A 55,963-nucleotide genomic window follows, 5' to 3' on the forward strand; every position below is an offset into this window, starting at 1 on the left:
ATGGGTGTCCCACAGCGCCACAGCCAGGATGAGCAACGTCGTCAGCCAGCCCAGCACCAACAGATTGCAGACCTGGCCTAGAGGCACGAGCACCAGCACCAGCAGCATCAAGGCGCCCAGCCAGTGCGACGCGGGGGGCGCGCTATAGATCGTCTTCCTATAGATGGCACAGCCTAGTGGTGGCCATGCTCGGCGACCGTGCCAAGGCGCTGGCGACGCTTGGCCGCATGGGTGTCCCACAGCGCCACAGCCAGGATGAGCAACGTCGTCAGCCAGCCCAGCACCAACAGATTGCAGACCTGGCCCAGAGGCACCAGCACCAGCAGCATCAAGGCGCCCAGCCAGTGCGATGCGGGCAGCGCGCCATAGACGGTCTTCTTGTAGATGGCGCTGCCCAGCAGGTAGATGGCCGGCCCGGCAAGCAAGATGGCGATCTGCGGCGCTGCTGCCAGCGCATGGGGGTGGGCCAGCACCAGGTCGTTGCCCACCGCAGAGGCAATCACCCCGGCGATCAAGATGGCGTGCACATAGTGGAAGTAGGCGCCAATGCGGCCCGGATCCTCGGCGCGGGTGATGGCCTCGGTGGCGTCCTTGCTGGAGGTGCCAAAGTACAGCCACCACATCGCCAAGGTGCCAATAAAGGTGGCGCCCAGCGCCATCAGCACATCCCACTCCCAGGTCTTGGTATCGGCCAGCGTGGCGCCGCTGGCCAGCAGCGTCTCGCCCAGTGCCACGATCACGAACAGCTGGCAGCGTTCGGCCATGTGGCCGCCCTCGATGGTCCAGTCCTGCGTCTGGCTGCGGCCCAGGCCCGGCAGTGCAAAGCCAAACATCGGTGACACATACTCGCACAGCACGGCCACCAACCACAAAAGCAGGCGCAGCTGCGGGTCTGCCAGCCCTCCCGCAATCCAGAACACGGCAGAAATACAGACCCAGCCGAGCATGCGGCGGTAGTTGAGCGCCAGCGGGTGCCAGGCAGGCAGCTGCGACCAGATGAAGGCGGTGCGCCCCACCTGCATGGCCACATAGGCCAGCGCAAAGACCAGCCCGCGCTCGGCAAAGGCTTCGGGAATGCTGGAGGCCATCAGCAAGCCCAGCAGCATGGTGGAGAACAGCATGCCGCGGATACGGGGTGTCTGCGGATCGAACCAGTTGGTGACCCAGCAGGTGTACTGCCAGCCCAGCCAGACGGCAAACCAGAGCACCAAGGTCTGTGCCACACCCATGAAGCTCAGATGGTGCAGCAGCTCATGGCTCAGCTGGGTGACGGCAAACACATAGACCAGGTCAAAGAAGAGCTCTTCATAGGTCACGCGGGCGTGGTGACCGTCACGCTGGCGCAGCAAGGGATGGGAGAAGGCGGGCGTTATCGGCATGGCAGTTCTGCAGTTGCAAGCATGGCCTCAGGCCTGCGAGAGGATGCGGGTGACAAAGGCGGCCAGCAGCACCGGCACCATCAGCACGATGAGCAGGATCAGCGCTTCGTCGCGCACGCTGTAGCCCGCCTGGGTGACGCCGACCCACATATTGGTGCAGGCAATGAGCAGCCACACCGGCATGAACAGCTTGGCTGCGACCACCATGCCTGCAACGCTGGCCGACCACAGCCAGCCAAACAGCACAAACACGCCGAGCAGCAGCAGGCCCCCGCCCATCACCATCAGTACATGCATATCGATACTCTCAAAGGTTCAGAATCCAACACGCTGCGCCTGCTGGGCAAAGGTGGCACAGCACCACCCGGGCCCCATGCCAGGGGCAGTGGCCGGCGTGGGCCGCGCAGCGTTTTTGCAGGGCCAAGCCGTAGCCACGGCCCCGCACAAGCATGCTGCGGTTCACCGTCCGCCGGGTGACGTCACTGGCGGGCGGCGGTGCAGCGCATCCGAAGGCGCAGGAGGCTGGCCTGCAGCGATCGGCACGCCCACCGCTCGCGCCATTTACTTGGTGGTGTAGCCGCCGTTGATCAGGATCGTCTGGCCGGTGATCCACCAGCCGTCGGTGACCAGATGGCGGATGAAGGGCACAACATCTTCGATATCGGTCAGGCCCGTCTTGCTGAAGCCCGACAGCGCAGCGGCCGTCTTGTGGTAGGCCACCGCATCGGCCCCTTCTGCCGGGTAGAAGAAGGCGGTGTCCATCGGGCCGGGGCCGACGGCGGTGACCGAGATGCCGCGTGCGCCAAACTCCTTGGCCGCTGCACGGGTGTAGTGCTCGACAGGCGCCTTGGTGCCGGCATAGGACGAGTAGAACGGGGTGAAGGCACCCAGCAGCGAGGTCACCAGCGTGACGATCTTGCCGTTGTCATTGAGGTGCAGGCCCGCTTCCTTCAGAAAGAAAAACGCTGCCTTGCTGTTGGCGTTGGACATCTCGTCGAACTCGGCCTCGGAGATATCGACCATCGGCTTCTTGAGCACCTTGCCGACGGTGTTGATCGCGATGTCGGGGCGGCCCAGTGCGGCCACGGTGTCGGCAAACAGCTTCTGTACGGCAGCAGCGCTGCTCAGGTTGCCCTGCAGTGCGATGGCCTTGGCGCCCAGTTTCTCCACGGCGGCCACGGTGGCCAGTGCTTCATCACGGCTGGCGGCGCTGTTGTAGTGGACCGCAACCGCTTTGGCGCCCTGGCTGGCCAGGTCACGGGCAATCAGGCCACCGAGGTTTTTGCCTCCCCCTGCAATCAGAACGACTTTGTCTTTGACGGTGTGGGCTTCGCGCATGCTGCATCTCCAAAAAAGTGACGTGAATCGGCGTGTATCACAGTGGAGATTTTTATTGTCTTATTCAATCGGGTGAATTTGCAAAATGGAGGAAGTTTTTGCTAAACCTGCGATTGGTCATTGATTTTTTGCATGTAAGGAAAATGGTGCCGGCCGTATCCCTTTCGCGCGCGGGCCATGGGTGCTGCATGGCCATGGATTCCAGGCGCTAGGCCATGGACCGCAGCCACGCCAGCAGCAGCTGCTGCACACTGCCCGGCAGCAAGGCTTGGGGTGAGAGCAGGCAGTAGTGCGAGCCGTCCTCGACAAAGCCCAGCGGCGCGGCGAGCAGACCATGGGCAAGGTCGTCCTGCACCAGATGCCAGGGGCCGATGGCGACGCCAAGCCCGGCAACGGCCGCTTGCAGGCTGAAGTAGAAATGCTCAAAGCTGTGCCCGCTCGCGGCGGGCAAGGGCCGGACTGTGGCCGCGCACCAGTCCTGCCAGGCGCCGGGGCGCGTGCGGCTGTGCAAGGGCACGGCCTTGGGCTGGAGTGCCGTGCCGCGTTGGCCGGTCCGGAACCAGGCGGCTTGCCTGTCCGGGCGGCAGACCGGGCCGATGCGCTCTGCAAACAGGGGCTCGGCATGGCAGCCGGAGGGCCAGGCAAAGTCATCCCGGCGAATCGCCAAGTCGATACCGCTGGCAAAGGAGAAGGGGCCGCCACCTGCGACCAGGTGCAGCTCCAGCCCGGGGTGGCGCGCCTGGAAGTCTGGCCAGCGCGGGATCAGCCAGCGCATCAGCAAGGTCGGCTCGCAGGACAGCACCCAGCGCTGCTGCTGGCGCGCGCGGGCGCGCAAATCGGCAACGCCCTGGCGCATCAGATCCAGCCCCTGGCCAACGGCCTGGGCCAATGCGCGGCCCTCGGCAGTCAGAAAGACGCGCCGGCTGCGCCGCTCGAACAGCGCCAGGCCCAGGTCGTCTTCCAGCAGCCGCACGGCGCGGCTGACGGCGCCATGGGTCAGGTGCAGCTCGTCTGCAGCGCGGCTGAAGTTTTCCAACCGGGCGGCAGCCTCAAAGCAGCGCAGCGCCAGCAGGGAGGGCAGGCGGCTGTCGGTGAGTGGTGAACCAGGCTCACCATGGCTGTCAGAAATCATCGTTTTTCATGGCGCATATTTGCAGGCACCATGCGAGCAGTTTTTACTGTTGCACAGGATACGCGATGACCGAATTGTTAGCTGTTATCACCATCACCTTGCTCGCTGTCATCAGCCCGGGGCCAGATTTTGCGATGGTGACGCGCAACAGCCTGCTGCTGTCGCGGCGCGCAGGCGTGCTGACCGCTGTGGGCATTGGCTTGGGCGTGCTGGTCCATGTGGCCTATACCTTGCTGGGCCTGGGCCTGCTGATCCAGCAGTCGCTATGGCTCTTTAACGCGATCAAGCTGCTGGGCGCCGCCTATCTGGTCTGCCTGGGGCTGAAGATGCTGCGCAGCCAGCCTGCGCAGCCCTCGGCCGAGGAGGCCCTCGCGCCGCTGTCCGATAGGGCTGCGCTGCGCACAGGCTTTCTCACCAATGCGCTCAATCCCAAGACCACTGTCTTCATGGTCAGCCTGTTCTTACAGGTGGTGCAACCCCAGACGCCGTTGGCCGTGCAACTGGGCTATGGCGCCTTTATCTCGCTGGCGCACATCGCCTGGTTCAGCCTGGTGGGGCTGTGCTTCTCGGCGGGTGCTGTGCGCAGCCGCCTATTGGCGGCGCGCCACTGGATTGACCGCGCGTTTGGTGGCTTGTTGCTGGGCTTTGGCGTCGTGCTGGCGCTCTCAGGGGCCTCGCGCTGAGCGCTCGGCCACGGCTGCCGTCACGCCCTGTTGGACTGGCGGCGCTGGCGTATGCCAAGCCAGCCCAGCAGCAAGGCCAGCAGTGACAGGCCATACGCCCCGGTTGTCGGTACCGGTGTTGGGCTGGTCGCCACGGCATGGGGCTGTGGCGCCGACACGCGCACGGTGGCCGTCGCGCAGACCGCCTGGTTGGGCGCTGCCAGGCAGATGTTGTACTGGTAGCTCACCGGGCTGGTCAGTCCACCCGCAGGCGGCACATAGGTGCAAACGCCTGCCTCGCAGCTGACGGTGCCTGCCGTGGGTGGCGTGGCGAGAGTGACGGAGGCCGGGTCCACCACCCCACCGGTGCTGCTGTCGTTGGTGGCCACCGGCGTTGCAGCGCTGGCGGTGTTGCTGGTCAAGGTCACCCCATCGTCCTGCGCTGTGATGGTGGGGGGGACCAGCGCGAGATCTGCCGAGTTGTTGGTGCTAATCGGATCGGCGGGGCTGCCTGCTTGGGGCTGTGCGGTCACGGTATGTGTGCTGGCTGCCGTGATGCCCGGACCGGTCCAGGTCACGGTATAGACGGCGGTGTCGCCAGCGTTCAAGGCTTGAACCACGGCGCCGATAGGACCCATGCCGGAAGGGGTGGCGCATGGCAGGCCGGAAGGCTGCACGATGCAGGACCAGCTTGCGCTGGCGCCATTGGCCGCCGTCGGCAAGGGGTCAGAGACGACGGCGCGGGTCGCGTCGGGGCCGTTGTTGTAGACGTTGAAGCTGTAGCTGTAGTCGTTCTGGGCGCCAGCGGGTGTGGCCGTGACGGCGCTGGCGCTGACGATGATTTCTGCCAAGGTCTGGCGGCTCATCGTGAACAAGGTGTCGTCCCAGGATGCGCGCCCATCGGTATTGGCTGACGTGCGGTACAGGTAAAAGCGCAAGGCGTAGGGGGTGGCGGGTTGCAGCGTGATGCCGGGACCGGGGCCATCCGGGGGGCGGACAAACTCAAACCCATCGCCGGACACCGTGCTGACATCGTCTATCCGCTGCAACAGCTCGCTGACCGGATGGCCGCCAGCGTCCACCACGTAAGCGGCATAGCCAAAGGCGCGCGGGTGCGCGTTGTTGTTCAGGTTCCAGCGCTTGGCCGTGACGACCGCATTGACATAAAACAGCGCCGCCGATGCGGTGGCGTCCGCATACTGCATCGTGCCGGTGGTGAATGGGAACTCGATGTACTGCTGGTCGGCCATTGCCGCATCGGCCGTGCTGGTCCTGAGGCCGGAGATGATCTGAAAATCTGGAAAAGTGGGGTCGGGGCTGGCGCTCAAGCCTGCGCCAAAGCGCTGCGGGCCCGTGCTCGACAGGAATGTGCTGTCATGCGTGGGGCCTTCCACTGGATCGGTGCCCGTGCTGCCCCCTACAGAGCCTGGATACCAGTCCTGGGTCAGCGTGCCTGGCGGGCGATTGCTCATCCAGCCTGCGACCCAGCCATCGATACCCGACAGCGTGCTGGGCGCGTACACATAGGACTGGGCCAGGCTGGGGCCGGCGGCCGCTGACAGCAGCACCGCGCCGATGCATAACCGGTACTGGCCTTGCGCCCGAACAAAAATAGATCTCATGGACAAACCCATTTCTAACGCAGACGCCTGTCTTCGAGCTGGACGGAAGCCTGGCCTGGTTAATCGTTAAAACAAGCCACAATTGTGGCTAATCGTAATAATTATCATCAGACTTGCCCGGTTCTGCAGGCTTCATCGACCTGATTCTCGATCTGTCGCAAAAATAAAACGGCTTGCGCACCTGCCCGATTGCTTGCGGCGCTGGGGCGCGGCCAGCAGCGATCATGCGCCTTCCGAGGTCGACGCCGCCGAGCCCTTCTGGATGTAGATCTCGATGGGCCCCACCGTCACCCGGTCGCCCGTGTAGAGCACCTGGCGCTTGACCTTGGTGCCGTTGACGAAGATGCCGTTGGTGCTGTCGTGGTCCTCCACCACCAACACGCCTATGTAGTAGCTGAAGGCGCCATGGTCTCGGCTGACCCCTTGGTCATCCAGGCGCAAACCGCAGCCCTGACCACGGCCAATCAGGGTTTGGCCTTTGCCCAGTTTGAGCTGGCTGGGCGATGAAGACTGGGGTGATCGAACCTGGATAAGCGCTGGCATGGAAAACCTCCCATCGTGGAAGGCCAACCTGGGGACACAGACCCTGGTGGCTATCTTGAGACCAGGGATTCTGTATGAAATTTTTGAAATGGATTGTCAGCAATCTCTAACCTGGAGCATCGGCAGATCGGCATTGCCGCGCCGCCGCTTTTTCGCATCTGGTTTGCAATTAATTACAACCATGACGGAGCCCGGGCCGGTCCGTAGCTTGACTTTGCGCAAGCAAGGCTTACATTCTTAAGTCATTGACTGAATCGATTAAGAAGTCTTTTGTGAAAGGAGTTGGGTATGCAAAACCAGCCATCATTTCCGATGCTGACCATGCCGACTCGTCCGCTGGTGGCCCATCGCGGCGAGAAAGCGAAGCGCTATGTGCCTTCGGTCTCCACCGATATCAGCAAGACTTTTGAGAAATACCGCCGGCTGGCAGCGATGCAGCATCCCAAGCCGCTGGGGGATTGATTCGGTTTCATGCCGCGCGCATGCTGCTCACTCCCAGTCCCACAGACGTATTGCATGCGCCGCCCGCAAGGGCAGCGGCTTTATTACAGCGGAACGCCCAGGCCTGATCGCCCGTTGGCAGCATCACTGACGGCGGGCTCTGAGCGCAGCATCTGCAGGCTGTGTCACTGAGCGGGCGGCAGATGTCTGCTCGCCTTATTGGCAAAAATGGGCTGCCCAGTGGGCGACTGCAGCTCGTGCCCAAAGGCCTGGGGCGTGCGCATGGTTCTCGCCCTGGCGATGCAAAGGCCGGAGGCTATTTGGGATGGCGTGGCAGTTGGCAGCGATAGTGTGGCCATTCAGTCCTGCTGCAGGTGCTGGTAGACGGCCTGCGAGACGCGCATCAGCTCGGCCCGGTCGGCCCCGGCCGAGATGGCATAACCGAGGTGGTTTTCCACCCAGTAGAAGACGTTGACAGGGCCGTCCTGGCCAAACTTGAACTGTGCATCGCTCTGGCTGCTCACCTCGCGGGTCACATACAGGGTCAGGCGCAGGCCCGCCTCGGTCTCGTACATGAACTGCGCCACCGGCCCGCTGTCACCGGGCAGCAGGCGGCCGCCCATCAAACGGTAGCCCAGCGCATTGAGCGGAGGTGGGCGCACCTGGGTGCCCATGCGCTTGGTCAGCCAGGTGACCAGCGCCTGCTCCTGCTCGGCGCCAATCTCTACCGGGCGCCGCACATCGGGGCTGAAGACCCCATGCGCTATCGCAGCGCGCTGGGCAAAGCCGCTCAAGGCTGCGCCGCTGGCGGGCAGCAGCTGGGGCTGGGCGGTTGGTGGGCGGGTGGCTGCGGGCTGGCCCGCCATCGCGAGTTGGATGGCCTTGGCATCGACTGCGCCGCGGATTGACCAGGCCGCCCCCGCGCTGACGACCGCCACCAGCAAGCTCGCAGCCAGGCTGCGCCAGGGCAGGCTGCTGTGCGTGGGGCGCAGCGGCAGGCCCATCGGCAAGGGCTCGTCCATCACGGGGGCCAGCATCTCGCGCAGCCGCGCATTCTGCTGCTGCCAATCCTGCACACGGACGCGTTCTTCCGGGTGCTCGTTCAGGTACTGCTCGACCTGGAGGTGGCGTGCGCTGGGCAGTTGCCGGTCCACATAGGCATGCAGATCGGCTTCGGTCACCGGCGGCATGGGACTGGCGTCCAGGGCTTTGAGGTTGGGCTGGTCCATGGTCACTTCACCCGTTGAATTCTTTGCGCTGCATGGCTGACTTTGTCCTGCTCCTTGCTCTGGCCTGGGCTCGCCATCTCATCGCGCAGCCGGGCGCGTGCCCGCGACAGCCGCGACATCACCGTGCCCAGCGGCACGCCGGTGATCTGCGCCACCTCTTGGTAGCTCAGCTCCTCGACGCTGACCAGCAGCAGCACCTCGCGCTGCTCGGGCGGCAGGCGCTGCAGCAGGCGGTCAAGGTCACGCACTTCCAGCGCATCGGTCTGCTGGGCCCGTTGGGGCAGCTCGGGCAGCTCGTCGCCTGCGCTGTCTTCGGGCCGGCTGCGCTGGGCGCGCAGGCGGTCGATGAAATGGTTGTGCATGATGCCGAACATCCAGGCACGCAGCTCATTGCGCTTTTGCCACATCGACAAGCGCGACCAGGCGCGCTCCAGCGTGTCCTGCACCAGGTCATCGGCGCGGTCGGGGTCCGAGACCAGCCCGCGCGCATAACGCCGCAGGCTGGGGATGCAGGCCACAATCTCCGCTTCGTCCTGTGCGCGCATGGGGCAGTGGGGTCCGGGGGTGAGGAGGGGAATCAGCAGCAGCCAGCGCTTACTTGACGACGTGCCAGACGTCCTTGAAGTTGTCGCCCGTGGCGTCGCCGGCCTTCTTGTCCGCAGTATAGGTATAGAGCGGCTTGCCCTGGTAGGCCCACTGCTTGCTGCCGTCGTCGCGGGTGATGATGCTGTAGTCGCCTTCGGGCTTGGCATCGGCTGCCGCAGCGTGGGCTGGCCACAGCGCGATGCAGGGGCCGTTGCACATGCTCTTGTTGCTGCCGGCCACATCCTTGTCAAAGGTGTAGAGCGTCATGCCGCTGGCATTGACCAGCATGCCATGGGCCATCTTGGCCGCCGGCTCAGCCTGGGCCAACGGGGCCAGCAGCGCGGCCAGTGACAGAGCGATCAGGGATGCATAAGGGGTTTTCATGGCGGCCATCTTTCAGGGTTGGGTGGAGGAACACCTCTGTAGACGGATGGCCTGCCGGGATTATTCCCCCAGTGGTTGAAATTTCAGGGTGGGCTGCCGATCAGCGGTGGATGGCTGCGCTGGGCCACTGCCGCCTGCGCGTCTGTGTGGCCGTTTCATCGATGGGAATCTGAGGCAGCACTTCTTTTTAAATACTGTATATTTATACAGTTTTAAGGGCCGTTACAGCTGCCGCCAAGGCAGGCCGCACTGGCTGCCCATAAGAAGAGAGGAGTTCGCATGATTGAAATAGCCCATGACAACCTGAGCGATGCCTGGGAGGGGGGAGACGGTGCCGCTGCGCTGCCGCAGCTGGCGGCGGCCTCGGTGTTTCGGCAGCTGGCGCACAAGCATGGCTTGCTGGCGCCGGGCGAAGAGGCCAGCCCGCAGATGCAGGCGTTTCTGGCCGAGCTGGCGGTGCTCACGGATCTTTTCTGAGGCCGGCACGCTGCGGGGCAAGCGGCCACCACTGCACTCTCCGAGAAAACGCAAGAGGGGCCTGGTCTGGTGATTGCAGCGCGGATCGCCCCCGAGGCTGGGCGCCCTTTTCCTAGGCCAAACCCGGATGTCAGCCAAATTACATTACACGCATAATGTATTTTAGGAGACCCCCTGTTGTGCCCAACCTGCATCAGATCAAGAGTGAGCAGACGCGTGAGCGTCTGATGGATGCTGCGCTCGATGTAATGCAAACCAAGGGGCTGGCGAGCCTCTCGATGCATGAGGTGGCCCGCATCGCGGGGATGACGACGGGGGCGGTACAGCACCATTTCCCGTCCAAGGCCGCGCTGATGCTGCAGATCATTGAGCGGCTGGTGCAGCAGATCGATACCGACGACAGTTTCTGGCCCGTGCCGCACTGGCCCTTGCAGCGGCGTGCCGACCACTTTGTGCAACAGGCCTGGCTGCGGCTGTATGGCCAGCCCCGCTTTGCGGTCGCCTGGGAGGCCTACCTGGCGGTGCGTGCCGATGCCGCCATGGTGGCGCATATCCAGGCCGCACGTGCCCCCATCAATGACAAGCTGCTGCTGCGCATGCTGCGCAGCTTTCCCGAATGGGCCGGCGCGCCCGCCGCTGAAGCGCGCTTTCAGCTGGTGCTGTCCTGCCTGCGCGGCCTGGGCGTGCTCGCGCCGTTCTCCAGCCCGGCTGCGATGGACCGGCAGCTGCAGCAGCTGTCCGTTCTTCTTCAATCTTTTTCCAGCGAGGTGACCCCTTGATCAGAGCATCCCTTCTTGCCTGTGGCCTGACGGCCTGGGCCCTTGGCGCCGCCGCCCAGACCCCGTTGCAGGTGATCGCGCAGCAGCCGCCGGGCAGTGGCTCGGACGCGATGACGCGCGCCTGGGGCGAATGCACCGGGCGGCTGATGGGGCGCCCGGTGGTCGTGCAGAACAAGCCCGGTGCCAATGGCATCCTGGCCATCAACTACCTCAAGGGCCAGCCGGCCGATGGCGCGTTTGCGATGACGATCGGCATGTCGCAGATGACGATCACGCCCTATGTGCACCAGCAGATGCCCTATGACCCGCTCAAGGACTTTGCCGGTGTCGCGATGATTGGCTCGTCCCCGCTGGTGCTGGTGGTGCCTGCGGGTGCGGGCGTGAGCAAACTCGCGGACCTGGAGAAGGTCGCCAAGTCCCAGGCCGGTGGGCTGAACTTTGGCTCGCCCGGCAAGGGCAGCCCTGCGCATTTGCTGACCACGGCACTGACCGATGCCATGCACTGGCCCGCCACCCATGTGCCCTTTGTCGGCGAGAGCGCGGGCCTGACGGCCCTGATGGGCCAGCAGATCCAGGCGATGACCCTGGTGCTCAACACCGCAGCGCCCCAGGTCAAGGCCGGCAAGCTGGTGCCGCTGGCGATTTTTGCCGGCCAGCGCTCGGCGGTGTTGCCCGATGTGCCGACCATTGCCGAGGCCGGTGGGCCGGCGGTGCTGGCGCGGCCATCGTGGATTGCGGTGGTGGCCAAAAAGGGCACGCCGCCTGAGGTGATCAAGGCCTTGAACGATGCCTCCAACCAGTGCTACAGCGACCCGGTCTATGCCAACAGCATGGACAAGATGGGCGTGACCCTGATGCGCAGCCAGCCTGCCGATGTGCTGGGCTTTGCCGAGCGCGACATCGCCGTCTGGAAGCCTTTGATCGACAAACTGGGATTGGCCACGCAATGAGTTTGGTAGAACACAGCGCAGTCGAGCTGCGCAGCCTGATCCAGAGCCGGCAGATCTCGCCGGTCGAACTGCTCGATGACTGCATCGCCCGCATGCAGGCCATCAACCCGGCGGTCAATGCAATCTGCGCCACCGATTTTGAGTGGGCCCGCACAGCCGCCCAACTGGCCGAAGCGCAGGTGGGGCGGTGCAGCCAGCTGCCGCTCTTGCATGGCCTGCCCTTGGGCGTGAAGGACTTGCAGGCCACCGAAGGCCTGCTGACCACCAGCGGCAATGTGCGGCTGCGCGGCCATGTGCCTGTCAAGGACAATGCCTTCGTGGCCCGGCTGCGCGGCCAGGGTGCGATCGTGACGGCCAAGACCAATACGCCCGATATGGGGGCGGGTGCCAACAGCCGCAACCCGGTCTGGGGCGCTACGGGCAACCCCTTCAACCCGGATTTGAATGCCGGGGGCTCCTCGGGTGGCTCGGCCGCGGCGCTGGCCACCGACATGTTTCCGCTCTGCACCGGCTCGGACACTGGCGGCTCGCTGCGCATTCCGGCGGCGCTGTGCGGCGTGGTCGGCCTGCGCCCCTCGCCGGGCCTGATCGCCAATGACGACCGGCCGCTGGGCTGGTCGGCCATCTCGGTGCTGGGCCCCATGGGCCGGGATGTGGCCGATACCGCGCTGATGATGCAGGCCAGCATGGGCCCGCACCCGATGGACCCGCTGAGCATGGGCGTGGGCCATGCCCCCGTCTGGCCCGTGCCGGAGATGGACCTGCGCGGCCTGCGCGTGGCCTATACCGAGGACTTTGGCACCTGCGCGGTCGACCCGGTGGTGCGCCGTGCCTTTCGCCAGCGGGTGCAGGCCTTGGCCGGCGAGGTGGCCTGCATGGACGCCTTGCCCTGGAACCTGGAAGAAGCGCACCGCTGCTTTGACATCATCCGCGCCGAGAGCTTTGTCGCCGCCTTTGCCGATATCTACCGCACCGCCCCCGAGACCCTGGGCCCGAATGTGCGGGCCAATGTCGAGATGGCTGCCAGCATCAGCCTGGGCGACCGGGCCTGGGCGCATCTGGCGCAGACCCGCATCCAGCGCATGTTCCAGCGCACGTTTGAGCAATACGACCTGGTGCTGGCACCGGTGACTCCCCTGTCGCCCTTCCCCTGGACGCAGCTCTATGCACAGGAAGTGGAGGGCAAGACCCAGCGGAACTACTACGAATGGCTGAGCCTGACCTATGTGGTGACCTTGGCGACCAACCCCGCGCTGTCGCTGCCCTGCGGCCGCGATGAGGCGGGCATGCCTTTTGGCCTGCAGATGATTGGCCCGCTGCACCAGGATGGGCGCCTGCTGGCGATGGCGGCGGCAGTCGAAAAGCTGGGCTTGCACAACAGCGACTTTGCCCGCCCCCGCCCCGACCTGGCAGCCTTGGCCCAGCCCCGGCCCGAATTGCGCAGCATCGTCACCCACCCGCCAGGGTTGGGTGGCGCCGCGCAGGCGGAGGTCGGCCAGGCGGTCTAAGCCTTTCGCAGCTTGATGGGCCAAGCCTGCCATGGCGGTGGCAGGCTTTTTTCTTTCTGGTGGGAGCCATCGCCAATCTTTGTTTAAATAGCAGGATGAACAAGGCCTTTACCAAAGAGACAGACAACGACGACGATGACGATCTGCCGCAGCTGCCCAAGATTGCTGGCGGCAAGAACTACATCACGCCTGGCGGCTACCGCGCGCTGGAGCAGGAGCTGCTGCAGTTGATCGATGACGAGCGGCCCAAGGTGGTGGAAGTGGTGCACTGGGCCGCCAGCAATGGCGACCGCTCGGAAAATGGCGACTACCTGTATGGCAAGAAGCGCTTGCGCGAGATTGACCGGCGCATCCGCTTTCTGACCAAGCGCATGGAGGCGGCCGAGGTGGTGGACCCGGGCGTGCACCACGGCAGCGACCAGGTGTATTTTGGGGCGACGGTGCTGTACTGCGACCAGCATGGCAGCGAGGAGTCGATCACCATCATGGGCATTGACGAGGCCGATGCCAGCCGGGGCCAGGTCAGCTGGGTGGCTCCGATTGCGCGGGCGCTGCTCAAGTCCCGCATTGGCGATGAGGTGCAGCTGCCCACGCCGGGCGGGGTGCGGGTGCTGGAGGTGCTGGATGTACAGTACCCGGAGCTGGGGACCTCTTGAAATAGCCCGCTCTCAAAACACAAGCGCGCCTTTAAGGCGCGCTGTGGTTTGGGGACTGTCCCGATCGCTATCGGATGGCGTTCAGGCGACCGGCAGCACCCTGTGCGCGCGGATCACATAGGGCAGCTTGACCAGCTGGCGCAGCAGCAGCTCAACCTGCGCACGGTCCTTGACGGTCAGCACAAAGCGCAGCGCCATCGTGTCCATGGCCACTTCGTCGTCCATCGTGATGTGGGTGATGTCCGAGCCCATTGCGGCAATCTCGGCAGCAATCTTGCCCAGCACACCCTTGCCATTGTTGATGGTGACGACGACACCGGTGTCGAACTCGTTGGCGGGCTCATCGGCCCATTCCACATCGACAAAATGCTCGGCATCCTTGGCCAGCAGGCGCTTGCAGATGGCGCATTGGGCGTTGTGCACGACCAGGCCGGCATTGCGGTCCAGGTGGGCGGCAATCGGGTCGCCCGGCACGGGGCGGCAGCATTTTGCGTATTTGACGGCGGCATTGGGCGAGCCGTCGAGCACGAGCGCTGCGGTGGCGGTGCTGGCGCCGGTCTTGAAGCGCTCCTGGCTCAGCAGCACGGCGTCCGGCCGCTGGCCTTGCTCGGCCAGCAGGTCCACCACCTGCTTGGCGGCAAACACGGCAATGCGCTTGCCCTGGCCGATGTCGTTGAACAGCTCCACCTTGTTGCGCGCTTCGAGGCGGGTGAGCAGGCGGTCCCAGACGGCCTTGTCTTCGGGCAGCTGCGAGATGCCTTCGGCCCGCATCGCCTGCAGCAGCAGGCGCTCGCCCAGCGCAGCGGTCTCGTTCTGGCCCTGGGTCTTGAGGTAGTAGCGGATCTTGGATTTGGCCCGGCCCGTGCGCACAATCGTGAGCCAGGAAGGGTGGGGCGCGGCATCGGGCGAGGTCGAGATCTCGATCACATCGCCGCTCTTGAGCACGGTGCTGAGCGGCACCTGCTCGTTGTTGATGCGCGCGCCTTGCGTGCGCTCGCCGACATTGGAGTGGATTGCGTAGGCAAAGTCCAGCACGGTCGCGCCCCGGGGCAAGGTGAGCATCTGGTTCTTGGGCGTGAACACATAGACCGAGTCGGGGAACAGGTCCACGCGCACGTTGTCCCAGAACTCATGGGCGTCGTGTGTTTCGTCCTGGATGTCGAGCAGCGACTGCACCCACTTGTTGCCCAACTGCTCGCCATTGGGCATGGCCCGCGCCTGGATCATCCAGTGCGTGAGCACGCCGTACTCGTCGACCAGGTTCATGTCTTCGGTGCGGATCTGGAAATCCATGCTCACGCCCGAGGGGCCGACCAAGGTGGTGTGCAGCGACTGGTAGCCGTTCGACTTGGGGTTGGCGATGTAGTCGCGGAATTTGGAGGGCACCGGGCGGAACACCTGGTGCAGCACACCCAGCGCGGTGTAGCAGTCGATCAGGTTGGGCACGATGACGCGCACGGCGTAGGAGTCGGTCACCTGCGCAAACGACAGGCGCTTGCCATCCATCTTCTTGTAGATGGCGTAGAGCGTTTTTTCCTGGTTGCCCAGGCGGATCTTGATGCCGGACTTGGCAAAGGCCGAATCGACCTCGGCATGGATCTTCTGGACCACGTCCTTGCGCCGGTTGCGCGAGCGGCCCAGCGCCTTGACCAGCGTGTCATGGCGCCAGGGGTAGAGGTGCTTGAAGGCCAGGTCCTGCAGCTCGCGGTAGACGCGGTTGATGCCCAGCCGGTTAGCGATGGGCACATGGATTTCCATGGTCTCGGTCGAGATGCGTCCCCATTTGCTGCGCGGCATGTCGGACATGGTGCGCATGTTGTGGGTGCGGTCAGCCAGCTTGACGAGGATGACGCGCACATCGCGCGCCATGGCCAGCAGCATCTTGCGGAACGACTCGGCCTGGTTCTCTTCGCGCGAGTTGAACTGCAGCTTGTCCAGCTTGGTGAGGCCATCGACCAGTTCGGCCACCGTGTCGCCAAACTGGCGGGCAATGTCATCGCGGGTGACGCCGCAGTCTTCCATCGCGTCATGCATCAGCGCGGCCATCAGCGCCTGGGCATCGAGCTTCCAGCTCGCGCAGATCTCGGCAACCGCAATCGGGTGGGTGATGTAGGGGTCACCACTGCTGCGGAACTGGCCGGTGTGGGCCGTGGCGGCAAACTCGAAAGCTTCTTCCACCAGGGCCAGATCTGCTTCACCGAGGTAGTCGAGCTTCTCCAGAAATTCGGCGTAGGCACTCACCACTACCGGATACGACATGGCAGGCTTGGCTGCGGCGGTAGCGATGACGCCAGAGACTTGGGCGGGTGCGGAGGGGATGGACACGGACTTCACGCCTTAACTGTAGCGTGCGATGACAAATTTGTGTGAATACCAAGAAAAATGGCACCGCCATTCGGTGCCATTTTGTTGCATAAGCAGGGGCTTAGCCGGGTACTTTTTTCAGCATTTCCAGGCCCACCTTGCCAGCAGCGATTTCGCGCAGCGCGGTCACGGCCGGCTTGTTGCGGCTTTCGATTTTGGGCGTGTGGCCTTGGCTCAGCATGCGGGCGCGGTAGGTAGCGGCCAGAACCAGTTGGAAGCGGTTAGGGATTTTGTCGAGGCAGTCTTCAACGGTGATGCGGGCCATCAGGAGTTCTCCAGGGTAACAGGGATGTCGAGTGACGAGAATATTTCGCTGCGAACGCGTCTTTGGGCCGAATAGCGCAAGCGTTGTGAATGTACAACGGCCTTCAAATCGAACAAAGCGCGCTCGAACAATTCGTTAATTATAACGAAGTCGAATTTGTGGACCTGGGCCATCTCGTCGCGGGCGTTCTTGAGGCGCTTCTCGATGACGTCGGAGGCGTCTTCGCCGCGGTTTTCCAGACGCGAGCGCAGCTCTTCCCAGCTGGGCGGCAGGATGAAGATCAGTACCGCATGGGGAAAGCTTTGCTTGATCTGCAAAGCGCCCTGGTAGTCGATCTCCAGCACGATATCGGTGCCCTTGGCCAGGCGCTCCTCAATCGCTTTCTTCGAGGTGCCGTAGAGGTTGCCATGCACATTCGCCCATTCGACAAACGCGTTGGAGGCAATCATGCGCTCGAAGTCATCGCGCGAGGCGAAGTAGTACTCGCGCCCATGCTTTTCCTGGCCACGCGGCGAGCGCGTGGTGTGGGAGATCGAGCGAAAGACTTGGGAGTCGAGCTCGAGCAGCGCCTTGACGAGCGACGACTTGCCCGCACCGCTGGGGGCCGAGACGACAAAGAGGTTTCCGGGGTATTCCATGGTTTGGCTTCTTCTTATTCGATGTTCTGCACCTGCTCGCGCATCTGTTCGATCAGGACCTTCATGTCCACGCTGATGCGGGTCAGATCCAGCGCTGCGGACTTGGAGCCCAAGGTGTTGGCCTCGCGGTGCAGCTCCTGGATCAGGAAGTCCAGGCGCTTGCCGATGTCGCCACCTTTGGTCAGCAGGCGGCTGATTTCTTCCAGGTGCGAGCGCAGGCGGGTGAGTTCTTCGGCCACATCGATGCGGATCGCAAAGGAGGTCGCTTCGGTCAGCGCGCGGTCCTGGGCGGCTTCTGGCGAGACGCTGCCGGCGCTCAGCGCCATCGCTTCTTGCCAGCGCTCCAAAAAGCGCTGCTTTTGCTGCTTGACCAGCTCGGGGATCAGCGGCTCGGCCTGTTCGGCCAGTTGGCGCAGCTGCTTGATGCGGTCTTGCAGCATATCGGCCAGGCGCTTGCCTTCGCGTTGGCGGGCGTCGAGCAGGGTCTTGAGGGCTTGCTGGCACAGCGCGGCCACGTTGTCGGCCCAGTTCTCGGGCAGCTCGATGCTGCCGCTGCCGCTCAGGCGTAGTACTTCTGCCACAGTGAAAGGCTGGGCCGTAGGCATCCACGCCTTGACGGTGTCCTGGAAGCTGCCCAGCTGCTGGAGCAGGCGGGGCGAGGCGACGGGCACGCTGGAAGCCTGTTCACTGTTGATCAGTACACGTACTTCCACCTTGCCACGCTTCAGACTATTATCTACCAGAGAGCGTAACTGTGGTTCGCAGCTTCTGAGATCTTCCGGAAGCTTGAAAGATAAATCGAGAAAACGGCTGTTAACCGAGCGAATTTCCAGTCCGACGCGCCAGAGGGAGGGAGCATTGTTGTCACCGTCAGGTGGGATGCTTTGCTGGACAGAGGCATAGCCTGTCATGCTGTAAACTGGCATAGGACTGTATGAGGTTGCTTGCAATCGCGCTCATTATCAGGCTTCTCATATACCTGCGTTGTTCATCAAACTATGTCAAAAGTAAAGCCAGCGCCGCTACCAGCCAATACCGTCATCGGTGGCTACCGGATCGTGCGGCGCATATCGGCGGGGGGGTTCGGGGTGGTCTATCTGGCGCTGGCGCCCGATGGCCAGCAGGTCGCCATCAAGGAGTATTTGCCGTCCAGCCTGGCCACGCGTGCGCCAGGGTCGCTGTCGCCAAGCATCGAGCCCGACAAGCTGTCGCTGTACCGCCTGGGCCTCAAGAGTTTCTTTGAAGAGGGCCGCGCGCTCGCCCAGATCTCGCACTCCTCGGTCGTCAGCGTCTACAACTTCTTCCGCGAAAACGACACCGTCTACATGGTGATGAACTACCTGCAAGGGGCCACCTTGCAGGATTTCGTCGTCACCGCCCGCGATCTCAAGGAAGCCAAGGTCTTCCGCGAGTCGACGATCCGCTCGCTGTTCGACGAGGTGCTGCGCGGTCTGCGCATCGTGCACCAGCACAAGATGCTGCACCTCGATATCAAGCCGGCCAACATCTTCATCACCGACGACAACAAGGCGGTGATGATCGACTTTGGCGCTGCCCGCGAGGTGCTGAGCAAGGAGGGCAACTTTGTCCGCCCCATGTACACGCCCGGCTTTGCCGCGCCCGAGATGTACCGCCGCGACATGTCGCTGGGCCCCTGGACCGACATCTATGCCATTGGCGCCTGCATCTATGCCTGCATGCAGGGCATTCCGCCCAACGATGCGCCCAAGCGCCAGGAAAAGGACCGCCTGAGCCTGGCCATGTCCAAGGTGCGCGGCGTGTACTCGGACAACCTGATCGAGCTGGTGGAGTGGTGCATGGCGCTCGATCCCCAGGCCCGGCCCCAATCGGTGTTCCTATTACAAAAAGAGCTGGCGCGCGAAGACGAGCGCCGCTATACCAAACTGAGCGTCTCCGAGAAGGTTCGTATGTCGATTGATTCGCTGGTCAGCGATACCAAAAAGCGCGTGGGCGGAGGCCAAACCAAATGAAGTTCTCGGTCTTCCAGCTCAGCCGCAAGGGCGGGCGGGAAAAAAACGAAGACAGGATGGGGTATAGCTATACCAAGGAAGCCTGTCTGTTTGTCGTGGCCGATGGCATGGGAGGGCATCCGGAAGGGGAGGTGGCCGCGCAACTGGCCTTGCAGACCGTGTCGCTGGATTTTCAGCGCCTCGCGCGCCCCAAGCTGGAAGACCCGGCCGAGTTCCTTGAGAACGCGCTGCTGTCTGCGCACCACAACATCCTCAAGTACGCGATTGCCAACAATATGGATGACCCGCCCCGCACCACCTTGGTGGCCTCGGTGGTGCAGGATGGCAATATCTGGTGGGTGCATTGCGGCGACTCGCGCCTCTACCTGGTGCGCAGCGGCAAGGTGCTGGCGCGCACGCGTGACCACTCCTATATGGAGCTGCGCGGCTCGGGCGTGACCAGCATCAACCCCGATCGCTTCAACCGCAATGTGCTGTTCACCTGCCTGGGCAGCCCCTCGCGTCCGTTCTTCGATGTGGCCGGCCCCACCGAGATGCACCGCAGCGACCGCATCATGCTGTGCTCCGACGGCCTCTGGAGCAGCGTCTCCGAGACCGTGATTGCCCGCGAGCTGGCCAACAAGTCGGTCTCGCGCGCCATCCCCGATCTGATCGATGCCGCGCTGCGCAAGGCGGGGGCGACCAGCGACAACGTCACCGCCGTGGCGATGGAGTGGGAGATGCCCGGTGCCGAACGCTTTGAATCGGAAGACCCGGTGAGCGACACCTTGCCGCCGGCGCCAGAGCCCGGCGCTGGCGACCAGGCCCCGCCCAAGCCCGATGCGCCGGCGGCATAAGCCCGGCATGCACTGCGTTTTGTCGCTGGTCCGATAATTCAGCCTGTCCCGGCATGGCGGCGCAAGGCTGCCATGCCTGTTTTTAGCGTTCTCAAATAAGCAGCGGGCTGCACGGGTGATACCGGTGCAGCCGCTGGTGCCGACCCATGAAAATCGTTCTTGCTTCCAACAACCAGGGCAAACTCGCCGAGCTGCAGGCCATGTTCGAGCCGCTGGGCGTGAGCCTGTTGCCCCAAGGCACGTTGATGGAGGGCGAGGCGCCCGAGCCCTATGGCACCTTCTTGGAAAACGCCTTGAGCAAGGCCCGTTTTGCCGCCGAGCGCACCGGCCTGCCTGCGATTGCCGATGACGCCGGCCTCTGCGTGGCCGCCTTTGGCGGCCTGCCCGGTGTGGACACCGCCTACTACTGCACGCAGTTTGGCTACGACAAAACCGATGCCAACAATGTGCGCGCGCTGCTCGAGCAAATGCAGGGCGTCACCGACCGCCGCGCGGCCATGGTCAGCACCCTGGTGGCGGTGCGCCACCCCAAGGACCCGGAGCCGCTGGTGGCCGTGGGCCGCGTGGCCGCCGAGATCACGACCGAGCCGCTGGGCGAGGGTGGCTTTGGCTTTGACCCGGTGCTGCTGATTCCGGCGCTGGGCATGACCTTTGCGCAGATGGCCACCGAGGTCAAGCATGCGCACAGCCACCGGGGCCGCTCCTCGCGCCAGATGATGGCACTGCTGCGCGACAGCTGGCTGGCCGGCGCGCCGATGGTGGCCGCTGCCCCCAAGGACTGAGATGGCGGTGCATATTCCGCTGCAAGCGGCGCAGCCTTCTGAACAGGTGGTGCAGCGCGACATCCAGCACTACATGCGCCCGGGCACCTTGCAGCTGCCCAGCCTGCCGCCGCTGTCGCTCTATGTGCACCTGCCCTGGTGCATCAAGAAATGCCCCTACTGCGATTTCAATTCGCACGAAGCGCGCGACGGCCGCCATGCCGTGCCGGAAGATCGCTACATCGATGCGCTGATCGCCGACCTGGAGCAGGCCCTGCCGCTCATCTGGGGCCGCAGCATCCACAGCATTTTCCTGGGCGGCGGCACACCCAGCCTGTTTTCGCCGGAGTCGATTGACCGGCTGATCTCGGCCATCCGTGCGCGCCTGCGTGTGGACGCGGGTTGCGAGATCACGATGGAGGCCAACCCCGGCACCTTCGAGAAGGACCGCTTTCGGGCCTTTCGCGGCGCGGGCATCACCCGGCTGTCGATCGGTGTGCAGAGCTTTGATGACCGCTTTCTGGAGGCCATTGGCCGCGTGCACAACGGCGCGCAGGCAATGGCTGCGGTGGAAGAGGCGGCCAGCAGCTTCGAGACCTTCAACCTCGACATCATGTATGCGCTGCCGGGCCAGACCGCCCAGGACCTGGCGCGGGACCTGGACAAGGCGCTGGGCTTTGCGCCGCCGCACATATCGATCTACCACCTGACCATCGAGCCCAACACCTTTTTTGCCAAGTACCCGCCGGCCGTGCCCGAGGACGATGTGGCCTATGCGATGCTCGACCAGATCACCGCGCGCACCGCGCAGGCCGGCATGCAGCGCTATGAGGTCTCGGCCTATGCCAAGCCCGGCCACGCCTGCGTGCACAACAGCAACTACTGGCTGTTTGGCGACTACCTGGGCATTGGTGCGGGCGCCCACAGCAAGCTGAGCTTTGCCCACCGCGTGGTGCGCCAGGTGCGGCTGCGCGACCCGGCCCGCTACATGACCCAGGCTTTGCAGGGCAATGCACTGGCGCAGGACGACGAGGTCAAGCGCGCCGATCTGCCGTTTGAGTTCATGCTCAATGCGCTGCGCCTGCGCGAGGGCTTTGCGCTGCAGGACTACCTGGACCGCACCGGCCTGCCGCTCAGCTCCATCGCCAAGGCCCTGCACGAGGCCGAGGCCAAGGGCCTCGTCAAGCTGGACTTTCAGAAAGTCACCCCCACAGAGCGTGGTTTTGACTTTCTGAGCGACCTGCAGGAGCTGTTCCTGGCTTGAATTCTCCACGGTAGGTGGTCATTTTTTACCGACTAGTCAATATGTGGACTGCGCTGCCCCTACGCAGAGCGTATAGATATCGCGCACAATAGCGCCCGCTGCTGAGCAACCATGCCGCCGTCTGTGCGGCATTTTTGTGCGCGCAGCTGTCATAACACCTACTACAAAGCGCTTGTCATGTCTTCTTCCGCCGCCGGGTCTGCCGCTTCAGGCACTGCCTCTCCCTTGTCTGATACCGTCAACCGCTATGGCTGGAAGGCCCTGGCCGGCTCGGCCGTGGGCTATGCCATGGATGGCTTTGACCTGCTGATCCTGGGCTTCATGCTCAGCGCCATCCGCGAGGACCTGGGGCTGACCACGGCCCAGGCCGGCTCCCTGGTCACCTGGACCCTGATCGGCGCGGTGGTCGGCGGCATTGTGTTTGGCATGCTCAGCGACCGCTATGGCCGCATCCGCGTGTTGACCTGGACCATCGTGCTGTTTGCGGTGTTCACCGGGCTGTGCGCGTTTGCGCAGGGCTACTGGGACCTGCTGATCTACCGCACGATTGCCGGCATTGGCCTGGGGGGCGAGTTCGGCATCGGCATGGCGCTGGCGGCCGAGGCCTGGCCTGCGCGCTACCGGGCACGGGTCTCGTCCTATGTGGCGCTGGGCTGGCAGGTGGGCGTGCTGGGCGCGGCCTTGCTCACGCCCTTGCTGCTGCCCCATATCGGCTGGCGCGGCATGTTCCTGGTGGGGGTGATCCCCGCCTTTGTGGCCTGGTTCATCCGCAACCGCCTGCATGAGCCCGAGGTGTTTGTGCGCAGCCAGGAGAAAAAGCAGTCCGTGCTGCAATGCTTCAAGCTGCTGGTCAAGGACCGCGCCACCACCCGCATCAGCGTCGGCATTGCCGTGCTCACCTCGGTGCAGAACTTTGGCTACTACGGCATCATGATCTGGATGCCCGCCTTTCTGGCCAACAAGCTGGGCTTCAACCTGACCAAGTCCGCGCTGTGGACCGCCGTCACCATCCTGGGCATGATGGCCGGCATCTGGATCTTTGGCCAGCTCGCCGACCGTATCGGCCGCAAGCCGAGCTTTTTGCTGTTCCAGGCCGGTGCGGCGCTGATGGTGCTGTTCTACTCGCAGCTCAACGACCCGATCACCATGCTCTGGGCGGGTGCCGTGATGGGCATGTTCGTCAACGGCATGATGGGCGGCTTTGGCGCGCTGATGAGCGAGGCCTACCCGACAGAAGCACGCGCCACCGCGCAGAACGTGCTGTTCAACATTGGCCGCGCCGTGGGCGGGGCAGGCCCCGTGGTGATTGGCGCGATCGCGGCGCAGTACTCGTTCCAGATGGCGATTGGCCTGTTGGCCGCCATCTATGTGCTCGATGCGCTGGCCACCGTGTGGCTGATTCCCGAGCTGAAGGGCAAAGAGCTGCACTGAGCGCCGCGTTAGGCGGCGGGCAGCTCCTGCTGCGTGCCTGGTGCTTTCGGTAAATGCAGGCTGAAGCAGGAGCCCGCGTTGACCCCGCTGGTCACGTTGACAAAGCCCTGGTGGCGCAGCACCACGGTCTGCACAAAGCTCAGGCCCAGGCCAATGCCCGAGATCTGCGGCTGGCTGTTGTGGTGAAAGCGCTGGAAGGGCTGGAACAGCCTGTCCAGCTGCTCCTGCGTCATGCCAAAGCCCTGGTCGCGCACCTCCACCCGCCAGTACGCGCCATCGTCGGCGATGCTGGCCTCGACGGCGGTGCCGCTGGGGCTGTACTTGATGGCGTTGCTGAGCAGGTTGACAAAGCAGCGCTGTAGCAAGGAGCGGTCGCCCACGCAGGCGATATCGGTCTCGGCCGCCTCCAGCTCCCCGGGCAGGTAGCGCACCTGGATCTTTTTCTCCGAGGCCTTGGCCCAGCAATCGTCCACCGCCTCTTGCAGCAGCACATCGAGGCTGAGCACATGGCGCTGCATGGCCTGCGACTGGGCCGAGGCCAGCTGCACAAAGCTCTCGGCCATCTCCAGCGATTGGTGGGCCAGGCGGTTGATCTTCTGGTGCAACTCGGCCTCGCTCATCTGGCCGGGAAACTCCTTGTACATCTCCAGCAAGGTGATGATCGAGGACTGGGGCGAGCGGAAATCATGCGAGATAAAGCGCAGCGCCTGGTCGCGCTGCTGCTGGGCCTTGTGCAGCTCGGTCAGGTCCACCAGCATCAGCAGCCAGCCCGCAGGCGCGGGGGCGCGAAAGGCCTCGGCCAGCAGCAGCCAGCGGTGGTCCTCGCGGTCCAGTACCTCGCATTCGGCCGGCAGCGCGCGCAGCTGCTCGGCATTGGCAAAGGACAGCACCTGGCCCGAATCCTTGACGCGCATGCCGCCCAGCGCCGACTGGATCGCGATCAGGCCTTGGCTGGGCATGCCCAGGTTTTGCAAGTAGCTGACAGCGGCGGCATTGTGCAGGCTGACCATGCCCAGCGGGTCCACCACAAAGGTGGGCGAGGGGATCTGGCGCAGCGTATCGCGCACAAAGCCGTGCATCTGGCGCAGGGTGTCGGTAGCGGTCTCCACGGCCTTGATGCGCCGCTCCAGAAAATCATCCATTAGCATGCCGCTGCGCTGCGGGGCGCTGGTGGTGTCCAGCGCGGCGCGCAGGTTGTGCATCTCCTGCTGCAAAAATTGGGCCGCAGCACTCAGGCGCCGCCAGCTCCAGATCGGGTAGATCGCCAAGAGCCCCACCAGCGCCGCCCCGGGCGCCAGCTGCAGGCCGGCAAAGCTGCGCAGCCCCAGGCACAGCGCCAGCAGGCCGGCAGCGACCAGGGCTTGCGCCAGCAGGCCCGCCATCGGGCCCAGCATCGCAATGGCCAACAAGGCCAGCACAATGGCGGCCAGGTTGACCGCCATATTGCCCGCCAGCGATACCGCATGCACATGCTGGCCCGACAGCTGCGAGTCCAGCGCATGGGCAATCAGCTCCACCCCCGCGATGTGCCGCGATGCGGGCCGCGCCGGGCTGGCAAAGTAATCGCCCAGGCCGGAAGCCGTCGCTCCCAGCAGCACATACTTGCCGCCAAAGCTGTCTGCAGGAGTGCGGCCCGTCAGTACATCCTCGGCCGAGTACATGGTGTAGGGCCGGTCACCACGGGCAAAGTTGAAGATCTCGGGCGAGCGCTGCTCCCACTGCTCGCCGGGCTCGGGCGGGCGGGTGCCCTGGCACAGCGGGTGGCTCTGGCCGCTGGCGCAGAGCATCGCAATGCTGAAGTGGGGCCAGGGCCCGGTGTTCTCGCCCTGCGCGCCAAAGTAGCGGCGTATCACGCCGTCGTCGTCGACGGTCACATTCACATGGCCGAGCTGGCGCGCCGCCGTGCGCAGGCTGGCCAGCGGCAGCTCGGCACCAATGTCCACATTGGCCATGCGCCAGTCCACCGGCAGCACCACATTGCCGGCCTGGGCAATCGCCTGGGCCAGCTGGGCATCGTCGTCGGGGTGCTGCAGATCGGGTTCGCTGAACAGCACGTCCACGCCCAAGGCCTTGGGGTGCTGGGCGGCAATGCGTGCGATCAGCTGCGCATGCACGGAGCGGCGCCAGGGCCAGCGCCCCACGCTTTGCAAGCTGGCATCGTCAATGGCGACGATAACGATGTCGTCGCGCGGCGCAGGCGCGCTGAGCCAGCCGGTGATGTCCTGCACAAAGGTGTTGATGACGCGGGGCTGCTCGCGCAGACTGGCCCAGGCCACCAGGCCCAGCAGCAGCGCAGACAGCGCCAGCCATTCCAGCCAGCGCAGTTGCGTGCGGCTCAGCGAAAAGGAAGGGGCAGCCATGCGCTAGTCCATGGACGGGGGAGGAGTGCGGTCATGCACTTGTGGCAGAGGCCGCAGCGCCCCTCACTTCGGGCTGAGCACCGATTTGCCGTCACCGCTTTTGAGCACGCCGCCAGCACCGGTCAGGATGGCCGGCTCGACCGGCAGCTTGCGCGGGGCGGAGTAGCGGCTCTTGAGGCCCGAGGGGTCCAGCACCTGGATGCGCACATAGTAGTCGCCCGGGGGCAGGCTGTCCGATGCCCATTGCGGGGTATCGAGCGCGAAGGTGCGGGCATCGGTGAAGCTGTCATCAGAGGCCAGCTGCAGGTTGAAGCGCTGGCCGGCTTCAGCAGGCCAGGACAGCTGCAGCTGGTTGGGGTTGTTGGACTCGGCGGGGCTTAAGGCGTCGGCGCCCAGGGTCGGCGGGTTGCTGCCGGTCCTGAAAGCCTGGGGCTGTGCAAACGGGCCTTGGTCCAGGCTGCCATCGGCGAGCTTGCGCACGCTGGCCACGCGCCAGAAATAGGCGCCCACGCCCAGCCCGGACGCGCTGGTCTGGCAGTTGTCCACGACGCCGCTGTCTTGCAGCGGGGTGCTGAAGTCCTGGCTGGCTGCGACCTGGATGCGGTAGCCCACAATGCCGGGGCCGCCTTCGGTGCACAGCAGCTCGCCGTCGGCCAGGCCAATGAGGCCGCCGGGCGCCGGGTTGGCGTAGAGCGGGGGCACCGGTGTTGCCTTGACCTTGATGGCCTGGACCGCTGGCGTGCCCGGAATGTCCTGGCCATCGATGGCCCGGGCGCTCATGTAGTACGTGCCATCTGCCACGGCCTCGAACTTGAACGTGGGGCTGGCATGGCTTTGCTGAAGGACCACGCGCGCGAGCTCCGGATCCAGCGCCAGGACCACGCCGTATTTTTGCGCCTGCGCGACCTCGCCCAGTTGCAAGGTCAGAAAGTTGGCGTCCTCAAACACCGGCGGATTGGCCTGCAGGCTGGGCGCGGGCAGCAGTGCCACCGTGGGCCCGACCTGGCCACTGCTGGCCACGGCCACCCCTTGGCCGGCCTGGACACGTGCCTGCTGCGCCGCCTGGCGGCCCTGGACATCGACCACCCCTTTGTCAACGGCCGTGATGGCCTTGCCGGAGTCGGAAATACTGACCGAGAACACGGTGCCGCGCACGCTGGTGGTGGCCATCGGGGTCTTGATCTCGAACTTGCGCTTGCGGCGCTGGTCCATCACCGGCGTGACATGCGACTCCAGCCCGCCACGGCTCAGGTCCAGCACCGACTGCTGCTCGTCGGTGCGGCTGTTCTTGCGCAATTCGCTCAGTTTGAGTTCGGAGTTTTCGTTGATGCGCACCGAGCTGCCATCGGCAAAGCGCAAGGTCACAAAGCTGCCGGCAGGCACCTGCAGCTCATCGCCTTCGGTCAAGATGGTGCCCGAGGCTGCACTTTGCCAGTCGCCACCGGCCAGCGGCGAGCGCACGCGCGCCACGCCCTTGACGTGGCTGATGGTCACCTCCTGGTAGCCCACCATGTGCGCGGGGATGACGATCACCGAGCCAATGGGCAGGCGCAATGGGTCCTTGACGCCATTGAGCGTGCCCACGGCGCGCCACTGCTGCGGGTCCTTGAGGTAGCGCTTGGCCACGGCCTCGAGCGTGTCACCGCTGGTGACCGTGTGGCGGATGTCGGGCAACTGGTCTGCCGATGCCGCCAGCGCGAGACCAGGGGCGGCCACGCCAAAGGCCAGCAAAACGGCAGCAGAAAACGGCAGACGAGAAAGAAACAAAATGGCTCTCCTTACCGCCAGGCCATGGTGCCTGGCAAGGCCGCTGCATGCGGCAGAGTAAATACGGCCAACACGTGTGGCGTGTTGGCCGTAAACCGCACTGCATGCAACCGCAGAAATTTATTCAGGCTGCGCCTCGGACAGCGGTTTGACGGCCTCAAACCGGTAGCCGACACCATAGACTGCCGTGATGATGAAACCGTTCTCCGGTCGCAGATCCAGCAGCGTGCGCAGCCGCGATACATGGGTATCGAGCGAGCGCGAGATGACATCGGAGTTCTGGCCCCAGATGATTTCGCGCAAATGGTCGCGTGACAGCAGGCGGCCCATGTTCTGGAACAGGAACAGCGCCAGGTCGTACTCGCGGTTCTTCAACTCGACCAGCTTGCCATCGACCTCCAGGGCCCGCGAATCGGAGAGGAACTTGTAGCGGCCAAACTCCAGGATGCCCTTGGTGGCAGCCGGGTAGGCACGGCGCAGCAGTGCCCGCACGCGCGCGACCAGTTCGGCCACGCGCAGCGGCTTGATCATGAAATCGTCCGCACCCGACTCCAACCCCTCAACAATGTCGGCCTCCCCATGGCGGCTGGTGATGAAGAGCACCGGCAACTCCTGGTTGACGTTCTCTCGAATCCAGCGCACAACCTGCGGGCCCGTGGTGTCTGGCAGCTGCCAGTCCAGGATCAGCAGGTCATAGGTCTCGCGGCGCATGTCCTTGATCAGAGAGGCGCCAGAGGAATGGGTTGTACAGGCGTGGCCCTCCGCCTCCATGGTTTTGGAGAGCATATCCAACACCACCAGATCATCATCCAGTGCCACAATTCTCATAACAGCTCACTCCCACTAAGCTCAATAGCTTGCTTTTATTTGATAGCTCAATAATAAAAGCAAATTGAATCACCGGCTCCACACTGCGTTAAACGGGGAAGTTGCCACTACGGTGACAGCTTCAACAATTGGTTGCAAATGCAGTATAGGCAGTCTCTTAACTCTCGGCTATCTCTTTCAACGCCAACTGCACATCCGACAGCGAAAAGCTGTCACCCAACTGCAGGTTGTCCATGGCGTCCTGCAGATTCTGCGGCGCAGCCTGCAAATGGGCAATCATGGCGCCCGCATCCCGGGGGGCATCAAAGCCCTGGCTTTGCAGCAGCAGTGCGCCATCGGCGCGCACCAGCTTGAAGTAGAACTTGCCGTCCTTGTCGCGGTACTGCTTGAAGGCAGCGCCGCCTTGCTTGGCCGCAGCCTTGGGTGCCGCAGCCGTGCTGGCTGGCGTCAGTGGCCGCAGGCCAACAGCGCCACGTAACTTGTGTAGTAAAGGGCCCGAATATGTACGCGCCTTTTCTGCGCCTTTGCGCAAAATAGCTTCAACTTCCTCGGGGTGGGCCATCAGGTAGTTGTAGCGTTCGCGCAACGGAGCGAGCTCCCGGTCAATGCATTCGAACAGCAGGGTCTTGGCCTCGCCCCAGCCAATGCCATCGGCATAGGCCTGGCGCAGGGCCGCCGTTTCCTCGGCGCTGGCAAAGGCCTGGTAGATCTGGAACAGCGCTGAGCCTTCGACTTCTTTGGGCTCACCCGGAGCGCGCGAGTCGGTGACGATGCTGCCGATCAGCTTCTTGAGCTGGGCCTGGGTGGAGAACAGCGGGATCGTGTTGTCGTAGCTCTTGCTCATCTTGCGGCCATCGAGGCCGGCGAGAGTCGCCACGTTGTCGTCGACCGCCGCCTCGGGCAGCACGAAATGCTCGCCATAGAGGTGGTTGAAGCTCGATGCCATGTCGCGCGCCATCTCGATGTGCTGGATCTGGTCGCGGCCCACCGGCACCTTGTTGGCATTGAATGCCAGGATGTCGGCCCCCATCAGCACCGGGTACATGAACAGGCCCGCAGTCACGCCGTCATCGCCGTCCTTGCCGGTTTCGGCATTCTTGTCCTGCGCGGCCTTGTAGGCGTGAGCGCGGTTGAGCACGCCCTTGCCGGTCACACAGGTCAGAAACCAGGTCAGCTCGGGAATCTCGGGAATGTCCGACTGGCGGTAGAAAGTGACGTGCTCGGGGTTCAGGCCCGCGGCCAGCCAGCTCGCGGCAATCTCCAAGGTCGAGCGGTTGACGCGCTCGGGATCCTGGCACTTGATCAGTGCGTGGTAGTCGGCCAGGAAGTAGAAGTTCTCCACATCGCCTGCGCGGCTGGCAGCGATGGCCGGGCGCATCATGCCGGCGTAGTTGCCCAGGTGGGGCGTTCCAGAAGGGGTGATGCCAGTGAGATAACGTGTCTTAGTCATAACTATCAATCAATATGCTTTGCGGTGCTGCAGGGCACTGGGGCCTGGCGATCAGCTAAAGGGCATCAGCACCACGCTGACCACGGCGTAGCCCAGGCTCATCAGGGGGCGCATCCAGAAGGTGCTGACGACGCCGGCGATGACCAGACCCATGACGATGAAAAAGCCATAGGGCTCGATCTTGGACACCGCCACCGCCTGTTTGTAGGGCAGCAGACCGACCAGTACCCGGCCGCCATCGAGCGGGGGCAGCGGAAACAGGTTGAAGGCCCACATCACCAGGTTGACCAGTACCCCCGCCTGCGCCATCTTGAGGAAAAAGAGCTCATCGACGCCGGAGGCGACCAAGATGCCGTAGACCAGCGCCCACAGAAGCGCCTGCACAAAATTGGTGGCCGGGCCAGCCAGCGCCACCCAGATCATGTCGCGCTTGGGGTTGCGCAGATTGCCAAAGGCCACCGGCACGGGCTTGGCATAGCCAAACACAAAGGCGCCCGAGGTCATGAAATACAGCATCAGTGGCATCAGGATGGTGCCGATGGGGTCGATGTGCTTGAGCGGGTTGAGCGTGAGGCGGCCCAGCATGGCGGCGGTGTTGTCACCAAAATGGCGCGCAGCATAGCCATGCGCTGCCTCGTGCACGGTAATGGAGAACAGCACGGGCAGGGCGTAGATCAGAACGGTTTGTATCAGGTCAGCGTTCACGGAATGGGCGGTGGTCAAAGGGGAGGAGGGGCGCGCCGCAGCGCACCAGGCAGTGGCGAGCCTATCAGATTTGCCAGTGGCCGCTGCCAGGCCATGGCAATGGCCGTGGCAAACGATTGCGCAGCCCGGACAGGCAGCCCTGGCGCGGCGCTGCTGCCACCGGCCAGTATGCGGCTACAGACCCAGCTGCGCCAGCGGGCCGCGGCCCTCGCGTACCACCACCGGCGCGCCACCGGTGCCCATCGGCGTCAGGTCGACAATCGTCGTGGGCTCCAGCGGGCAGGGGCCGGCATTGACGACCAGCTCGATCTGCGATTCAAAGCGCTCGCGGATCTCCTCGGGGTCGTTGAGCGGCTCGGTCTCGCCCGGCGGTATGAGGGTGGTGGACAGCAGCGGCTCGCCATGCAGCTCCAGCAGCATCAGCAGGCCCTTGTTGTCGGGCACGCGCAGGCCAATGGTCTTGCGCGACGGATGGCTGATGCGGCGCGGCACTTCCTTGGTGGCATCGAGAATAAAGGTGAAGGGCCCGGGCGTGCCCAGCTTGAGCATGCGGAACTGGTGGTTGTCCACCATCGCATAGCTCGACAGTTGTGACAGATCGCAGCACAGCAAGGTCAGCATGCGCTTGTCGTCGATCTGACGAATGCGGCGCAGGCGGTCGACCACCTGCTTGTTGTCCAGCGCGCAGACAAAGGCGTAGCTCGAATCGGTGGGCACGGCCAGGATGCCGCCATCCTTGAGCATGGCGGCCGCCTGCTTGAGCAGGCGCGGCTGGGGATTGTCTGGATGAACCTCGAAATATTGGGCCATGGTCTTGCTGTTGCTCTTGTTATCGTGGGGGCTGCTGCGGGGCGGCTATATCAATGGACTGCGGCCTGCGGCGGCGGGCTGGCGTTCGGATGGGGGTGGGGGTGCAGGATGCGCCCCTCCAGCGCCTGCCACACGGGTTGGACCCCGCTGGGCAGCGGGGGCAGCGCACCAAAATCGGTACCCGATTCACCCGGGCTGTGAAAATCGCAGCCGCGCGAGGCATAGAAGCCAAAGCTCCTGGCCATGTCCGCGTAAATCGCGTATTCATGCGGAAAATGGCTGCCGGTCACCACTTCCACCCCTTGGCCGCCATAGTCCTTGAACGACGAGAACAGCGCATGCTCTTCGCCGCCATTCAAGTGGTAGCGCGCCGGGTGGGCGATGACGGCCATGCCGCCCGCTTGCACGATCCACTGCACGGCATCCTGCAGCCGGGCCCAGCGGTGGGGCACAAAGCCGGGTTTGCCTTCGACCAGGTAGTGGCGAAACACCTCGGCCGGATCGCGGCAGACGCGCGTGTCCACCAAAAAGCGCGCAAAGTGGGTGCGCGAGATCAGATCAGGGTTGCCCACATAGCGAAGTGCGCCCTCATAAGCGCCACCGATGCCTATTTTCTCCAGGCCGGCCGCCATGTCGCGGGCGCGCTGCTCGCGGCCGCCGCGTGTGCGGGCCAGGCCGGCGCGCAGGCCGGGGTCCTGCCAGTCAAAGCCCAGGCCCACGATGTGCACCGTGGTCTCGCCGAAGCTGACCGAGATCTCCACGCCGCTCAAAAACGCCAGCTGCTGCTGGGCGGCAGCCGCGCTCGCCCGGTCCAGGCCGCTGACCTCGTCATGGTCGGTCAGCGCCCACAGCTGCACACCCCGCTCGCGCGCACGCTGCGCCAGCGCTTCCGGGCTCAGGGTGCCGTCGGAAAACGTGGAGTGGCAGTGCAGATCGGCGTTCAGCATGTCTGGCATGAAATTGGCTAGAGGGACCAAGGTGCTTGCGGCGTATACGGGTGGCAGCGCATCAATATGTTCTTTCATTGTAGGCCGCGTGCTGCGTCCAGCGTGTCAGACCCGGCGCAGCGTCGGGGCTATCCCGGGTTTTTCGGGCTCGGCTGTCTCTGAAATGTCAGTATTAACCCTTAAATTGTCGTTGTTTCGCCGATTTGACGAAAATAACAATGCATCTCGACGTTTTGTGTTTTTTACTAGGGTTTTTAACAGGAATACACTGTCGGTTTTTCACGGTCGCGCAGCCCGTTTTCGCTGCGTCTAGAGGATACGTAGATGTTTTCTGTCAAAAAGTGGATGGGTGCAGCCGCCTTGGTAGTCGCAGGTGTATCAGTGGCTGGCGCGGCCCTGGCGCAAGGTGCGGAGTCGACGATGGACCGCGTCAAGCGCACCAAGGAACTGCGCGTGGGCACCGTTGCGGGTGCGATCCCCTACTTCAGCAAGGACCTGGTGACCCAGAAATGGGAAGGCTTTGGCCCTGACTTTGGCGAGAGCCTGGCCAAGAAGCTCGGCGTGAACGTCAAGTTCGTCGAGACCACCTGGGGCAATGCCGTGCTGGACCTGCAGGCCAACAAGATCGACCTGATGTTCGCGATGGCGCCGACCCCCCAGCGCATGGAAGTGGTCAACTTCTCCAAGCCCTTGCTCAACAACACCTTCACGGCCGTCTGCAAAAAGGGCCATGCCCCGGTGCAGACCTGGGAGCAGCTGAACAACCCCGATGCCAAGGTGGTGGTCGATATCGGCTCCAACCAGGACCAGTTCGCCACCCGCGCGCTGCCCAAGGCCAATATCTCGCGTCTGGAGAGCTCGGGCGCGGCGACGATGTCGGTGCAGACCGGCCGCTCCGACTGCCAGGTGCTGGTGGTGCTGCTGTCGCAGCCACTGGTGGCCAAGCGCCCCGATGTGGGCACGGTCTATGTGCCAACGCCGGTCGAGACGGCCAACACCAATGTGGGCCTGCGCAAGGAGCCGAACAAGGACTTCGAGAACGCCGTCAATGCCTGGCTGGATGAAGCCCGCTCCAAGGGCGAGATCCAGTCCGTGGTGCTCAAGAACATGGAAAAGCTGGCCGGCGTCAAGGCCGATTCCTTCCCCAAGGAAGTCAAGTTCTGATGGTTGGTCCACATGGGCGCGGTGCCCATGTGAAACACCCCGGTTGCAGCCGCGTGCTGCCTCCGGGGTGTATGCGTTAAAGGTAGATTGATTTATGTACGAGTGGGACTTTAGTTTCCTGTGGAAGTACCGCATGCTGCTGGTCGGCGGCGTGGGCTACACCTTGCTGTTCACGGTGATCTGTATCCTGGGCGGCCTTGCGGTCGGACTGGTTGCAGGCCTGGGCCGGCTGTCCAGCAACAAGATCATCACGGCGCCGCTGCGCGCCTTTGTCGAGGTCTTCCGCTGCACGCCGGTGCTGGTGCAGCTGGTGTGGTTCTACTACGCGCTGCCGGTGCTCACCGGCATCGAGATGAGCGCGCCGGTGGCCGCTGCGCTGTGCTTGTCGCTGTACGGCGGCGCCTTTTATTCCGAAATCATCCGCGGCGGCATCATCTCCACCGATATCGGCCAGACCGAAGCGGGCCAGGCCATTGGCATGACGCGCGGCCAGGTGATGCGCCGCGTGATTCTGCCCCAGGCTTTCCGCAAGATGATTCCGCCGCTGGTCAACCAGTCGATCCTGCAGCTCAAGAACACCTCGCTGCTGATGGTGCTGGCCGTGCCCGATCTGCTCTACCAGGGCCAGGTGATTGCGCATGACACCTACCGCCCGCTGGAGGTCTACACCTTCATCGCCATCACCTATTTTGTGATTCTTTTCCCTGTGACCTTGTGGGCCAAGCGCCTGGAGCACGGCACATCGGCCGGCAAGGAGGCCTGAGATGCAAGACCAACCGCTCATTTGTATTCGTGGCCTGAAGAAATCCTTTGGCAAGCTCGATGTTCTCAAGGACATCTGCCTGGACGTGAACCGGGGCCAGGTGGTGGCACTGATCGGGCCCTCGGGCTCGGGCAAGTCCACCTTGCTGCGCTGCATCAACCTGCTGACCGTGCCCGATGGCGGCGACATCCGCGTCGATGCGCAGTCGCTGGCCTTCAGCGGCAAGCAGACCCAGCTGCCCAAGGACAAGGTGCTGGCGGGCTTTCGCGCACGCACCGGTATGGTGTTCCAGCATTTCAACCTGTTCCCGCATATGACGGTGCTGCAAAACGTCATGGAAGGCCCGCTCACGGTGCTGCGCATCAGCAAGGCGGAAGCCCAGGCCCGCGCCACGGCCCTGCTGCAAAAGGTGGGCCTGGCCGAGCGCGCGCAGATGATGCCCGACCAGCTCTCGGGCGGCCAGAAGCAGCGCGTGGCCATTGCCCGCGCGCTGGCCATGCAGCCCAGCGTGATGCTGTTTGACGAGGCCACCTCCGCGCTCGACCCCGAGCTGGTCGGCGAGGTGCTGCAGGTCATCCAGTCGCTGGCGCGCGACGGCATGACCATGATCCTGGTGACCCACGAGATCGCCTTTGCCCGCGAGGTGGCCGACAAGGTCGTCTTCATGCGCGATGGCGTGGTGGTCGAAGAGGGCCCGCCCGCACAGGTGATCGACAACCCGCAGCACGAGGCCACGCGCAGCTTTCTGGGCCGCATCATCGGCCACACCGCCTAACCAGCAGGGAGGAGAACCATGGATTTTCGACTCGACGATATTGACCGCAAGCTGCTGGCGCTGTTGCAGGCTGACGCCCGCGAGTCCACGGCCAAGCTGGCGCGCAAGCTCAACCTGGCGCGCACCACCGTGGTGGCCCGCATTGCGCGCCTCGAAAAAGAGGGCGTCATTGCCGGCTACGGCGTGCGCCTGGGCTCCAAGCTCGAGCAGTCGGCCGTGCGCGCCTACTGCGGCATCAGCGTGATGCCCAAGACCGCCCAGGCCGTCATGCAGGTGCTCGAGAGCATCCCCGAGGTCGAAGAGGTCTCGGCCGTCTCCGGCCAGCATGACTACATGATCTTTTTGCGCTGCGATTCCAACGAAAAGCTCGATGCCTTGCTCGACCGCATCGGCCTGATCGAAGGCATTCGCCAGACCTACACCTCGGTGGTGCTGAGCCGCAAGATCGACCGCCGTGGCGCACTGCCGGCGCTGCCCCTGCTCGACTGAACCTGCCCATGCTGCCCACCACGGCCTCTGTGCCCTTCCTCGGCATCCTGATGCTCGATACCCAGTTCCCGCGCCCGCCCGGGGACATCGGCAACCTGCAGACCTGGGCAGCACTGGGCATCCCCGTGCAGATGCACAAGGTGCAAGGCGCCTCGCCCGCCAAGATCGTGCGCGAGGCCGATCCCCGTTTTGTGCAGCCCTTTGTCGATGCGGCCCGCGCGATGCAGGCGCAGGGCGCGGCGCTGATCACCACCAGCTGCGGCTTTCTGGCCGCCTACCAGGATCTGCTGGCCAGTAGCGTTGATGTGCCGGTGGTCAGCTCCAGCCTGCTGCAGTGCGCGCAGCTGCCCCGGCCCGGTGTGGTAACCATTGCGGCAGCCAGCCTCACGCCGCGCATTCTGGCTGCTGCTGGCGTACCCGAAGGCACCCCCGTGCAAGGCGTGGCGCCGGAGGGCGAATTTGCCACGCGCATTCTCGGCAATGAATTGGAGATGGACATCGCCCAGGCCGAGCGCGATGTGGTGACCGCTGCTGTTGCGCTGTGCCAGGCCCATCCGCAGCTGGAATCGATCGTGCTGGAATGCACCAATATGCCCGTCTACCGCGATGCGGTGGCAGGCGCTACCGGCCGGCCTGTGCATGATGTGGTGAGCCTGCTGGCGCAGCGCTGGGCTGCGCTGCCAGCCTGATTTTGGCCAGGCCTGAAGCGCCCGGCCATGCAGCCCGGGCGTGATTGCAAGAGTTCTATAGCCTTCGGTTTAGCCCTTGAGGAAGCGCTCGGCGCGGAACGGCCGTGCATCGACCGGCGCATCATCGCCGCGCATCAGCGCCGCCAAAATCGCACCCGTGCCTGGCCCGGTGCTGAAGCCAATGTGCTGGTGGCCAAAGGCCAGCCAGAGGTTGCGCTGGCCCGGCATCGCACCAATGATGGGACGGCTGTCGGGCAAGGTGGGGCGGCTGCCCATCCAGGGCGCGGGCTCCAGCGCCTGGCCCATGTCGATTGCCTCGCGTGCCGCAGCCTCGGCCAGGCCCAGCTGGACCGGGTTGGCGGGGGCGTCGATATCGGTCAGCTCCACGCCACTGGTCAGGCGCAGGCCTTGCTCCATGGGGCTCAGCACATAGGCGCCAGCGGTGTCATAGACCGGCCGTGAGATATTGCAGGACGCGGGTGGCGCAAAGTGCATGTGGTAGCCGCGCTCATAGGCCATCGGCACCTTCACGCCCAGCGTTGCCATGAACTGGCGGCTCCAGGGGCCCAGCGCCACCACCACGCGGTCGGCCTCCAGGCCATCGTGCGCGCCATCGGCGCGGATGCGCCAGCGGCTGCCGGCGAGCGGCTCGACGGTCTTGATGCGGGCCTGTGCATACTGGCCGCCCTGCTTGCGGAACAGCTCGGCATAGGCCTTGACGACGTCGCCGGGGCTGTCGACCGACCAGCTGTCCTTGATCCACAGCGCGCGCTCAAAGATCGGGTTCAGGGCCGGCTCCAGCTGGCGGATATGGTCGCGCTCGAGCACCTCGGTGGCCACGCCAAAGTGGGCCATGCGCTCGCGCGCCAGCGCGCCGCCGGCAAAGGCGCTGGACTGGCGGTAGAGAAACATCCAGCCGTTGTCACGCATGCGGTGCGCCGCGCCACTGGCGCGCAGCAGCTGGGCATGCTCGTTCATCGACAGGCGGATGAGGCTGTCAAGCGCCGTAGTGGTTTCCTCAAACACCTGGCTGCGGGCCTGGGCGACAAAGCGTGCGGCCCAGCCCAGGTTCTGCAGCAAAAAGCGGGCCTGGTAGCGAAAGCCGGCGCTCTGGTTTTTCAACAGCACCGGCAGATTGGCCCAGAGGCCGGGGTTGTTGAAGGGCATCAGCGAGCTGCGCGCGATCACCCCGGCGTTGCCGTAGGAGGTCTCTTCGCCAGGGGCCAGCCGGTCCAGCAAGGTGACGCGGAAACCCTTTTTCTGCAATGCCAATGCGCTGGCAACGCCCACCATGCCGGCGCCCAGCACGGCCACGGAAATATTGCTCATGGAATGTCTTGGGTCCTAGCAGTCATCTAGAAACGATCTAGCGTATGACTGATATTAAATTAACAATCAAAACCAAGGGCTTGGCAAGCGCTGGCGTCCGGGCCATCGCCGGGCCATGCGGCCTGCCAGCCGCTGCGGGCCAGTCCCTGGTCGGGATGCCTGTGCGACAAGCGTTTTTCGCACCGCATCCTGCGGCGCGTATTTTAGGAAATTACGGTGACAAAGGTGTCCCGTTGCCGCGCTATTTCCTTAACTTTTAGTAAAGTCTTGCGGCCCCGCAAACCGCAGGCGCTGCTCAACCGGGCAGCTGGGCGCCTTCGACCAGAAACTGCAGCTTGCGCTGGCCCTGCCATTCGTTGATGTCCAGCCGGTAGGCCAGCAGCACCTTGGTGGGCAAGGGCTCGGTATGGCCAAACCAGATGCCGTCCACCATCTCGCCATGGTGGCGCAGCTTCAGCGACAAATGTTTTTCGCCGACCAGGCGCTGGCTGACGATCTCCAGCTCTTCGCTGAAGGTCGGCGGCGCAAAGCCCTGGCCCCAGACCTGGCTGTTGAGCGTGTCCACGGTCTCGGCATGGCGGAACTGCACCGGCAGCGGGCCATCGGTCTCCAGCTGGCGGGTGAGCGTGCGCTCATCGAGCCATTCCTGCGCGACCTGGGCGAGGGCCTGTTCAAACACCTCGAAATCGTCCAGCACAATCGTGCAGCCCGCCGCCATCGCATGGCCGCCGAACTTGATCAGCACACCCGGGTGGCGCTTGGCCACCAGATCCAGCGCATCGCGCAGATGGAAGCCGGGGATGGAGCGGCCCGAGCCCTTGAGCTCATGCTCGTGGCCCGGCGCGCTGCTGGCGGCAAACACAAAGGTCGGGCGGTGCAGCTTGTCCTTGATGCGCGAGGCGACGATGCCGACCACGCCTTCGTGGAAGTCCGGGTCAAACACGCTCACGGCCGGTGGCGGTTCGGTGCCTTCTTCAAACAAGGCCTCGGCCAGCAGCATCGCATGCTCGCGCATGCCCGTCTCGATATCGCGGCGCTCGCGGTTGATGGCGTCGAGCTGGCGCGCCAGGGTGTCGGCCAGCAAGGTGTCGTCGGTCAGCAGGCATTCGATGCCGATGGTCATATCGGCCAGGCGGCCGGCGGCATTGATGCGCGGGCCCAGCGCAAAACCAAAGTCAAAGGTGCTGGCCGTGGCCGCGCGCCGGCTGGCAGCGGAGAACAGCGCGCCCAGGCCCGGGGGCATATGGCCGGCGCGGATGCGGCGCAGGCCCTGGGCCACCAGGCGGCGGTTGTTCGCGTCGAGCTTGACCACATCGGCCACGGTGCCCAGCGCCACCAGCGGCAGCAGGCTGTCCAGGCGCGGCTGGGCCATGTCGGCAAAGGCGCCGCGATCGCGCAGCTCGGCGCGCAAGGCCATCAGCACATAGAACATCACGCCGACACCGGCCATGGCCTTGCTGGCAAAGCCGCAGCCGGGCTGGTTGGGGTTGACGATGGCATCGGCCGCCGGCAAGGTGGCTGCGGGCAGGTGGTGGTCGGTGACGATCACCGTCATGCCCAGCGCCTTGGCGCGGGCCACGCCGTCCACGCTGGCAATGCCGTTGTCCACGGTCACCAGCACCTGCGCGCCATGCTGGTGCACGCGCTCGGCAATCGCTGCCGTCAGGCCATAGCCATCGACCACGCGGTCGGGCACCAGGTAGCTGACCTGCTGGGCGCCCAGCATGCGCAGGCCGCGCAAGGCCACGGCGCAGGCGGTGGCGCCGTCGCAGTCGTAATCGGCCACGACGCAAATGCGCTGCTGGCGGCCAATCGCATCGGCCAGCAGCAGCGCCGCCTCGCGCGTGCCCAGCAGGCCGGCAGGTGGCAGCAGCTGCGCCAGGCCGTCATCGAGCTCGGCGGCAGCCTGCACACCGCGCGCGGCAAACAGGCGGGCGAGCAGCGGGTGCACGCCTGCCTGCTCCAGCGCCCAGACGGTGCGCGGGGGAATATCTCTGGCCAGAATTTTCATAAAGAACTTAGAAGCGCCATGGGCTTGGTCGGAGCCAGCCATTGCTTGATTTTGGGTAGCCAGCCGGGGGCTGGGGGCGCCAGCGTGATGGCATTTTTCTCGCCGCACAGGCTGATCTGGCTCCACGCGGTGGCAGCCAGTGTCGCATCCAGCTGCTGCCACTGCTGCTGCCAGCTGCGCCAATCGCCCACCAGGGCGCTGTCGCGCAGGGCCGTGTTCAGCACCGGCGTCTGGGCGGGCAGCGGGTAGCCGGCGGGCAGGGCGCCAGCGCCATGCACCCAGAACGAGTTGATGGGCGCGCGGCCACTGGCCTCGCGCGCGTCGCTGAAGGCATGGGTGTAGAGCAGCATCTGCATCTCGGTCTGCAGGCGCTGGAGCACCGCCGCTTGGGCCTTGTCGGGCAGCCAGGGCCGCACATCGCGCAGCGCAATGCGGTCGAGCGCAGCGGTATCGAGCTGCGCAAACACGGCGCCGCGCGCCAGCCAGCGGTCGGGCCGGTCGTAGACCAGCGCAATGCCGTCCTCGCTGAACCAGGGCGCCATGATGGCCAGCAGGCTGCGCGATTCGTCCTCGCTCATCTGCGCGGCAGAAAGGTCGCTCATGCGCACCTGGTCGGGCGAAATCTGCCAGTGGCAGGGCGAGAGAAAGGCCCAGGCGGCATCGCCCGCTGCCTGGCCGTTTTGCAGCTGGTACAGCGCGGCCCAGGGTGTGGCCTTGGGCGGCAGGCCCAGGGCCTGGGCCAGCACACGTGCATGGGGCGGGGCAAAATCCTCCAGCGCGCCGTTGTCGCTGGCACTGACAGACCACTGCCGCAGCAGGCGTTGCAGGTTCGGCAGGAGGAGCGTCTGCAAGGCTTGCTGGCAGCCCGGCTCGTCCGTGGCTGCGTAGGAGATGATCAAATGCTGGTTTTCCGACATGGGTCTATTGTCGGCGATGCCACAATGCGGTTTGCGGTGCAGTGGATTAAGGTGCTGTATTTGCCGAGCAGATGCACCAAATATATTTTTAGAACGATTTATGCAGATTCCCTATGAATTGGCGCTGGGTTGGCGCTACACCCGTGCGGGCCGTGCAACCCGGCGCAACGGGTTTATTTCGTTCATCTCGGGCGTGTCCATGCTGGGCATTGCACTGGGGGTGGCGGCCTTGATCATCGTGCTGTCGGTGATGAACGGTTTTCAAAAGGAGGTGCGCGACCGCATGCTCAGCGTGGTCTCGCATATCGAGATCTTCACGCCCGGCGGTGATGCCTTGCCCGATCCGGCCCGCACCATTGCCGAGGCCAAGGCCAATCCGAACGTGATTGGCGCGGCACCCTTTGTGTCGGCCCAGGCCCTGGTCGCCCGCGGCGAGGACATGCGCGGCGCCCTGCTGCGCGGCATTGACCCGGCGCTCGAGCCCGAGGTCACCGACATGACCACCGGCATCGAGCAGACCAGTTTGCAGGCGCTCACACCGGGCAGCTTCCATGTCGTGCTGGGCTCGGAGCTGGCGCGCATTCTGGGCGTGGGCCAGGGTGACCAGGTCACCTTGATCGTGCCCAGCGGCCAGGTCACGCCAGCGGGCACCGTGCCCCGCCTCAAGCAGATGCAGGTGGTGGGTACCTTCAACTCCGGCCACTACGAGTACGACTCGACCCTGGTGCTGATGCACCATGAGGACGCCGAGCGCCTGTTCCGCCTCGAAGGCCCGACCGGCGTGCGCCTCAAGCTCAAGGACCTGCACCAGGCCCCCGAGGTGACCCAGCAGCTGGCCCACAGCCTGAGCGGCCACCTGCTGATCCGCGACTGGACGCAGCAGAACAAGACCTGGTTTGCCGCCGTTCAGGTCGAAAAACGCATGATGTTCATCATCCTGACCCTGATCGTTGCCGTGGCCGCGTTCAACCTGGTCACCACCTTGGTGATGACCGTCACCGACAAGCGCGCCGATATCGCGATCCTGCGCACCCTGGGCGCGAGCCCGCGCAGCATCATGGGCGTGTTTGTCGTGCAGGGGGCGCTGGTCGGCGTCATCGGCACCCTGGCCGGTCTGGGCCTGGGCCTGCTGATTGCCTGCAATATCGATGTGATCGTGCCCGCGATCGAGCGCGCACTGCACACCAGCTTCCTGCCCAAGGACATTTACCTCATCAGCCAGATGCCCAGCGAGCCCCAGCGCAGCGATATCGTGCCGATTACCGTCATCTCCCTGATCCTGGCCTTTGTGGCCACCCTGTATCCCAGCTGGCGCGCCAGCCGCGTGAACCCCGCCGAGGCGCTGCGTTATGAATGATTCGTCCATCGTCCTGGAGGCCTCGGGCCTGACCAAGCGCTTTACCGAAGGCCTGCTCGATGTGCAGGTGCTCCATGGCATCGACCTGCAGGTGCGTGCCGGCGAGACCCTGGCCATCGTCGGCGCCTCGGGCTCGGGCAAATCGACCCTGCTGCACTTGCTCGGCGGCCTGGACGCGCCCAGTAGCGGCACCGTCAGCCTGCACGGTCAGCGGCTCGATACCTTAAGCGCCAGCCGCCAAGGCGAGCTGCGCAACCAGCACCTGGGCTTTATCTACCAGTTTCACCATCTGCTGCCCGAGTTCAGCGCGCTGGACAACGTCGCGATGCCGCTGCGCATCCGCCGCATGCCCTATGCCGAATGTACCGAGCGTGCGCGTGAAGTGCTGGCCTCGGTGGGCCTCAAGGACCGTGTGCTGCACCGCCCCGCCGAGCTCTCGGGCGGCGAGCGCCAGCGCGTGGCCATTGCGCGCGCGCTGGTCACCCAGCCCGCTTGCGTGCTGGCCGACGAGCCCACCGGCAACCTGGACCGCGCCACCGCCGACACCGTGTTTGCGCTGATGTTGCAGCTGGCGCGCGAGCGCGGCACCGCCTTTGTCATGGTCACCCATGATGGCGAGCTGGCCCAGCGCTGCGACCGTGCGGTGCGCATGGTCAACGGGCGCTTTGAAGCCTGAGCCACGTTGGCCGCGTCCGCATGCCTTTCTGGATTGACACCCACTGCCACTGGGATGCGCCCGAGTTCGATGCCGACCGCGATGCGCTGCGCGCCGCCGCGCATGCGGTGGGGGTCGCCCACTGCGTGATTCCAGCGGTGGAGCGCAGCAACTGGGCCACCGTGCGCGAGCTGGCCCAGCGCTGGGGTGACAGCTATGCGCTGGGCATCCATCCGCTCTACACCGGGCGCGCGGCCGAAGCCGATATCGACGCCTTGGCCACCATGCTCGAAGACTGCCGGGATGACCCGCGCCTGGTCGCGATTGGCGAGATCGGCCTGGATTTTTTTGTGCCCGGGCTCGATGCCGAGCGCCAGACCTGGTTTTACGAGCAGCAGCTGCAGCTGGCGCGCCGCTTTGACCTGCCCGTCATCTTGCATGTGCGCCGCTCGTCGGACCAGCTGCTGCGCGCGCTGCGCCGCTGGCCGGTGCAGGGCGGCATTGCCCACGCTTTCAACGGCAGCCTGCAGCAGGCCCAGCAGTTTATCGAGCGCGGCTTTGCGCTGGGCTTTGGCGGCGCCGTCACCTATGAGCGCGCGCTGCACCTGCGCCGCCTGCTGCAGCAGCTGCCGATGGAGGCCATCGTTGTCGAGACCGATGCGCCCGATATTCCGCCGCACTGGCTCTACACCACCGCCGAGCAGCGCGCCGCCGGCCAGGCCCAGGGCCGCAACCAGCCCGCCGAGATCCCGCGCATCGCGCAGGTGATGCGGGCGCTGCGGGCCGAAGCCCATGCCGATGAGGCCATGGACGCCGCCGGCTGGCAGCGCGCCACCAGCGCCAATGCCGCCAGGGTGCTGCCAAGGCTGCAGGCTTTGCTGCCCGGCGCCGATGGGGGATCGCCCCATGGCTGATGCGCTGCTGTGCGGGCTGACCCCGGTCGTGGGGCCGGGCACCCAGGTATTGATTCTGGGCAGCTTCCCTGGCGTGCAGTCCTTGCAGCTGCAGCAGTACTACGCCCATCCGCGCAACCAGATGTGGCCGCTGCTGGCGGCGCTGTGGCCCGCGCACCCGCAGCCCAGCGCCTATGCCGAGCGCTGCGCCTGGCTGCTGGCGCGGGGCCTGGGTCTGTGGGATGTCTATGCCGCCTGCGAACGCGAAGGCAGCCTGGACACCAGCATCCGCCATGCCCAGCTCAATGATTTTGTCGCGCTCCAGCAGCAGTGCCCGCAGCTGCTGGCCGCTGCGCACAACGGCGGTGAGAGCTTTCGCCATGCGCCCCGGGTGCAGGCCGTGCTGGGCCTGCCCAGCTACCGGCTGCCCTCCAGCAGCCCGGCCAATGCCTCATGGAGCTTTGAGCGCAAATCGGCCGGTTGGCGCGAGGTGATGCATCACTGTGGACTGCTGGCCTGAGCGCTGGCAGCAGGGCCACTGGCGCGCGCAGGGCTTGCAGAGACTGGGCTGCCGCCGACCATGCGCCATGACAGGCGCTGCACTGCAGGCGCCAGCAGCACCACGATCGTGAATGCCGCTGGCCAGGACAGCAGGTAGGCATGCAGCCAGCGCGAGAGAAAATCCCCGACAAAGCCCAGGTTCAACCAGGTGACCCAGGCGGTCATCAAGCCCGAGAGCAGCATGGACATGATGACGGAGGACAAAAAGCGTTGTTTGAGAGCGTTGGACATAAGCGAGCCAGAAAAAACAATGCCGCAGTCTAAAGCGATGCATGGCCTGCCCAATCCCTCCGCGTGGTCTGCATGCGACATTAGCTATTGATGGGTGCTGTTTATTTTGTAATAACTATGGATGGCTTCAGGGAGCGACTGCGGCCTTGTTCCGATCCGCTGCCAGCCCGGCAGGCCAGGGTTATGCACGGAGCTGGCGAGGACAACGGCCGATAATCCCTCCCCATGACGACTAGAAAAAAATCTCCGCAGCTGGCGCAGCCGCTGCCCGAGGTCACGATTTCCGACTTTGACGGAGCCCGCTACCTGCACCTGGGCACCCCCTGGGTCCAGGGCTCGATGCGCATCAAGAAGCCTTTTGATATCGACCTGGAATATGTGCAGCGCATGATGGCCTGGTTGTTGTTGGTGGACTGGCCCACGGTGCCCGAGCGCCGTGCGATGCAGCTGGGCCTGGGGGCCGCGGCTGCGACCAAGTTCTGCGCGCAAAAGCTCGGCATGGCCAGCACCACCGCCATCGAGCTCAATCCCCAGGTGATCACCGTCTGCCGCCAGTGGTTCAAGCTGCCGCCCGACAGCGACAAGCTCCAGGTCGTGCTGGGGGATGCGGGCGTGGAGATCCAGAAGCCCCAGTACCTGCAGACTGTCGATGCGCTGCAGGTCGATCTGTATGACCATGAGGCCGCAGCGCCCGTGCTCGACAGCCCCGACTTCTACCAACACTGCCGCAATCTGCTGACCGACGACGGCTGCATGACGGTGAACCTCTTTGGCCGCACCAACAGCTTTGCCCGCAGCCTCGCCCATATCCAGGAGGCCTTTGGGCCGGAGGCCGTCTGGCGCTTTGCGGCGACCAAGGAGGGCAATACCGTGGTGCTGGCCCAGCGCACGGCCAGCCGCCCCGGCCGCGAGCTGCTCAGCCAGCGTGCCGACCTGGTGCAGCAGCAGACGGGCTTGCCCGCGCTCAAGTGGTTAAAGGTTTTTAAACCTGTGCAGCCCCTGCTGGACTGACTTTACCTGGCATCCATGAAGCGATCAGGTATAAAGCCAGAAGACAAAAAAATACCGAGGGATACACCATGGCAGCGCCTGATCAGCCAAGCAAACACCACAAAAGCCGGGGCGATGCCTTGCCCGGCGATACCGTCGTCAAGAGCCGCTCGTCCAGTGGCTCGTCCGGCGCTGCGGCGCCGATCCGGCGCTCGGCGGTCTTTGTGCCTGGCCGGGTGGACGACGGTCCCGCGCCTGCCAAGTCTAGCGGCCCTGCCTCGGTCCCGTCCACACCCAGCGGGTTGGGCCCGGCCTCGGCGCCGCCAGCGCGCAGCGGCCTGCCTGCGCTGATGCAGCGCGCCCTGGACCTGACCCAGATCATCAACTGGCTGCAGACCGATGGCTGGATCAGCCCCGAGCTGGCCCAGGCCACCATCGACCGCTGCAGCCATGCGTCCAGCAGCCAGCACCCGATCGTGCGCCTGGCCAGCGTGGTGGTGCCGCGCCAGCTCGATGGCAAGGCGCTCGATGTGGAGCTGCTCACCGAATTTGTCGCCAAGCACTGCGGCCTGCCTTATTACAAGATCGACCCGCTCAAGGTCGATGCCGCCAAGGTGGCCGAAACCATGGGCGCGCCCTATGCGCAGCGCCACGGCATTTTGCCGGTGCAGGTGACGGCCCAGGAGGTGGTGATTGCGGTCAAGGAACCCTGGATCGACGAGTGGGTCAGCGAGGTCGAGCGCCAGGCGCGGCGCAAGGTGCGCCGGGTGCTGGCCAACCCCAAGGACATCGACCGCTACCGCAGCGAATTCTTTGCGCTGGCCAAGTCGGTCAAGGCCGCCAGCAAGCTGGGCGGTTCGCTGAGCTCGCTGGGCAACTTCGAGCAGCTGGTTGACCTCAGCAATACCAACCAGCAGTTCGATGCCAATGACCAGGGCATCATCCGCCTGGTGGACTGGCTGTGGCAGTTTGCGTTTGCGCAACGCGCCAGCGATATCCACCTGGAGCCGCGCCGCGACCAGTCGGTGATCCGTTTTCGCATTGACGGCGTGCTGCACAAGGTCTACCAGATGCCGCTGGGCGTGCACAACGCCATCGTCTCGCGCGTCAAGCTGCTGGGCCGTATCGACGTGGTGGAAAAGCGCCGCCCGCAGGATGGCCGTATCAAGACCCGCAACACCTTGGGCGATGAGGTGGAAATGCGTCTGTCCACCTTGCCCACCGCCTTTGGCGAGAAGATGGTGATGCGGATCTTTGACCCGGAAAACACCGTCAAGGACCTGTCGGCGCTGGGCTTTACCGCCCATGATGCGCAGCGCTGGGAAAAGCTGGTCGAGCGCCCGCACGGCATCATTTTGGTCACCGGCCCGACCGGCTCGGGCAAGACCACCACCTTGTATTCGACCTTGAAGCGCCTGGCCACCGAAGAGGTCAATGTCTCGACCGTGGAGGACCCGATTGAAATGATCGAGCCGGCCTTCAACCAGACCCAGGTGCAGCCGGCACTCGATTTCAGCTTTGTCGAAGGCCTGCGCGCGCTGATGCGCCAGGACCCGGACATCATCATGGTCGGCGAAATCCGCGATCTGGAAACTGCCGAGATGGCGGTGCAGTCTGCGCTGACCGGCCACCTGGTGTTCTCGACCCTGCACACCAACGATGCCCCCAGCGCCATCAGCCGCTTGATGGAGCTGGGCGTGCCGCCGTACCTGATCAATGCCACCTTGCTGGGCGTGCTGGCCCAGCGCCTGGTACGCACGCTCTGCCCGCGCTGCAAGCAGCCCGACGAGGCCGCATCGACCGACGCGCTGACTGCCGCCATCCAGCCCTGGAAGATCAAGCGCGACTACCGCCCCTACAAACCGGTGGGCTGCGAAGAGTGCCGCGACACCGGCTTTCGCGGCCGCATGGGCCTGTACGAGCTGCTCACCGTGTCCGAAGCGCTCAAGGACCAGGTGCATGCCTCGCCGTCGATGTCGGTGCTGCGCCGCCAGGCGGTGAAGGACGGCATGCATCCGCTGCGCCTGGCCGGTGCACTGCGCGTGTCCGAGGGCCTGACCACCATCGAAGAGGTGATGGCCAACACCCCCCCCATCGAGATGGGCGACCGCTAAAAAACCGGCTGTAGCGCCCACCACCGGCAGGCAGGGCGGCGTTGCGCCGGCGGGGACTTACCCTTGCCACTGCGCGCGCCGGAGGCGCGGGCCATGCTGCGCAAACCCGCGCCCAGCTTGGGTTTCGGCGCTGTGCGCCCTGGTGTCAGCCTAGGGGTTTTCCTGTGTGGAATCGTAAGTGGAATCCACATGCGTCAGCTGCCCGTCAGCGTTGACAATGCGCTGCATCCCTAAAATTGTTTGGAGACAAAGGTAATGAAGCTCAAAAGCCAGAAAGACTTCTGGGCGGGCATCATGTACATGGCAGTGGGTATTGGGTTCGCCGTCGGCGCCCAGAACTACTCGATCGGTACAGGTGCTCGCATGGGTCCGGGGTACTTCCCGTTGATTCTCGGTGTCCTGCTGACGCTGATCGGTGCGGCCGTGGCCTTCAAGGGCCTCACGGCCGGCCCCGCTGACGGAGACCCGATCGGCAAATGGGCATGGCGACAAGTGTTCTTCATCTTGCTGGCCAACTTTGCCTTCGGCATCTTGCTCGTGGGCGTGCCCACCATCGGCATCCCCGCCATGGGCCTGATCGTCGCCATCTACGCGCTGGTCTTCATCGCCAGCCTGGCAGGGTCAGAATTCCGCGCCAAGTCGGTCTTCATTCTGGCCACCATCCTGGCCATTGGCAGTTACGTCGCTTTCGTGTGGGCACTGAACCTTCAGTTCCCCGTGTGGCCTAGCTTTATTACCGGTTAAAAGGGGCCAGGACCATGGAATTGTTTGACAACCTGGCCACCGGTTTCGGTGTTGCCTTTACCTTTCAAAACCTGATTTACTGCTTTGTCGGCTGTCTGTTGGGAACCCTGATTGGCGTGTTGCCTGGTATCGGCCCGGTGGCCACCATCGCGATGCTGCTGCCTGCCACCTACGCACTGCCACCCGTGGCTGCGCTGATCATGCTGGCCGGTATTTACTACGGCGCCCAGTACGGCGGCTCTACCACGGCGATCTTGGTGAATCTCCCGGGAGAGTCATCGTCCGTCGTGACCGTGATTGACGGCTACCAGATGGCCCGCAAGGGACGCGCTGGTCCGGCACTGGCGGCAGCGGGCATTGGCTCGTTCTTCGCCGGCTGCGTGGGTACCGTGATTCTGGCTGCCTTCGCGCCTCCGCTGACCGAAGTGGCCTTCATGTTCGGCCCTGCCGAGTACTTCTCGCTGATGACCCTGGGCCTGATTGGCGCCGTGGTGCTGGCTTCGGGCTCGCTGCTCAAGGCGGTGGGCATGATTGTGCTGGGTCTGCTGCTGGGCCTGGTGGGTACCGACGTGAACTCCGGCGTGGCCCGTTACTCCTTCGACATTCCTGAGCTGACCGATGGTATCGACTTCGTCGTGATCGCCATGGGTGTGTTCGGCTACGGTGAAATCATCGCCAACCTGTCCAAGCCTGACGATGAGCGCGAAGTGTTTGCTGCCAAGGTGACTGGCCTGATGCCCACCAAGGAAGACTTCAAGCTGATGTTCCCCGCGATGCTGCGTGGCACGGCGCTGGGTTCGGCCCTGGGTATCTTGCCTGGTGGCGGTGCGATGCTGTCGGCTTTCGCGGCCTACACGATCGAGAAGAAGACCAAGCTGCGTCCTGGTGAAGTTCCTTTCGGCCAAGGCAATATCCGTGGCGTGTGCGCGCCTGAATCGGCCAACAACGCTGGCTCGCAGACCTCGTTCATTCCGCTGCTGACCCTGGGTATTCCGCCCAACGCCGTGATGGCGCTGATGGTGGGTGCGATGACCATCCACAACATCCAGCCTGGTCCCCAGGTGATGACCAGCAACCCGGAACTGTTCTGGGGTCTGATTGCCTCGATGTGGATCGGTAACCTGATGCTGATCATCCTGAACCTGCCGCTGATCGGCGTCTGGATCAAGCTGCTGACCGTGCCTTACCGCTGGTTGTTCCCATCGATCGTGCTGTTCTGCGCTGTCGGTGTGTACGGCACCAACAACAACAGCTGGGACGTGTGGATGGTGGGTATCTTCGGCTTCGTGGGCTATGTGTTCCACAAGCTCGGTACCGAACCTGCTCCCTTGCTGCTGGGCTTCATCCTGGGCCCGATGATGGAGGAAAACCTGCGCCGTGCCCTGCTGCTCTCGCGGGGTGACTGGTCGGTGTTTGTCACCCGTCCGATCTCTGCCGGTCTGCTGATTGCAGCTGCCATTCTGCTGGTGGTAGTCTGCTTGCCAGCGGTGAGCAAGAGGCGCGAAGAGGCCTTCGTCGAAGAAGACTGATCGCCCGCAGCCTGGCTGCAACATGAAAAGGCACCTTTGGGTGCCTTTTTCCATTTCTGCAGGGCAAGAATGTCGTGGCTTATCGGTGATAATGAGAGTTATTCCCATCTGAGGGGCGAAAGCCGGACCACCGATGGCGACCTTGGCTTTCCATGGGGCGATGCCCGTTTGTGCTTGAGCGCTATTACCGAGAACTGCTGAACTTCTGCCTGCGCAAGGTCAGAGACCGCGACACCGCGGCCGACCTGGCGCAGGAGAGCTATGCGCGCGTGCTGGGCATGCAGCGCGCCGGCAAGGTGATCGACCAGCCAGCCGCCTTGCTCAAGCAGGTGGCATTGAACGCCAAGATCGACCTGGACCGGCGCGCCCAGCTGCGCCAGCATGAGGACATCGATGCGCTCGATGAGGCCCAGCAACCGGCCAGCCCCCAACGCCTGCAGCCCGAGGCGGCCTATGCCTCGTCGCAAACGGTGCAGGCCTATCTGACCACCATCGAGGCCTTGCCACCGCGCTGCCGCGAGGCCTTTTGCATGTATTTGTTCGACGAGCTGTCCAACCAGCAGATCGCCGCGCGCATGGGCGTCTCGATCAGCATGGTCAACCAGTACATCAGCCGTGGCAAGATCGCCTGCGCGGCCCGCAAACAGGAGCTGGACCTTGGTGACTGATCCCATCCAGCGCGGGGCCGACATGCAGTTTTTCCGCGCCCATGCGTCTATAGCTTTGAGATGAGCCGATTTTCCACCTCGCCCTCCCACGCTTCTGCCCCGCCTTTTGACGAGGCGGCGGAGCAGCGCGCGCTGCAAGCCTTCTGGGGCGAGCAGGATGCCGTGGCGCTGCAGGCCGCGCAGTGGCATACGCGTCAGGAGCAGGGGCTGGGCGCGGCTGAGCAGGCGGAACTGGCGCAATGGCTGCACGCCAACCCCGAGCATGCCAAGGCCTTTGCCCGGATCGATGCAGGTGTTGCCCGCTTGCGCGCGCTGCCCGCAGACGCGGTGGCCCAGTGGCGCGCCAGTCCAGCGATGAGCCAGCCTGCAGCCGCTGCTGCACCGCCAAGACCCGCAGCTGCCCAGCCAACGCCAGGCCGCACTTGGACCTGGCTGCAGGCATTGCGGCCCGGCCCACGTGGCCTGGCGCTGTGCGCCGTGCTGCTGGTGGCGCTGGGCCTGGGCTGGCAGCAGTGGATGCAGCCGGTTTACAGCGCGCACTATGTCGTCCAGCGCGGCCAGCACCAAAGCCTGCAGCTGCCCGATGGCTCTACCTTGGAGCTCGATGCCGATACCGATGCGCAGGTGCGCCTCTACCGCGACCGGCGCGAGGTGCAGCTGGCGCATGGCCAGGCCATGTTCATCGTGGCTCCCGATGCCAGCAAGCCTTTTGAGGTGCAGGCCGGCCCGGCCCGCGTCAGCGTAGTGGGCACGCGCTTTGCGGTGCGCTACCGCCAAGACGGCGTGGACGCCGGCCAGGTGCGGGTAGAGGTGCAAGAAGGCCGGGTGCGCGTGGCCGCCGTGCAGAGCCCGGCCACGGCGCTGCTGCTGACGGCTGGCCAAACCACCCAGGTGGCGGCCAATGGCCTGCTGGCCCCCGTGGGCAGTGTGGCCCCCGACAGCGTGGGCCTGTGGCGCAAGGGCCTGCTGCGCTTTGACAACACCCCGCTGGCCCAGGCCTTGCAGGAGATGGAGCGCTACGGCCCCACCGGCCTCATGGTGCGCGACCCTGCGGTCGCCGCGTTGCCCCTTGGCGGCAGCTACGCGACGGCCAGGCCAGCCGAGTTTGCCCATATGCTGACCCTGGTGCTGCCGGTGCGCCTGGTGCCCAGCGCTGGGGGCCGGGCTGAGATCGTGGTCCGGTCCGAGAAAAAATAATTCCAAAAAGTGCAAAAAGCGGGGTGCAGTTCTGCGAGCCCGGTGCGTCATAGAAGGTAATGAGATTTATTTACTGCATTGCCTGACCATGTCCAAACCCCGTTTTTCCCCCCGCTCTCCCTCCCGCTCCACTGGCGCATCGGTTGCCACCATGGCCCGCTTTCACCCCGCGCCGCTGGCGCTGGCTGCCGCCCTGGTGCTGGCCATGCCGCTGGCGGCACATGCCCAGGCTGCCACGCCTGCCCACCAGGCCAGCAGCCTGTCGATTGCGGCCCAGCCACTGGGCTCGGCGCTGCAGGCACTGTCCGCAGCCACGGGCGTGTCCATCGGCTTTGCGCCGGCGCTGGTCGAGGGCAAGACGGCGCCCGCCGTCTCCGGCACGCTTACCCCGCAGCAAGCGGCTGACCGCCTTTTGGCCGGCAGCGGCCTGATGGCGCTGCGCCAGGGCGAGGCCCTGGTCATCAAGGCGACGCCCTCGGCCGCCGACACCAGCACCTTGCCCACGGTGACGGTGACCGCGCAAGGCGAGCGCAATGCCACGAGCGAAGGCTCGGGCTCGCTGGCGGCCTCGGCCGTCAGCCTCAACAAGGGTGACCAGGCGATCAAGGACATTCCGCAGTCCATCAGCGTGGTCACGCGCAAACAGCTCGATGAGCAGGGCATCACCGACTTGCGCGATGCGATGAACAAGGTCACCGGCACCATGGGCGTGCAAGGGGTGGGCCAGGGCATGGTGCTGTCCGCGCGCGGCTTCCAGATCGATGCCTGGCAGTACGACGGTGTGGCCATTCCGCGCAACCACTACTCGCTGGGCAACTGGGGCACCGAAGGCATGGTCTTTTATGACCGGCTGGAAGTGCTGCGCGGTGCCTCGGGCCTGCTGCAGGGCACGGGCAGCCCGGGCGGCGCCGTCAACCTGGTGCGCAAGCGTGGCCAGCGCGAGAAGACCGTCAGCGTCACCGCCCGCGCCGGATCCTGGGACCGCTATGGCCTGCAGCTCGACGCCGGTGGCCCGCTCAATGACGAGGGCAGCTTGCGCGGCCGCCTGGTGGTGGACGAGTCACGCGGCCACTCCTTTGTCGACTATGTGAATGAGCGCACACGCTCGCTCTACGCCGCCTTGGATTACGACATCAGCCCCGACACCACGGTAGGCTTTGGCGTCAGCCAGCTCGACAGCAAGGGCCGCCCCTTCATCATGGGCCTGCCGCTGTATGCCGATGGCAGCATGACCGACCTGCCGCGCTCGACCTTCACCGGCTCCGACTGGAACCGTTCCAACGTCAAGCAAACGACGGTCTATGCCGACCTGAACCACCGCATCAACAACGACTGGAAGCTGAAGGTCTCGGCGCTGCATGTGAGCGAGCAGAACGCCTCCTTGCACCAGCGCATGACCGGCAAGGTCGAGCCCGATGGCAGTGGCGTGACCTATGACAACTGGTACACCGATTTCGACCTGAAAAAAGTGGCCTTCGATGCCTTTATCAACGGCCGCTTTGACCTGGCGGGCTTGCGCAACGATGTGACCGTGGGCGCCAACTATTCCAAGTACCGCTCCAACGATGTCTATGCCCGCACCTTCACGGCGGGCGCGAATCTCTTTGACATCGACCACCACCGCCCCGAGCCGACCCTGGACAGCCTGCTGGCCGCCGGTGGCCGCCAGTGGAAGTCGGCCTACGATGTGCGGCAAAAAGGCATCTACGGCAGCCTGCGCACGCGGCTGACCGAGCCGCTCACCGCGATTGTGGGCGCTCGCACCAGCTGGTATGACTCGCTCTACACCAGCGCGCTCAGCGGTGAGCGCCAGGTCACCACGACATCGGGCGAGATCACCCCCTATGCCGGCCTGGTGTATGCGCTCACGCCCGAGTGGTCGCTGTACGGCAGCTACACCAGCGTGTTCGAGCCCCAGTCCGAGCGCACGGTGGACGGCAAGGTGCTCGACCCGATCACCGGGAGCAACTACGAGCTGGGCATCAAGGGCGAGCTGATGAACGGCAAGCTCAACACCTCGCTGGCGCTGTTCCGCTACGACCACAAGAACCGGGCGGTCAACGACCTGGCCTCCGGCTTTGCCTGCGACGGCTGGTACTGCTCGACCTCGGCCGGCAAGGTGCGCAGCCAGGGCGTGGAGGCCGAAGTGAGCGGCGAAGTGGCGCGCAACCTGCAGGCCATGGTGGGCTACACCTTCAACACCAGCAAGTTCCTGAATGACCCGACCAACCAGGGCCAGGTCTTTAGCACCTGGACGCCCAAGCACATGCTGCGCGCCTGGTTGTCCTACCAGCTGCCGGGCGATTGGAACCGGCTGAGTGTGGGCGCTGGCGTCGTGGCGCAAAGCCATACCTTGAGCTATGACCGCTCCTTCAAGGTTGCGGGCAACACCATCACCAGCTTGCGCCTGGCCTACCAGGCCACGCCTGAGGTCAGCGTCGCCCTCAACGTGAACAACCTGTTTGACAAGCACTACATCCTGCCCGGCTTTGTCGGCTACACCGGCGGCACCTATGGCGATCCACGCAATGCGATGCTGACCTTGAAGTACACGCCCAAGCTGTAATCGGCCGCTGAACTGCCCAGCTGCAGTGGCAAAGCCTGGCCTTGGTCCAAAAAACGGCAGGGTTCGGGTTTTGCACCACGCAAACTGCGTTAGGCTGCGCGTTGCGATCCGCAAGCGGGTGGGCGGGCCATGCAGGGCACCAGCCACCACAGCTTGCCCCGGGAGCCTGCATCCAGCGCCCCAGGCGATTGCCAACCAGAGCCAGCCATTGCCTGCCCATGCCCCGCGCATGCGGCAGGGAGCCCGCCAGCCAGCCATTCAGCCCAAGAGGAGGAGCTATGTCCAAGAACAACCAACCATCCACCCTGTGTCGCCCGCTGCTTGCGGCGGCCTTGGCCGTGTCGGCCAGCATCGGTGCCGTGCTGCCAGCGCATGCCGATTACCTGTGGCTGCAGACCGAGAACGGCCAGACGCGCGCCCAAGTGGGCGAGCTGCACAAGGCGCCAGGGGCGCTTGGCGAACTGAGCGAGCCGCGCCAGGTGGTGGCAGAAGGCAAGAGCGTGCCCGCATCGGCCGATCCCTATGTGCTGGCCAAGGAAGAGGGCGCCCCGGCCGACCAGCGCTTTGCCGCGACGCGCGCGGGCAGCGATGGCGTGCTGACCTACTACCAGGCCCGCTTTGGCCGCCAGGAAACCAAGGCCGTCAATGACCTGGAGTTGGTGCCCACCACGCCCCAGGGCAACACCTACCAGCTGATGTTCAAGGGCCGGCCCGTGGCGGCCAGCCAGGTGAATGTGGACACCAGCGAAGGCTGGCGCCGTGTGCTCGCCCCCGCCAAGGATGGCACCGTGAGCTTTACGCCATCCTTCCCCGGCCTCTATGTGCTGGAGGTCACGGCCCGCGTCAACAACGGCAGCGTCAAGCTCGATGGCAAGCAGTACGACGAGGTGCGCCACACGGCGACCCTGAGCTTTGAGGTGCCGCAGTAAGGCGGTAATCCCCCGCAGGGGCAGGCGCGCCGCTTTTATCGGGCGCCTGCACAAGTATTGGCTTGGCACGACAATTGCAGCAGTTCGACGGCTTGCCGTCTGGTGTTTGCCGCTTTTTGTCTTTCATGAAAAACCTGCCCCTGCTGCAGCAGCACGACCTGCGCCGTGCGCTGCACAACGAAGTCCATTCCCGCCCCCCTGAAGCCCTGCCCGACAACACCGCGGTGTTCTGCACGGTGATGTGGGCCGATGCCGCCGAGCGCGCGGCCAGCCGCCAGTGGCTGCACCAGCTGCTGCGCGATCTGCAGCTGCCCGTGCCCGATGCCGAGGCCAACCACCTGCGCCTGGACCTGGGCAATGGCCGCCTGCGCTGGGAGCTGCACACCGAGTTTGTCTCCTGGACCTGGATGGTGCCCATCCGCCCCGAGGCGCTGGACGAGGCCGAGCTGCCGTCTGCCAGCGACCTGGTGCCCGCCCAATGGCTGGCCGGCCTGCCCGGCCGCTGCCTGCTGGCAATGAATGCCTGGGTGCTGCCCGCATCGCCCGCGCTGGAGAAAAAGGTTGAGCAGCGCTGGCTGTACGAGGACAAGCTCGTCGCCTCCAAGGCCTCCGACCAGAAGGCGCAGATCTACACCGATTTTTCCATCCATTCGGATGGCGCATCGCGCCTTTTTGTGCTGAACCAGGGCCTGTCAGCCGCGCGCAATGGGCGCCTGGTGCAGCGCCTGCTGGAGATCGAGACCTACCGCATGGCCGCCTTGCTGGGCCTGCCTGCGGCGCGCGAGACCATGGAAAAGCTCGCCAGCACCGAGTCCGAACTGGCTGAGCTGTCCGCTGCCATCCGCAGCGCGGGAGCGGCCAGCGAGCCGCAGTTGCTCGACCAGCTCACGCGCCTGGCTGCCCAGGTCGAGAGCCAGTACGCCGCCCACCATTCGCGCTTTTCGGCCAGCAGCGCCTACTTTGCACTGGTGCAGCAGCGCGTGGGCGATATCCAGGAGACGCGCCTGGGCAGCTACCAGACCATTGGCGACTTTATGGACCGGCGCCTGACCCCCGCGCGCAACACCTGTGTGTCCGCGCACCAGCGGCTCGAAGCCCTGTCCCAGCGCGTCTCGCGCCTGAGCAACCTGCTGCAGACGCGGGTCGACATCAGTCAAAAGCAGGGCCGCCAGGCGGTGCTCAAGGCGATGAACGAGCGCCAGGGCCTGCAGCTCAAGATGCAGTCAACGGTCGAAGGTCTGTCGGTGGCGGCCATCACCTACTACTTCACCGGCCTGATCAGCTACCTGG

The 55,963-nt window shown here is 64.7% G+C and carries 55 protein-coding genes (1 of these 55 only partly in view); 31 read left to right on the forward strand and 24 right to left on the reverse strand.

What is annotated here, in order from left to right; genetic code table 11:
- Positions 1-173: 173 nt before the first annotated feature.
- The 4 genes from WH265_RS12655 to WH265_RS12670 form a co-directional block, all read right to left on the reverse strand.
- On the reverse strand, positions 174-1,379 hold the full coding sequence (locus tag WH265_RS12655; protein ID WP_339558512.1) for a low temperature requirement protein A: 1,206 nt from the start codon (positions 1,377-1,379) through the stop codon (positions 174-176).
- Between the two features lie 27 nt (positions 1,380-1,406).
- Complete coding sequence (locus WH265_RS12660; protein WP_021026352.1) at positions 1,407-1,676, reverse strand: hypothetical protein; 270 nt, start codon at positions 1,674-1,676, stop codon at positions 1,407-1,409.
- Positions 1,677-1,940: 264 nt separating this feature from the next.
- Complete coding sequence (locus WH265_RS12665) at positions 1,941-2,717, reverse strand: SDR family oxidoreductase (protein ID WP_021026351.1); 777 nt, start codon at positions 2,715-2,717, stop codon at positions 1,941-1,943.
- Positions 2,718-2,925: 208 nt separating this feature from the next.
- Entirely contained in the window at positions 2,926-3,849 is a 924-nt protein-coding gene (locus WH265_RS12670; RefSeq protein WP_339558513.1) for a LysR family transcriptional regulator, read from the reverse strand.
- A gap of 65 nt (positions 3,850-3,914) precedes the next feature.
- Between WH265_RS12670 and WH265_RS12675 the strand changes: the two genes are divergently transcribed.
- A complete protein-coding gene (locus WH265_RS12675; RefSeq protein ID WP_339558514.1) occupies positions 3,915-4,532 on the forward strand; it encodes a LysE family translocator in 618 nt (205 codons plus the stop codon).
- A gap of 20 nt (positions 4,533-4,552) precedes the next feature.
- Here WH265_RS12675 and WH265_RS12680 read toward each other — a convergent pair whose 3' ends face one another.
- A complete protein-coding gene (locus tag WH265_RS12680) occupies positions 4,553-6,133 on the reverse strand; it encodes an IPTL-CTERM sorting domain-containing protein (RefSeq protein ID WP_339558515.1) in 1,581 nt (526 codons plus the stop codon).
- Between the two features lie 222 nt (positions 6,134-6,355).
- On the reverse strand, positions 6,356-6,676 hold the full coding sequence (locus WH265_RS12685) for an FHA domain-containing protein (protein ID WP_084635753.1): 321 nt from the start codon (positions 6,674-6,676) through the stop codon (positions 6,356-6,358).
- Positions 6,677-6,964: 288 nt separating this feature from the next.
- On the opposite strand from WH265_RS12685, the gene WH265_RS12690 reads away from it, so the two are divergent.
- Positions 6,965-7,138 (forward strand): hypothetical protein, encoded by a 174-nt coding sequence (locus WH265_RS12690; RefSeq protein ID WP_021026347.1) that lies wholly within the window; start codon positions 6,965-6,967, stop codon positions 7,136-7,138.
- Between the two features lie 338 nt (positions 7,139-7,476).
- Here WH265_RS12690 and WH265_RS12695 read toward each other — a convergent pair whose 3' ends face one another.
- The 3 genes from WH265_RS12695 to WH265_RS12705 are packed head-to-tail and all read right to left on the reverse strand — an operon-like array spanning position 7,477 to position 9,315.
- A complete protein-coding gene (locus WH265_RS12695; RefSeq protein ID WP_339558516.1) occupies positions 7,477-8,346 on the reverse strand; it encodes an anti-sigma factor family protein in 870 nt (289 codons plus the stop codon).
- A 2-nt stretch (positions 8,347-8,348) separates the two neighbouring features.
- Positions 8,349-8,891, reverse strand: a complete 543-nt coding sequence (locus tag WH265_RS12700; protein ID WP_021026345.1) for an RNA polymerase sigma factor — start codon at positions 8,889-8,891, stop codon at positions 8,349-8,351.
- Between the two features lie 49 nt (positions 8,892-8,940).
- On the reverse strand, positions 8,941-9,315 hold the full coding sequence (locus WH265_RS12705; protein WP_021026344.1) for a COG4315 family predicted lipoprotein: 375 nt from the start codon (positions 9,313-9,315) through the stop codon (positions 8,941-8,943).
- Between the two features lie 279 nt (positions 9,316-9,594).
- Between WH265_RS12705 and WH265_RS12710 the strand changes: the two genes are divergently transcribed.
- The 5 genes from WH265_RS12710 to greB all read left to right on the forward strand — a co-directional run bounded on the left by WH265_RS12710 (position 9,595) and on the right by greB (position 13,685).
- Positions 9,595-9,792 (forward strand): hypothetical protein, encoded by a 198-nt coding sequence (locus WH265_RS12710; RefSeq protein WP_339520233.1) that lies wholly within the window; start codon positions 9,595-9,597, stop codon positions 9,790-9,792.
- 179 nt (positions 9,793-9,971) lie between these two features.
- Entirely contained in the window at positions 9,972-10,571 is a 600-nt protein-coding gene (locus tag WH265_RS12715; RefSeq protein WP_339558517.1) for a TetR/AcrR family transcriptional regulator, read from the forward strand.
- The gene (locus WH265_RS12720; RefSeq protein ID WP_339558518.1) at positions 10,568-11,521 is read left to right on the forward strand and encodes a Bug family tripartite tricarboxylate transporter substrate binding protein; all 954 of its coding nucleotides are present in this window, start codon (positions 10,568-10,570) and stop codon (positions 11,519-11,521) included. Before WH265_RS12715 ends, WH265_RS12720 begins: the two co-directional genes overlap by 4 nt.
- Positions 11,518-13,029, forward strand: a complete 1,512-nt coding sequence (locus WH265_RS12725) for an amidase (RefSeq protein WP_339558519.1) — start codon at positions 11,518-11,520, stop codon at positions 13,027-13,029. The genes WH265_RS12720 and WH265_RS12725 overlap by 4 nt, the downstream gene beginning before the upstream one ends.
- 95 nt (positions 13,030-13,124) lie before the next feature.
- Positions 13,125-13,685: a transcription elongation factor GreB gene (greB, locus tag WH265_RS12730; protein ID WP_021026335.1), complete on the forward strand. Its 561-nt coding sequence runs from the start codon at positions 13,125-13,127 to the stop codon at positions 13,683-13,685.
- An 81-nt stretch (positions 13,686-13,766) separates the two neighbouring features.
- Here the strand turns inward: greB and WH265_RS12735 are convergent, their stop codons facing one another.
- The 4 genes from WH265_RS12735 to WH265_RS12750 form a co-directional block, all read right to left on the reverse strand.
- Positions 13,767-15,944, reverse strand: coding sequence for a RelA/SpoT family protein (locus tag WH265_RS12735; RefSeq protein ID WP_339558737.1), 2,178 nt, complete (start codon positions 15,942-15,944; stop codon positions 13,767-13,769).
- 166 nt (positions 15,945-16,110) lie between these two features.
- Entirely contained in the window at positions 16,111-16,314 is a 204-nt protein-coding gene (gene rpoZ / locus WH265_RS12740) for a DNA-directed RNA polymerase subunit omega (RefSeq protein WP_021026333.1), read from the reverse strand.
- Positions 16,314-16,952 (reverse strand): guanylate kinase, encoded by a 639-nt coding sequence (gene gmk, locus WH265_RS12745; protein WP_021026332.1) that lies wholly within the window; start codon positions 16,950-16,952, stop codon positions 16,314-16,316. The genes rpoZ and gmk overlap by 1 nt, the downstream gene beginning before the upstream one ends.
- Positions 16,953-16,966: 14 nt before the next feature.
- Positions 16,967-17,878 carry a YicC/YloC family endoribonuclease gene (locus WH265_RS12750; protein ID WP_021026331.1) on the reverse strand — a complete coding sequence of 304 codons (912 nt, stop codon included), beginning with the start codon at positions 17,876-17,878 and terminating at the stop codon, positions 16,967-16,969.
- A gap of 72 nt (positions 17,879-17,950) precedes the next feature.
- Between WH265_RS12750 and WH265_RS12755 the strand changes: the two genes are divergently transcribed.
- From WH265_RS12755 to WH265_RS12775, 5 genes are all read left to right on the forward strand, one after another.
- The gene (locus WH265_RS12755) at positions 17,951-18,943 is read left to right on the forward strand and encodes a serine/threonine protein kinase (RefSeq protein WP_021026330.1); all 993 of its coding nucleotides are present in this window, start codon (positions 17,951-17,953) and stop codon (positions 18,941-18,943) included.
- Complete coding sequence (locus WH265_RS12760) at positions 18,940-19,779, forward strand: PP2C family protein-serine/threonine phosphatase (protein WP_021026329.1); 840 nt, start codon at positions 18,940-18,942, stop codon at positions 19,777-19,779. Before WH265_RS12755 ends, WH265_RS12760 begins: the two co-directional genes overlap by 4 nt.
- A 146-nt stretch (positions 19,780-19,925) precedes the next feature.
- Entirely contained in the window at positions 19,926-20,561 is a 636-nt protein-coding gene (locus WH265_RS12765; RefSeq protein ID WP_339558520.1) for a non-canonical purine NTP pyrophosphatase, read from the forward strand.
- Position 20,562: 1 nt separating this feature from the next.
- Positions 20,563-21,804, forward strand: a complete 1,242-nt coding sequence (hemW, locus tag WH265_RS12770) for a radical SAM family heme chaperone HemW (protein ID WP_339558521.1) — start codon at positions 20,563-20,565, stop codon at positions 21,802-21,804.
- A gap of 288 nt (positions 21,805-22,092) precedes the next feature.
- A complete protein-coding gene (locus tag WH265_RS12775) occupies positions 22,093-23,235 on the forward strand; it encodes an MFS transporter (protein ID WP_445228531.1) in 1,143 nt (380 codons plus the stop codon).
- 8 nt (positions 23,236-23,243) lie between these two features.
- Here WH265_RS12775 and WH265_RS12780 read toward each other — a convergent pair whose 3' ends face one another.
- The 7 genes from WH265_RS12780 to WH265_RS12810 all read right to left on the reverse strand — a co-directional run bounded on the left by WH265_RS12780 (position 23,244) and on the right by WH265_RS12810 (position 32,111).
- Positions 23,244-25,595 carry a CHASE2 domain-containing protein gene (locus WH265_RS12780; RefSeq protein ID WP_339558523.1) on the reverse strand — a complete coding sequence of 784 codons (2,352 nt, stop codon included), beginning with the start codon at positions 25,593-25,595 and terminating at the stop codon, positions 23,244-23,246.
- A 63-nt stretch (positions 25,596-25,658) separates the two neighbouring features.
- Positions 25,659-27,362, reverse strand: a complete 1,704-nt coding sequence (locus WH265_RS12785) for a FecR domain-containing protein (protein WP_339558524.1) — start codon at positions 27,360-27,362, stop codon at positions 25,659-25,661.
- 120 nt (positions 27,363-27,482) lie between these two features.
- A complete protein-coding gene (locus WH265_RS12790) occupies positions 27,483-28,190 on the reverse strand; it encodes a response regulator transcription factor (RefSeq protein ID WP_021026323.1) in 708 nt (235 codons plus the stop codon).
- A gap of 157 nt (positions 28,191-28,347) precedes the next feature.
- Positions 28,348-29,640: a tryptophan--tRNA ligase gene (locus tag WH265_RS12795; protein WP_339520251.1), complete on the reverse strand. Its 1,293-nt coding sequence runs from the start codon at positions 29,638-29,640 to the stop codon at positions 28,348-28,350.
- A gap of 51 nt (positions 29,641-29,691) precedes the next feature.
- Positions 29,692-30,345 carry a site-2 protease family protein gene (locus WH265_RS12800; protein ID WP_339558525.1) on the reverse strand — a complete coding sequence of 218 codons (654 nt, stop codon included), beginning with the start codon at positions 30,343-30,345 and terminating at the stop codon, positions 29,692-29,694.
- A 174-nt stretch (positions 30,346-30,519) separates the two neighbouring features.
- The gene (locus WH265_RS12805) at positions 30,520-31,155 is read right to left on the reverse strand and encodes an L-threonylcarbamoyladenylate synthase (RefSeq protein WP_021026320.1); all 636 of its coding nucleotides are present in this window, start codon (positions 31,153-31,155) and stop codon (positions 30,520-30,522) included.
- Between the two features lie 50 nt (positions 31,156-31,205).
- Positions 31,206-32,111 carry a 3',5'-nucleoside bisphosphate phosphatase gene (locus tag WH265_RS12810; protein ID WP_339558526.1) on the reverse strand — a complete coding sequence of 302 codons (906 nt, stop codon included), beginning with the start codon at positions 32,109-32,111 and terminating at the stop codon, positions 31,206-31,208.
- A 315-nt stretch (positions 32,112-32,426) separates the two neighbouring features.
- Between WH265_RS12810 and WH265_RS12815 the strand changes: the two genes are divergently transcribed.
- From WH265_RS12815 to WH265_RS12835, 5 genes are all read left to right on the forward strand, one after another.
- Complete coding sequence (locus tag WH265_RS12815) at positions 32,427-33,266, forward strand: transporter substrate-binding domain-containing protein (RefSeq protein ID WP_021026319.1); 840 nt, start codon at positions 32,427-32,429, stop codon at positions 33,264-33,266.
- 94 nt (positions 33,267-33,360) lie between these two features.
- Positions 33,361-34,029 carry an amino acid ABC transporter permease gene (locus tag WH265_RS12820; RefSeq protein WP_021026318.1) on the forward strand — a complete coding sequence of 223 codons (669 nt, stop codon included), beginning with the start codon at positions 33,361-33,363 and terminating at the stop codon, positions 34,027-34,029.
- A 1-nt stretch (position 34,030) separates the two neighbouring features.
- Complete coding sequence (locus WH265_RS12825; protein ID WP_021026317.1) at positions 34,031-34,804, forward strand: amino acid ABC transporter ATP-binding protein; 774 nt, start codon at positions 34,031-34,033, stop codon at positions 34,802-34,804.
- A gap of 18 nt (positions 34,805-34,822) precedes the next feature.
- Complete coding sequence (locus WH265_RS12830) at positions 34,823-35,293, forward strand: Lrp/AsnC family transcriptional regulator (protein WP_021026316.1); 471 nt, start codon at positions 34,823-34,825, stop codon at positions 35,291-35,293.
- A gap of 8 nt (positions 35,294-35,301) precedes the next feature.
- Positions 35,302-35,982 (forward strand): aspartate/glutamate racemase family protein, encoded by a 681-nt coding sequence (locus tag WH265_RS12835; RefSeq protein ID WP_339558527.1) that lies wholly within the window; start codon positions 35,302-35,304, stop codon positions 35,980-35,982.
- Positions 35,983-36,051: 69 nt separating this feature from the next.
- Here WH265_RS12835 and WH265_RS12840 read toward each other — a convergent pair whose 3' ends face one another.
- Positions 36,052-37,311: an NAD(P)/FAD-dependent oxidoreductase gene (locus WH265_RS12840; protein ID WP_339558528.1), complete on the reverse strand. Its 1,260-nt coding sequence runs from the start codon at positions 37,309-37,311 to the stop codon at positions 36,052-36,054.
- A 44-nt stretch (positions 37,312-37,355) separates the two neighbouring features.
- Here WH265_RS12840 and WH265_RS12845 point away from each other — a divergent pair, with 44 nt between their 5' ends.
- Positions 37,356-37,571, forward strand: a complete 216-nt coding sequence (locus tag WH265_RS12845; protein ID WP_148293113.1) for a hypothetical protein — start codon at positions 37,356-37,358, stop codon at positions 37,569-37,571.
- 35 nt (positions 37,572-37,606) lie between these two features.
- On the opposite strand, the gene recJ is transcribed toward WH265_RS12845, so the two are convergent.
- A complete protein-coding gene (gene recJ / locus WH265_RS12850) occupies positions 37,607-39,322 on the reverse strand; it encodes a single-stranded-DNA-specific exonuclease RecJ (RefSeq protein WP_339558529.1) in 1,716 nt (571 codons plus the stop codon).
- Positions 39,319-40,239, reverse strand: a complete 921-nt coding sequence (locus WH265_RS12855; protein WP_339558530.1) for a phosphoglycerate mutase — start codon at positions 40,237-40,239, stop codon at positions 39,319-39,321. Before WH265_RS12855 ends, recJ begins: the two co-directional genes overlap by 4 nt.
- Positions 40,240-40,339: 100 nt before the next feature.
- Here WH265_RS12855 and WH265_RS12860 point away from each other — a divergent pair, with 100 nt between their 5' ends.
- Genes WH265_RS12860 through WH265_RS12875 form a run of 4 tightly spaced genes read left to right on the forward strand, consistent with a single transcriptional unit; the run spans position 40,340 to position 43,664 of the window.
- Positions 40,340-41,596 carry a lipoprotein-releasing ABC transporter permease subunit gene (locus WH265_RS12860; protein ID WP_021025444.1) on the forward strand — a complete coding sequence of 419 codons (1,257 nt, stop codon included), beginning with the start codon at positions 40,340-40,342 and terminating at the stop codon, positions 41,594-41,596.
- On the forward strand, positions 41,589-42,272 hold the full coding sequence (gene lolD / locus WH265_RS12865; RefSeq protein WP_021025443.1) for a lipoprotein-releasing ABC transporter ATP-binding protein LolD: 684 nt from the start codon (positions 41,589-41,591) through the stop codon (positions 42,270-42,272). Before WH265_RS12860 ends, lolD begins: the two co-directional genes overlap by 8 nt.
- A 20-nt stretch (positions 42,273-42,292) precedes the next feature.
- Positions 42,293-43,165, forward strand: coding sequence for a TatD family hydrolase (locus WH265_RS12870; RefSeq protein ID WP_339558531.1), 873 nt, complete (start codon positions 42,293-42,295; stop codon positions 43,163-43,165).
- The gene (locus tag WH265_RS12875; protein WP_339558532.1) at positions 43,158-43,664 is read left to right on the forward strand and encodes a DNA-deoxyinosine glycosylase; all 507 of its coding nucleotides are present in this window, start codon (positions 43,158-43,160) and stop codon (positions 43,662-43,664) included. The genes WH265_RS12870 and WH265_RS12875 overlap by 8 nt, the downstream gene beginning before the upstream one ends.
- Here the strand turns inward: WH265_RS12875 and WH265_RS12880 are convergent.
- The gene (locus tag WH265_RS12880) at positions 43,643-43,936 is read right to left on the reverse strand and encodes a DUF2798 domain-containing protein (RefSeq protein WP_021026890.1); all 294 of its coding nucleotides are present in this window, start codon (positions 43,934-43,936) and stop codon (positions 43,643-43,645) included. The genes WH265_RS12875 and WH265_RS12880 overlap by 22 nt on opposite strands.
- A 225-nt stretch (positions 43,937-44,161) precedes the next feature.
- Here WH265_RS12880 and WH265_RS12885 point away from each other — a divergent pair, with 225 nt between their 5' ends.
- From WH265_RS12885 to WH265_RS12925, 9 genes are all read left to right on the forward strand, one after another.
- Positions 44,162-44,947, forward strand: coding sequence for a spermidine synthase (locus WH265_RS12885; RefSeq protein ID WP_021026889.1), 786 nt, complete (start codon positions 44,162-44,164; stop codon positions 44,945-44,947).
- A gap of 329 nt (positions 44,948-45,276) precedes the next feature.
- Positions 45,277-47,040, forward strand: a complete 1,764-nt coding sequence (locus WH265_RS12890) for a GspE/PulE family protein (RefSeq protein WP_052329965.1) — start codon at positions 45,277-45,279, stop codon at positions 47,038-47,040.
- A gap of 255 nt (positions 47,041-47,295) precedes the next feature.
- Positions 47,296-47,784, forward strand: coding sequence for a tripartite tricarboxylate transporter TctB family protein (locus tag WH265_RS12895; protein ID WP_021026887.1), 489 nt, complete (start codon positions 47,296-47,298; stop codon positions 47,782-47,784).
- Between the two features lie 14 nt (positions 47,785-47,798).
- Positions 47,799-49,313, forward strand: a complete 1,515-nt coding sequence (locus tag WH265_RS12900) for a tripartite tricarboxylate transporter permease (protein ID WP_021026886.1) — start codon at positions 47,799-47,801, stop codon at positions 49,311-49,313.
- A 170-nt stretch (positions 49,314-49,483) separates the two neighbouring features.
- Positions 49,484-49,981 (forward strand): sigma-70 family RNA polymerase sigma factor, encoded by a 498-nt coding sequence (locus WH265_RS12905; protein WP_339558533.1) that lies wholly within the window; start codon positions 49,484-49,486, stop codon positions 49,979-49,981.
- Between the two features lie 60 nt (positions 49,982-50,041).
- The gene (locus tag WH265_RS12910; RefSeq protein WP_339558534.1) at positions 50,042-51,178 is read left to right on the forward strand and encodes a FecR family protein; all 1,137 of its coding nucleotides are present in this window, start codon (positions 50,042-50,044) and stop codon (positions 51,176-51,178) included.
- An 88-nt stretch (positions 51,179-51,266) separates the two neighbouring features.
- Positions 51,267-53,744 (forward strand): TonB-dependent siderophore receptor, encoded by a 2,478-nt coding sequence (locus tag WH265_RS12915; RefSeq protein ID WP_339558535.1) that lies wholly within the window; start codon positions 51,267-51,269, stop codon positions 53,742-53,744.
- A gap of 278 nt (positions 53,745-54,022) precedes the next feature.
- On the forward strand, positions 54,023-54,673 hold the full coding sequence (locus tag WH265_RS12920) for a hypothetical protein (RefSeq protein ID WP_339558536.1): 651 nt from the start codon (positions 54,023-54,025) through the stop codon (positions 54,671-54,673).
- Positions 54,674-54,798: 125 nt separating this feature from the next.
- A protein-coding gene (locus WH265_RS12925; protein WP_339558537.1) for a DUF3422 family protein crosses the window boundary here: on the forward strand, positions 54,799-55,963 show its 5' portion. It continues 143 nt past the right edge of the window; 1,165 of the gene's 1,308 nt are visible here — the first part of the coding sequence; the start codon lies at positions 54,799-54,801; its stop codon lies off the right edge, out of view.

Origin of the sequence: Comamonas sp. MYb396 (genome assembly GCF_037479555.1) — a bacterium.
Taxonomy (GTDB): Bacteria; Pseudomonadota; Gammaproteobacteria; order Burkholderiales; family Burkholderiaceae_C; genus Comamonas.

Bases quoted from the DNA above. Each gene is read 5' to 3' on its own strand.
- WH265_RS12655 (WP_339558512.1), bottom strand. From the start codon at position 1,379: ATGCCGATAACGCCCGCCTTCTCCCATCCCTTGCTGCGCCAGCGTGAC.
- WH265_RS12660 (WP_021026352.1), bottom strand. From the start codon at position 1,676: ATGCATGTACTGATGGTGATGGGCGGGGGCCTGCTGCTGCTCGGCGTG.
- WH265_RS12665 (WP_021026351.1), bottom strand. From the start codon at position 2,717: ATGCGCGAAGCCCACACCGTCAAAGACAAAGTCGTTCTGATTGCAGGG.
- WH265_RS12670 (WP_339558513.1), bottom strand. From the start codon at position 3,849: ATGATTTCTGACAGCCATGGTGAGCCTGGTTCACCACTCACCGACAGC.
- WH265_RS12675 (WP_339558514.1), top strand. From the start codon at position 3,915: ATGACCGAATTGTTAGCTGTTATCACCATCACCTTGCTCGCTGTCATC.
- WH265_RS12680 (WP_339558515.1), bottom strand. From the start codon at position 6,133: ATGAGATCTATTTTTGTTCGGGCGCAAGGCCAGTACCGGTTATGCATC.
- WH265_RS12685 (WP_084635753.1), bottom strand. From the start codon at position 6,676: ATGCCAGCGCTTATCCAGGTTCGATCACCCCAGTCTTCATCGCCCAGC.
- WH265_RS12690 (WP_021026347.1), top strand. From the start codon at position 6,965: ATGCAAAACCAGCCATCATTTCCGATGCTGACCATGCCGACTCGTCCG.
- WH265_RS12695 (WP_339558516.1), bottom strand. From the start codon at position 8,346: ATGGACCAGCCCAACCTCAAAGCCCTGGACGCCAGTCCCATGCCGCCG.
- WH265_RS12700 (WP_021026345.1), bottom strand. From the start codon at position 8,891: ATGCGCGCACAGGACGAAGCGGAGATTGTGGCCTGCATCCCCAGCCTG.
- WH265_RS12705 (WP_021026344.1), bottom strand. From the start codon at position 9,315: ATGAAAACCCCTTATGCATCCCTGATCGCTCTGTCACTGGCCGCGCTG.
- WH265_RS12710 (WP_339520233.1), top strand. From the start codon at position 9,595: ATGATTGAAATAGCCCATGACAACCTGAGCGATGCCTGGGAGGGGGGA.
- WH265_RS12725 (WP_339558519.1), top strand. From the start codon at position 11,518: ATGAGTTTGGTAGAACACAGCGCAGTCGAGCTGCGCAGCCTGATCCAG.
- greB (WP_021026335.1), top strand. From the start codon at position 13,125: ATGAACAAGGCCTTTACCAAAGAGACAGACAACGACGACGATGACGAT.
- WH265_RS12735 (WP_339558737.1), bottom strand. From the start codon at position 15,944: ATGTCGTATCCGGTAGTGGTGAGTGCCTACGCCGAATTTCTGGAGAAG.
- rpoZ (WP_021026333.1), bottom strand. From the start codon at position 16,314: ATGGCCCGCATCACCGTTGAAGACTGCCTCGACAAAATCCCTAACCGC.
- gmk (WP_021026332.1), bottom strand. From the start codon at position 16,952: ATGGAATACCCCGGAAACCTCTTTGTCGTCTCGGCCCCCAGCGGTGCG.
- WH265_RS12750 (WP_021026331.1), bottom strand. From the start codon at position 17,878: ATGCCAGTTTACAGCATGACAGGCTATGCCTCTGTCCAGCAAAGCATC.
- WH265_RS12755 (WP_021026330.1), top strand. From the start codon at position 17,951: ATGTCAAAAGTAAAGCCAGCGCCGCTACCAGCCAATACCGTCATCGGT.
- WH265_RS12760 (WP_021026329.1), top strand. From the start codon at position 18,940: ATGAAGTTCTCGGTCTTCCAGCTCAGCCGCAAGGGCGGGCGGGAAAAA.
- WH265_RS12765 (WP_339558520.1), top strand. From the start codon at position 19,926: ATGAAAATCGTTCTTGCTTCCAACAACCAGGGCAAACTCGCCGAGCTG.
- hemW (WP_339558521.1), top strand. From the start codon at position 20,563: ATGGCGGTGCATATTCCGCTGCAAGCGGCGCAGCCTTCTGAACAGGTG.
- WH265_RS12775 (WP_445228531.1), top strand. From the start codon at position 22,093: ATGGATGGCTTTGACCTGCTGATCCTGGGCTTCATGCTCAGCGCCATC.
- WH265_RS12780 (WP_339558523.1), bottom strand. From the start codon at position 25,595: ATGGCTGCCCCTTCCTTTTCGCTGAGCCGCACGCAACTGCGCTGGCTG.
- WH265_RS12790 (WP_021026323.1), bottom strand. From the start codon at position 28,190: ATGAGAATTGTGGCACTGGATGATGATCTGGTGGTGTTGGATATGCTC.
- WH265_RS12795 (WP_339520251.1), bottom strand. From the start codon at position 29,640: ATGACTAAGACACGTTATCTCACTGGCATCACCCCTTCTGGAACGCCC.
- WH265_RS12805 (WP_021026320.1), bottom strand. From the start codon at position 31,155: ATGGCCCAATATTTCGAGGTTCATCCAGACAATCCCCAGCCGCGCCTG.
- WH265_RS12810 (WP_339558526.1), bottom strand. From the start codon at position 32,111: ATGCCAGACATGCTGAACGCCGATCTGCACTGCCACTCCACGTTTTCC.
- WH265_RS12815 (WP_021026319.1), top strand. From the start codon at position 32,427: ATGTTTTCTGTCAAAAAGTGGATGGGTGCAGCCGCCTTGGTAGTCGCA.
- WH265_RS12820 (WP_021026318.1), top strand. From the start codon at position 33,361: ATGTACGAGTGGGACTTTAGTTTCCTGTGGAAGTACCGCATGCTGCTG.
- WH265_RS12825 (WP_021026317.1), top strand. From the start codon at position 34,031: ATGCAAGACCAACCGCTCATTTGTATTCGTGGCCTGAAGAAATCCTTT.
- WH265_RS12830 (WP_021026316.1), top strand. From the start codon at position 34,823: ATGGATTTTCGACTCGACGATATTGACCGCAAGCTGCTGGCGCTGTTG.
- WH265_RS12835 (WP_339558527.1), top strand. From the start codon at position 35,302: ATGCTGCCCACCACGGCCTCTGTGCCCTTCCTCGGCATCCTGATGCTC.
- WH265_RS12840 (WP_339558528.1), bottom strand. From the start codon at position 37,311: ATGAGCAATATTTCCGTGGCCGTGCTGGGCGCCGGCATGGTGGGCGTT.
- WH265_RS12845 (WP_148293113.1), top strand. From the start codon at position 37,356: ATGACTGATATTAAATTAACAATCAAAACCAAGGGCTTGGCAAGCGCT.
- recJ (WP_339558529.1), bottom strand. From the start codon at position 39,322: ATGAAAATTCTGGCCAGAGATATTCCCCCGCGCACCGTCTGGGCGCTG.
- WH265_RS12855 (WP_339558530.1), bottom strand. From the start codon at position 40,239: ATGTCGGAAAACCAGCATTTGATCATCTCCTACGCAGCCACGGACGAG.
- WH265_RS12860 (WP_021025444.1), top strand. From the start codon at position 40,340: ATGCAGATTCCCTATGAATTGGCGCTGGGTTGGCGCTACACCCGTGCG.
- lolD (WP_021025443.1), top strand. From the start codon at position 41,589: ATGAATGATTCGTCCATCGTCCTGGAGGCCTCGGGCCTGACCAAGCGC.
- WH265_RS12870 (WP_339558531.1), top strand. From the start codon at position 42,293: ATGCCTTTCTGGATTGACACCCACTGCCACTGGGATGCGCCCGAGTTC.
- WH265_RS12875 (WP_339558532.1), top strand. From the start codon at position 43,158: ATGGCTGATGCGCTGCTGTGCGGGCTGACCCCGGTCGTGGGGCCGGGC.
- WH265_RS12880 (WP_021026890.1), bottom strand. From the start codon at position 43,936: ATGTCCAACGCTCTCAAACAACGCTTTTTGTCCTCCGTCATCATGTCC.
- WH265_RS12885 (WP_021026889.1), top strand. From the start codon at position 44,162: ATGACGACTAGAAAAAAATCTCCGCAGCTGGCGCAGCCGCTGCCCGAG.
- WH265_RS12890 (WP_052329965.1), top strand. From the start codon at position 45,277: ATGCAGCGCGCCCTGGACCTGACCCAGATCATCAACTGGCTGCAGACC.
- WH265_RS12895 (WP_021026887.1), top strand. From the start codon at position 47,296: ATGAAGCTCAAAAGCCAGAAAGACTTCTGGGCGGGCATCATGTACATG.
- WH265_RS12900 (WP_021026886.1), top strand. From the start codon at position 47,799: ATGGAATTGTTTGACAACCTGGCCACCGGTTTCGGTGTTGCCTTTACC.
- WH265_RS12910 (WP_339558534.1), top strand. From the start codon at position 50,042: ATGAGCCGATTTTCCACCTCGCCCTCCCACGCTTCTGCCCCGCCTTTT.
- WH265_RS12915 (WP_339558535.1), top strand. From the start codon at position 51,267: ATGTCCAAACCCCGTTTTTCCCCCCGCTCTCCCTCCCGCTCCACTGGC.
- WH265_RS12920 (WP_339558536.1), top strand. From the start codon at position 54,023: ATGTCCAAGAACAACCAACCATCCACCCTGTGTCGCCCGCTGCTTGCG.